The 56995-nt window shown below is 56.6% G+C and carries 50 protein-coding genes, 1 tRNA gene and 1 pseudogene (2 of these 52 cut by a window edge); 23 read left to right on the top strand and 29 right to left on the bottom strand.

The window, feature by feature from the left end; all coding sequences use genetic code 11:
* The 10 genes from ACWKXT_RS16310 to ACWKXT_RS16265 all read left to right on the top strand — a co-directional run.
* On the top strand, positions 1–61 hold the final stretch of the coding sequence (locus ACWKXT_RS16310; protein WP_006810338.1) for a DUF4312 family protein. Its footprint begins 239 nt before the window's first position; the window shows 61 of its 300 coding nt (coding positions 240–300); its start codon lies off the left edge, out of view; the stop codon is at positions 59–61.
* Positions 62–84: 23 nt separating this feature from the next.
* Positions 85–861: a DUF4311 domain-containing protein gene (locus ACWKXT_RS16305; protein WP_023310182.1), complete on the top strand. Its 777-nt coding sequence runs from the start codon at positions 85–87 to the stop codon at positions 859–861.
* Positions 862–874: 13 nt separating this feature from the next.
* On the top strand, positions 875–1516 hold the full coding sequence (locus ACWKXT_RS16300; protein WP_003856081.1) for a DUF4310 family protein: 642 nt from the start codon (positions 875–877) through the stop codon (positions 1514–1516).
* Between the two features lie 42 nt (positions 1517–1558).
* Entirely contained in the window at positions 1559–2692 is a 1134-nt protein-coding gene (locus ACWKXT_RS16295; RefSeq protein ID WP_454532915.1) for an amidohydrolase/deacetylase family metallohydrolase, read from the top strand.
* Positions 2676–3794 (top strand): DgaE family pyridoxal phosphate-dependent ammonia lyase, encoded by a 1119-nt coding sequence (locus tag ACWKXT_RS16290; protein WP_454532914.1) that lies wholly within the window; start codon positions 2676–2678, stop codon positions 3792–3794. The genes ACWKXT_RS16295 and ACWKXT_RS16290 overlap by 17 nt, the downstream gene beginning before the upstream one ends.
* Positions 3791–4531, top strand: coding sequence for a 2-dehydro-3-deoxy-phosphogluconate aldolase (gene dagF / locus ACWKXT_RS16285; protein WP_454528663.1), 741 nt, complete (start codon positions 3791–3793; stop codon positions 4529–4531). Before ACWKXT_RS16290 ends, dagF begins: the two co-directional genes overlap by 4 nt.
* Positions 4532–4650: 119 nt before the next feature.
* A complete protein-coding gene (locus ACWKXT_RS16280) occupies positions 4651–5787 on the top strand; it encodes a lactonase family protein (RefSeq protein ID WP_454532913.1) in 1137 nt (378 codons plus the stop codon).
* A gap of 19 nt (positions 5788–5806) precedes the next feature.
* Complete coding sequence (locus tag ACWKXT_RS16275; RefSeq protein ID WP_454528665.1) at positions 5807–7717, top strand: BglG family transcription antiterminator; 1911 nt, start codon at positions 5807–5809, stop codon at positions 7715–7717.
* A 77-nt stretch (positions 7718–7794) separates the two neighbouring features.
* Positions 7795–8037, top strand: a complete 243-nt coding sequence (locus ACWKXT_RS16270; protein ID WP_454528666.1) for a type II toxin-antitoxin system RelB/DinJ family antitoxin — start codon at positions 7795–7797, stop codon at positions 8035–8037.
* The gene (locus ACWKXT_RS16265; protein WP_454528667.1) at positions 8027–8311 is read left to right on the top strand and encodes a type II toxin-antitoxin system RelE family toxin; all 285 of its coding nucleotides are present in this window, start codon (positions 8027–8029) and stop codon (positions 8309–8311) included. The genes ACWKXT_RS16270 and ACWKXT_RS16265 overlap by 11 nt, the downstream gene beginning before the upstream one ends.
* A gap of 3 nt (positions 8312–8314) precedes the next feature.
* On the opposite strand, the gene nrdG is transcribed toward ACWKXT_RS16265, so the two are convergent.
* The 5 genes from nrdG to ACWKXT_RS16240 all read right to left on the bottom strand — a co-directional run bounded on the left by nrdG (position 8315) and on the right by ACWKXT_RS16240 (position 15999).
* The gene (nrdG, locus tag ACWKXT_RS16260; protein WP_454532912.1) at positions 8315–8779 is read right to left on the bottom strand and encodes an anaerobic ribonucleoside-triphosphate reductase-activating protein; all 465 of its coding nucleotides are present in this window, start codon (positions 8777–8779) and stop codon (positions 8315–8317) included.
* A 131-nt stretch (positions 8780–8910) separates the two neighbouring features.
* Positions 8911–11049 carry an anaerobic ribonucleoside-triphosphate reductase gene (gene nrdD / locus ACWKXT_RS16255; RefSeq protein WP_454528669.1) on the bottom strand — a complete coding sequence of 713 codons (2139 nt, stop codon included), beginning with the start codon at positions 11047–11049 and terminating at the stop codon, positions 8911–8913.
* 370 nt (positions 11050–11419) lie between these two features.
* Positions 11420–11992: a fructose PTS transporter subunit IIA gene (locus tag ACWKXT_RS16250; RefSeq protein WP_454532911.1), complete on the bottom strand. Its 573-nt coding sequence runs from the start codon at positions 11990–11992 to the stop codon at positions 11420–11422.
* A 1-nt stretch (position 11993) separates the two neighbouring features.
* The gene (locus ACWKXT_RS16245) at positions 11994–14591 is read right to left on the bottom strand and encodes a glycoside hydrolase family 38 N-terminal domain-containing protein (RefSeq protein ID WP_454532910.1); all 2598 of its coding nucleotides are present in this window, start codon (positions 14589–14591) and stop codon (positions 11994–11996) included.
* 10 nt (positions 14592–14601) lie between these two features.
* Positions 14602–15999 (bottom strand): PTS fructose transporter subunit IIC, encoded by a 1398-nt coding sequence (locus ACWKXT_RS16240; RefSeq protein ID WP_454532909.1) that lies wholly within the window; start codon positions 15997–15999, stop codon positions 14602–14604.
* Positions 16000–16178: 179 nt separating this feature from the next.
* On the opposite strand from ACWKXT_RS16240, the gene ACWKXT_RS16235 reads away from it, so the two are divergent.
* Positions 16179–16838 (top strand): MurR/RpiR family transcriptional regulator, encoded by a 660-nt coding sequence (locus ACWKXT_RS16235; RefSeq protein ID WP_454528673.1) that lies wholly within the window; start codon positions 16179–16181, stop codon positions 16836–16838.
* Positions 16839–16846: 8 nt separating this feature from the next.
* Here the strand turns inward: ACWKXT_RS16235 and ACWKXT_RS16230 are convergent, their stop codons facing one another.
* The 4 genes from ACWKXT_RS16230 to treR form a co-directional block, all read right to left on the bottom strand.
* Positions 16847–17593 (bottom strand): oligogalacturonate-specific porin KdgM family protein, encoded by a 747-nt coding sequence (locus ACWKXT_RS16230; protein WP_454528674.1) that lies wholly within the window; start codon positions 17591–17593, stop codon positions 16847–16849.
* A gap of 135 nt (positions 17594–17728) precedes the next feature.
* Positions 17729–19384, bottom strand: a complete 1656-nt coding sequence (treC, locus tag ACWKXT_RS16225) for an alpha,alpha-phosphotrehalase (RefSeq protein WP_454532908.1) — start codon at positions 19382–19384, stop codon at positions 17729–17731.
* A gap of 51 nt (positions 19385–19435) precedes the next feature.
* Entirely contained in the window at positions 19436–20854 is a 1419-nt protein-coding gene (gene treB / locus ACWKXT_RS16220; RefSeq protein ID WP_454532931.1) for a PTS trehalose transporter subunit IIBC, read from the bottom strand.
* A 129-nt stretch (positions 20855–20983) separates the two neighbouring features.
* Positions 20984–21931, bottom strand: coding sequence for a trehalose operon repressor TreR (gene treR, locus ACWKXT_RS16215; RefSeq protein ID WP_454528678.1), 948 nt, complete (start codon positions 21929–21931; stop codon positions 20984–20986).
* Between the two features lie 391 nt (positions 21932–22322).
* Between treR and mgtA the strand changes: the two genes are divergently transcribed.
* A complete protein-coding gene (mgtA, locus tag ACWKXT_RS16210) occupies positions 22323–25031 on the top strand; it encodes a magnesium-translocating P-type ATPase (RefSeq protein WP_454532907.1) in 2709 nt (902 codons plus the stop codon).
* 353 nt (positions 25032–25384) lie between these two features.
* Positions 25385–27769, top strand: coding sequence for a beta-N-acetylhexosaminidase (locus ACWKXT_RS16205; RefSeq protein ID WP_454532906.1), 2385 nt, complete (start codon positions 25385–25387; stop codon positions 27767–27769).
* Positions 27770–27869: 100 nt separating this feature from the next.
* Here the strand turns inward: ACWKXT_RS16205 and gbpA are convergent, their stop codons facing one another.
* From gbpA to ACWKXT_RS16180, 5 genes are all read right to left on the bottom strand, one after another.
* Positions 27870–29318: an N-acetylglucosamine-binding protein GbpA gene (gene gbpA, locus ACWKXT_RS16200; RefSeq protein ID WP_454532905.1), complete on the bottom strand. Its 1449-nt coding sequence runs from the start codon at positions 29316–29318 to the stop codon at positions 27870–27872.
* 138 nt (positions 29319–29456) lie between these two features.
* The gene (ridA, locus tag ACWKXT_RS16195; protein WP_006810315.1) at positions 29457–29843 is read right to left on the bottom strand and encodes a 2-iminobutanoate/2-iminopropanoate deaminase; all 387 of its coding nucleotides are present in this window, start codon (positions 29841–29843) and stop codon (positions 29457–29459) included.
* A gap of 74 nt (positions 29844–29917) precedes the next feature.
* Positions 29918–30379, bottom strand: a complete 462-nt coding sequence (gene pyrI / locus ACWKXT_RS16190; protein ID WP_003863370.1) for an aspartate carbamoyltransferase regulatory subunit — start codon at positions 30377–30379, stop codon at positions 29918–29920.
* Between the two features lie 12 nt (positions 30380–30391).
* The gene (gene pyrB, locus ACWKXT_RS16185; RefSeq protein ID WP_454532904.1) at positions 30392–31324 is read right to left on the bottom strand and encodes an aspartate carbamoyltransferase; all 933 of its coding nucleotides are present in this window, start codon (positions 31322–31324) and stop codon (positions 30392–30394) included.
* A 34-nt stretch (positions 31325–31358) separates the two neighbouring features.
* A complete protein-coding gene (locus tag ACWKXT_RS16180) occupies positions 31359–31463 on the bottom strand; it encodes a pyrBI operon leader peptide (protein ID WP_022646880.1) in 105 nt (34 codons plus the stop codon).
* Between ACWKXT_RS16180 and ACWKXT_RS16175 the strand changes: the two are divergent.
* A pseudogene (locus ACWKXT_RS16175) lies at positions 31443–31560 on the top strand (hypothetical protein). The gene ACWKXT_RS16180 and the pseudogene ACWKXT_RS16175 overlap by 21 nt on opposite strands.
* Before the next feature lie 3 nt (positions 31561–31563).
* Here the strand turns inward: ACWKXT_RS16175 and ACWKXT_RS16170 are convergent.
* The 5 genes from ACWKXT_RS16170 to arcA form a co-directional block, all read right to left on the bottom strand.
* Entirely contained in the window at positions 31564–32043 is a 480-nt protein-coding gene (locus tag ACWKXT_RS16170; RefSeq protein WP_003863366.1) for an arginine repressor, read from the bottom strand.
* Positions 32044–32123: 80 nt separating this feature from the next.
* Entirely contained in the window at positions 32124–33527 is a 1404-nt protein-coding gene (locus tag ACWKXT_RS16165) for a YfcC family protein (RefSeq protein WP_454532903.1), read from the bottom strand.
* Positions 33528–33573: 46 nt separating this feature from the next.
* A complete protein-coding gene (argF, locus tag ACWKXT_RS16160; RefSeq protein ID WP_454532902.1) occupies positions 33574–34578 on the bottom strand; it encodes an ornithine carbamoyltransferase in 1005 nt (334 codons plus the stop codon).
* Between the two features lie 25 nt (positions 34579–34603).
* Positions 34604–35515 (bottom strand): carbamate kinase, encoded by a 912-nt coding sequence (gene arcC / locus ACWKXT_RS16155; RefSeq protein WP_454528683.1) that lies wholly within the window; start codon positions 35513–35515, stop codon positions 34604–34606.
* Between the two features lie 10 nt (positions 35516–35525).
* The gene (arcA, locus tag ACWKXT_RS16150) at positions 35526–36746 is read right to left on the bottom strand and encodes an arginine deiminase (RefSeq protein WP_454532901.1); all 1221 of its coding nucleotides are present in this window, start codon (positions 36744–36746) and stop codon (positions 35526–35528) included.
* 676 nt (positions 36747–37422) lie between these two features.
* Here arcA and ACWKXT_RS16145 point away from each other — a divergent pair.
* From ACWKXT_RS16145 to ACWKXT_RS16125, 5 genes are all read left to right on the top strand, one after another.
* Positions 37423–37875, top strand: a complete 453-nt coding sequence (locus tag ACWKXT_RS16145) for a YhcH/YjgK/YiaL family protein (protein WP_454532900.1) — start codon at positions 37423–37425, stop codon at positions 37873–37875.
* A gap of 242 nt (positions 37876–38117) precedes the next feature.
* Entirely contained in the window at positions 38118–39026 is a 909-nt protein-coding gene (gene yagE / locus ACWKXT_RS16140; RefSeq protein WP_454528685.1) for a 2-keto-3-deoxygluconate aldolase, read from the top strand.
* A gap of 14 nt (positions 39027–39040) precedes the next feature.
* The gene (yagF, locus tag ACWKXT_RS16135; RefSeq protein WP_454532899.1) at positions 39041–41008 is read left to right on the top strand and encodes a xylonate dehydratase YagF; all 1968 of its coding nucleotides are present in this window, start codon (positions 39041–39043) and stop codon (positions 41006–41008) included.
* A gap of 226 nt (positions 41009–41234) precedes the next feature.
* A complete protein-coding gene (locus ACWKXT_RS16130; protein ID WP_454532898.1) occupies positions 41235–42617 on the top strand; it encodes an MFS transporter in 1383 nt (460 codons plus the stop codon).
* Between the two features lie 11 nt (positions 42618–42628).
* Positions 42629–44239 carry a glycoside hydrolase family 43 protein gene (locus tag ACWKXT_RS16125; protein WP_454532897.1) on the top strand — a complete coding sequence of 537 codons (1611 nt, stop codon included), beginning with the start codon at positions 42629–42631 and terminating at the stop codon, positions 44237–44239.
* Positions 44240–44243: 4 nt separating this feature from the next.
* On the opposite strand, the gene xynR is transcribed toward ACWKXT_RS16125, so the two are convergent.
* The 3 genes from xynR to argL all read right to left on the bottom strand — a co-directional run bounded on the left by xynR (position 44244) and on the right by argL (position 46210).
* Complete coding sequence (gene xynR / locus ACWKXT_RS16120; RefSeq protein ID WP_454532896.1) at positions 44244–45002, bottom strand: DNA-binding transcriptional repressor XynR; 759 nt, start codon at positions 45000–45002, stop codon at positions 44244–44246.
* Between the two features lie 138 nt (positions 45003–45140).
* Positions 45141–46145, bottom strand: coding sequence for an ornithine carbamoyltransferase (gene argF / locus ACWKXT_RS16115; RefSeq protein WP_045339574.1), 1005 nt, complete (start codon positions 46143–46145; stop codon positions 45141–45143).
* The gene (gene argL / locus ACWKXT_RS16110) at positions 46115–46210 is read right to left on the bottom strand and encodes a putative translational regulatory protein ArgL (protein WP_213381064.1); all 96 of its coding nucleotides are present in this window, start codon (positions 46208–46210) and stop codon (positions 46115–46117) included. The genes argF (ACWKXT_RS16115) and argL overlap by 31 nt, the downstream gene beginning before the upstream one ends.
* Before the next feature lie 99 nt (positions 46211–46309).
* Between argL and rraB the strand changes: the two genes are divergently transcribed.
* The 4 genes from rraB (at position 46310) to ACWKXT_RS16090 (ending at position 48484) form a co-directional block, all read left to right on the top strand.
* Positions 46310–46735 (top strand): ribonuclease E inhibitor RraB, encoded by a 426-nt coding sequence (rraB, locus tag ACWKXT_RS16105; RefSeq protein ID WP_029739283.1) that lies wholly within the window; start codon positions 46310–46312, stop codon positions 46733–46735.
* Positions 46736–46781: 46 nt separating this feature from the next.
* On the top strand, positions 46782–47540 hold the full coding sequence (gene miaE, locus ACWKXT_RS16100) for a tRNA isopentenyl-2-thiomethyl-A-37 hydroxylase MiaE (RefSeq protein ID WP_454532895.1): 759 nt from the start codon (positions 46782–46784) through the stop codon (positions 47538–47540).
* Between the two features lie 30 nt (positions 47541–47570).
* Positions 47571–48293 (top strand): topoisomerase II, encoded by a 723-nt coding sequence (locus ACWKXT_RS16095; protein WP_454532894.1) that lies wholly within the window; start codon positions 47571–47573, stop codon positions 48291–48293.
* A gap of 106 nt (positions 48294–48399) precedes the next feature.
* Positions 48400–48484: transfer RNA gene (locus ACWKXT_RS16090), tRNA-Leu, on the top strand.
* Between the two features lie 148 nt (positions 48485–48632).
* Here the strand turns inward: ACWKXT_RS16090 and ACWKXT_RS16085 are convergent.
* From ACWKXT_RS16085 to ACWKXT_RS16055, 7 genes are all read right to left on the bottom strand, one after another.
* Positions 48633–49559, bottom strand: coding sequence for a tyrosine-type recombinase/integrase (locus ACWKXT_RS16085; protein ID WP_454532893.1), 927 nt, complete (start codon positions 49557–49559; stop codon positions 48633–48635).
* Positions 49549–51168, bottom strand: a complete 1620-nt coding sequence (gene mobH, locus ACWKXT_RS16080) for a MobH family relaxase (RefSeq protein WP_454532892.1) — start codon at positions 51166–51168, stop codon at positions 49549–49551. Before mobH ends, ACWKXT_RS16085 begins: the two co-directional genes overlap by 11 nt.
* Before the next feature lie 303 nt (positions 51169–51471).
* Positions 51472–52383 (bottom strand): ArdC family protein, encoded by a 912-nt coding sequence (locus ACWKXT_RS16075; protein ID WP_454532891.1) that lies wholly within the window; start codon positions 52381–52383, stop codon positions 51472–51474.
* Positions 52384–52467: 84 nt separating this feature from the next.
* On the bottom strand, positions 52468–52761 hold the full coding sequence (locus ACWKXT_RS16070; protein ID WP_454532890.1) for a hypothetical protein: 294 nt from the start codon (positions 52759–52761) through the stop codon (positions 52468–52470).
* 367 nt (positions 52762–53128) lie between these two features.
* Positions 53129–54001, bottom strand: a complete 873-nt coding sequence (locus ACWKXT_RS16065) for a phosphorothioated DNA-binding restriction endonuclease (protein ID WP_454532889.1) — start codon at positions 53999–54001, stop codon at positions 53129–53131.
* A gap of 245 nt (positions 54002–54246) precedes the next feature.
* Entirely contained in the window at positions 54247–56070 is a 1824-nt protein-coding gene (locus ACWKXT_RS16060) for a response regulator receiver domain (protein ID WP_454532888.1), read from the bottom strand.
* On the bottom strand, positions 56063–56995 hold the 3' end of the coding sequence (locus ACWKXT_RS16055; protein ID WP_454532887.1) for an ATP-binding protein. Its footprint extends 2037 nt past the window's final position; 933 of the gene's 2970 nt are visible here — the last part of the coding sequence; the start codon falls outside the window, past its right edge; it ends in the stop codon at positions 56063–56065. The genes ACWKXT_RS16060 and ACWKXT_RS16055 overlap by 8 nt, the downstream gene beginning before the upstream one ends.

Here is a 56995-nt window from a genome sequence, read left to right as displayed (position 1 = left end):
TGTGACCGTCAACGTGACTGCCATCAATCTCGACCAGGTGGATTTCGTCACGCAACGCTGATTATTCATAAAAAGGGCAGACTGATGTTCTTAATTATATTAATAAAATCGCTCATCATTGGCGGCCTGGTTGGCGTCGGTGTTGGAGCCGGGGCTGCACGCATGTTTCATGCGCCTACCACTCAGGGTATGGGCGCGTTTCGTACGTTGGGGGAACTGAACTCCTGTGAAGGGGATCCTGCTTCTCACTTCTCCTTTGGGTTAGGTTTCTTCTTTAACGCCTGGGCCTCTTCCGTGGCCGCAGGTGCCTTCACACAGGACGTTGACCACCGCATCATCCCGAACTGGGGTGCTGCTGCACTGATGATTAAAAACCGTAACGTCGGTGAAACGCTGCACGACCCGCGCAAAATGGCAATTGCCTGCGGCGTGATCGGCATGCTCGTTGTCACCTTCCTTAACCTGACCGCCTCCTCCGTTCCGGCTGCGCTTCAGGTCACCGCCGTGAAGGTGCTGGTACCGGCGGCGAACCTTCTGGTCAACACCGTGATGCCGGTGATCTTCTGGCTGGCGGCCATCGATGCGGGTAAAAAATCGGGCTTCTGGGCCACCATCTTTGGCGGTGCGGCGCAGCTGATCATGGGCAACGCCGTACCGGGCCTGGTGCTGGGGATCCTGATCGGGAAAGGCGTGGAAGAGAGCGGCTGGAACCACGTCACCAAAGTGATGATGGCGGCGATCGTTCTCCTCTTCGTGCTGAGTGGCTTCTTCCGCGGCTTCGACATGAAGATGATCGAATCCTTCCATCTGACCGTGCCGAACTGGCTCGACATGATCCACAACTCGCTCAGCGGTAAATAACAGGAGCCTCGATATGGAACAGAATAAAGGTTTTTGGTATGCCGACTGGTCGTTCCCGATCTTCGTTGGCCTGCTCTCCTCCGGCGTCTTCGCCGGGACGCACATGTACTATCTCTACGGCATCGGCGCGTTTAACGAAGTGGCCTTTGTGGCGATGCTGAAAGCGGGCATTGATACCGGCGTTTACGGCGCGGTGGCGGCATTTGGCGCGAGCTTCCTGTTCGCCCGTATTATCGAAGGGTCGCTGGTCGGTATTCTCGACATCGGCGGGGCGATCCAGACCGGCGTGGGCCTCGGCGTACCGGCGCTACTGCTGGGCGCGGGGATCATGTTCCCGGTGACCAACTTCATTGCTTCGCTGATCACCGGCCTGGTGATTGGTCTGGCGATTGGCTACGTCATCATCCTGGCGCGTAAGTTCACCATTAATCAGAGCAACTCTACCTACGGTGCAGACGTGATGATGGGCGCGGGTAACGCCTCTGGCCGCTTCCTCGGGCCGTTGATTATCCTCAGCGCCATGACCGCCTCCATTCCAATCGGCGTCGGTTCGCTGGTGGGCGCGCTGCTGTTCTACATCTGGCAGAAGCCGATTACCGGTGGCGCCATCCTCGGCGCAATGATTTTGGGCTGGCTGTTCCCGGTCGCCCTTTAATACCCGCGGGCGCTCCGGCGCCCGCCCTTTCAGGAGATCCTCATGTTTGATTTACTCCTGCGCCGTGCGCGCCTCGCTGACGATACCCTGACCGATATCGCCATTCAGGACGGGAAGATCGCCGCGACGGGCGAAATTAACGCACCCGCCCGCAAGACGGTTGAGCTTAACGGTGACGTGTACGTCAGCGCAGGCTGGATTGATTCCCACGTACACTGCTACCCGAACTCCCCGATTTACCACGACGAGCCGGACAGCGTGGGCATTGCCACCGGCGTCACCACCGTGGTGGATGCGGGCAGTACCGGAGCCGACGACGTGGACGATTTCTACGACATCACCCGCAAAGCCTCCACCGAAGTCTTTGCCCTGCTGAACATCTCCCGCGTGGGGCTGATTGCCCAGAACGAGCTGGCCAAGATGGCGAATATTGACGCCGACGCGGTGAAGCAGGCGGTGAAGCGCCACCCTGATTTTATCGTCGGCCTGAAGGCGCGCATGAGCAGCAGCGTGGTCGGTGAAAACGGCATCACGCCGCTGGAGCGCGCCAAAGCCATTCAGAAAGAGAACGGCGACCTGCCGCTGATGGTGCATATCGGCAACAATCCGCCGAATCTCGACGAGATTGCCGAGCTGCTGAGCTCCGGCGACATCATCACCCACTGCTACAACGGCAAGCCTAACCGCATTCTGACGCCTTCCGGCGAGCTGCGCGCCTCCATCACCTCCGCCCTCAAGCGCGGCGTGCGTCTGGATGTTGGCCACGGCACGGCGAGCTTCAGCTTTGAGGTGGCGAAACGCGCCATCGCGATGGGCATTCTGCCGCACACCATCAGCTCGGATATTTACTGCCGCAACCGTATTAACGGTCCGGTGGGCTCACTTTCGAGCGTGATGTCGAAGTTTCTCGCCATCGGCATGTCATTGCCGCAGGTGATTGACTGCGTCACCGCCAACGCCGCCGACGGCCTGCGCCTGGCGCGCAAGGGCCGCATTCAGCCGAGTCTCGACGCCGACCTGACGCTGTTCACGCTCAAACGCCAGCCGACGGTGCTGACGGATGCCGAAAACGACAGCCTGCAGGCTGAACACATTCTGGTGCCGCTTGCCGCGATCCGCGCGGGCAAGGGCTACATGACCGAACAAGGGAGCACGGAACATGCCTTCGATTTATGAGAAATACAATTTAAAACAGGTCATCAACACCTCTGGCCGCATGACGGCGCTGGGCGTCTCAACGCCGCGCCCGGAAGTGGTACAGGCGGCGATGGACGGCATGAATCACTATTTCGAGATGAAGGATCTGGTCAACAAAACCGGGGAATACATCGCGAAACTGCTGGATGTGGAAGGGGCGACGGTCGTCTCCTGCGCGTCGGCGGGCATTGCCCAGTCCGTGGCGGCGGTGCTGGTGAAAGACAGCGACTGGCTGCTGGAAAACCTGCACGTCACCCCGATTGAGAACAACGAAATCGTGCTGCCGAAAGGCCACAACGTGAACTTTGGCGCGCCGGTGGGCACCATGGTCGCGCTGGGCGGCGGCAAGCTGGTGGAAGCGGGCTACGCCAACGAATGCTCCGCCGATCAGCTGGCGGCGGCGATCACCCCACGCACGGCGGCGATCCTCTACATCAAATCTCACCACTGCGTGCAGAAAAGCATGCTCAGCGTCGAGCAGGCGGCAGTCGTGGCGCGTAAACACGATCTGCCGCTGATCGTCGATGCCGCGGCGGAAGAAGATCTGCACGTGTACTACCGCTCCGGCGCGGATCTGGTGATCTACAGCGGCGCGAAGGCGATTGAAGGGCCAACCAGCGGGCTGGTGATCGGCAAAACCCAGTACGTTGAGTGGGTGAAGCGCCAGACGGCGGGCATTGGTCGCGCCATGAAGGTGGGTAAAGAGGGGATCCTCGGCTTGACCTGCGCCATCGAGCACTACCTGACGGCGACCAAAGAGAGCGGGGCCGAGATGGTGGCGAAGATGACGCCGTTTATCGAGGCGCTCAACACCCTGAGCGGCGTGACCGCGCGCGTGGTCTGGGACAGCGCCGGTCGCGATATCGCGCGCACCGAGATTAAGTTCGACGAAGCGACCACCGGCGTCGGCACTGGTGAACTGGTGAACGCGCTGAAGCAGGGCGAATACGCCATTTACTTCCGTGGCTACAAGGCCAACGAAGGGATTATCGAAGCGGACGTGCGCAGCGTGAATGCTGACCAGCTGAACATCGTGTACCGCCGCATTAGCGAAGTATTAGGACAGGAGAAAAACGCATGAAACTGACCCCCAACTTTTACCGTGACCGTGTCTGCCTGAACGTGCTGGCAGGCTCAAAGGCCAACGCCAGCGCCATATACGAGGCGGCGGAAGGTCATGTGCTGGTGGGCGTGCTCTCCAAAAACTACCCGGACGTGGCGAGCGCGGTTGCCGATATGCGCGAATACGCCGCGCTGATTGATAACGCGCTCTCCGTAGGCCTCGGCGCGGGGGATCCGAACCAGTCTGCGATGGTGAGTGAAATCTCCCGTCAGGTTCAGCCGCAGCACGTCAACCAGGTCTTCACCGGCGTGGCCACCAGCCGCGCGCTGCTGGGGCAGAATGAGTCCGTGGTCAACGGTCTGGTCTCCCCGACCGGCACCGTCGGGATGGTCAAAATCTCCACCGGCCCGCTGAGCAGCAAAGCGCCGGACGGCATCGTACCGGTTGAAACCGCGATTGCCCTGCTGAAAGATTTCGGCGGCAGCTCCATCAAATACTTCCCGATGGGCGGCCTCAAGTGCCGTGATGAGTACAAAGCGGTAGCGGAAGCCTGTGCGCGTCACGACTTCTGGCTGGAGCCAACCGGAGGTATCGATCTGGAAAACTATGAGGCGATCCTGCAGATCGCCCTCGACGCGGGCGTGAGCAAAATCATCCCGCATATCTACAGCTCGATTATCGACAAAGACAGCGGCGATACGCGTCCGGAAGATGTGCGTACGCTGCTGGCGATGACGAAGAAGCTGGTGAAGTAAAACCTGCCCCTCACCCCAGCCCTCTCCCCAAAGGGGAGAGGGTATAATCGTCCCCTCTCCCCTTTGGGGAGAGGGTTAGGGTGAGGGGAAACACACCGCACTCACCCAAAGGAGCCACCATGCACACCCGTAACCTGCTTGTCGCTTCACTCTCTTTACTTGCTACCTCTGCAATCGCCCAGACGCAGTACGCCTGGGTCGGCACCTACAACCCCAACGGCGAAGGGCTGTACCGCTTTACCATTGACCCGCAAAGCGGCGCGCTGGCGAATAAAACGCTGGTGAGCAAGCTGCCGAACGCCGCGCAGCTGGCCGTCTCGCACGACGGCAAAACGCTGTATCTGGCAAGCGAAGTGGAGCAGGGCGTGGTACAGGCGCTGCGGGTGGGTGATAACGGTGAGCTAAGCGAGCTCAATCAGGTGGCCTCCGGCGGCGCGGGGCCGGTGTATCTCTCCCTGACGCCAAACGGCCAGCACCTGCTGGTGGCCAACTACGTCAGCGGATCGATTGCCGTTTTACCGGTCAAGACAGACGGTAGCCTGGGTGACGCTACGGATAAACATCAGGATCAAGGCGAGCCGGGTGCGGCGAAGCCGGAAGCGGCTGTAGAGGGCAGTTTCGCCATCAGCGATCATAACGGCCCCCACGCGCACATGATCGCCGCCGATCCGAGCGGGAAATACGTTTTTTCCACCGATCTGGGGCTGGATCGCATCTATCAGTACCGTTTTGACGATCAAACCGGGAAGCTGACCCCGAACGATCCGCCGTTTATCAGCGCCTCCTCAAAAGGGGCCGGGCCGCGCCACTTCGTCTTTACGCCGAAAGGTGATGCCCTGTGGCTGATTAACGAAGAGGCGTCTACGCTCACCCATTATGCGCTGGACAGCAGCGGCAGGCTGAAAGAGGGCAAAACGGTCTCTGCCCTCCCGGACGGCTATAAAGGCACCAGCTTTGCAGCCGGGCTCGCATTAAGCGCCGACGGTAAGCAGCTGTATGTGGCGAACCGTTTGCATAACAGCATCGGGCACTTTACCGTAACGGAGGAGGGTACGCTGACGCATCAGGAGGACGTGTGGACGCGCGGCGACTATCCGCGCACCCTGACGCTCGATAAACAAGGACGCTGGCTGTACGTCATGAACCAGCGCAGCGACAACATTACCCGTTTCCGCGTGGCGCAGGACGGCAAGCTGAGCTTCGAGCCTGACTATACCCCGGTCGGCAGCCCATCCCAGATGGTCATTTCACCCTGAGCAGTAAGAGGACAACGACGTGCGATTCCCGAACCAACGTTTAGCGCAACTTTTCGATCTGTTGCAAAACGAGACGCTGCCGCAGGACGAGCTGGCGCAGCGGCTGTCGGTCTCCACGCGAACCGTCCGTGCCGATATCACCGCCCTGAACGCGCTGCTGGCAAGCCATGGCGCGCAGTTTATTCTGAGCCGCGGCAACGGCTACCAGCTCAAAATTGACGATGCCGAGCGCTACCAGCAGTTGCAGGCCTCCCACCCGCGCGCGCTGCGCATTCCGCGAACGGGACCGGAGCGCGTACACTATCTGGTGGTGCGTTTCCTGACGTCGGCGTTTTCACTTAAGCTTGAAGATTTGGCCGACGAGTGGTTTGTCAGCCGCGCCACCTTACAAAGCGACATGGTGGAAGTGCGCGAGTGGTTCCACCGCTACAACCTGACGCTGGAAACCCGTCCGCGTCACGGTATGAAGTTGTTTGGCAGCGAGATGTCGATCCGCGCCTGCCTGACCGATCTCCTGTGGGAGCTGGCGCAGCAGGACAGCCTCAACCCGCTGGTAACCGACGTGGCGCTCAACGCGGGTGTGGCGGAGCAGATGGTGCCCGTGCTGCACGACGCGCTGACGCGTCATCACATTCGCCTGACCGACGAAGGGGAGCTGTTCCTGCGCCTGTACTGCGCGGTGTCGGTGCGGCGCATCAGCGAGGGCTATCCGCTGCCGGAATTCCACGCCGAAGACGTGGAAGAGAACGTGCGCGAGGCGGCGAAAGATATCGCGGTGGCTATCCAGGAGCTGGCGGGCAAAGCGCTTTCGCCGTCAGAAGAGAGCTGGCTGTGTGTGCACATCGCCGCGCGGCAGATCCAGGAGATTGCCCCGAGCGCGATTAACGCCGACGACGACGAAGCGCTGGTCAACTACATCCTGCGCTACATTAACACCCACTATAACTACAACCTGCTCAGCGACGAGCAGCTGCATGCGGACCTGCTCACGCACATCAAAACGATGATCACCCGCGTGCGGTATCAAATCATGATCCCCAACCCGCTGCTGGATAACATCAAGCAGCACTATCCGATGGCGTGGGATATGACCCTCGCGGCGGTGTCGAGCTGGGGCAAATACACGCCGTATGTCATCAGCGAAAACGAGATCGGTTTTCTGGTGCTGCATATCGGCGTCGGGCTGGAGCGCCACTACAACATCGGCTACCAGCGCCAGCCGCGCGTACTGCTGGTGTGCGACGCCGGTAACGCGATGGTGCGCATGATTGAGGCAGTGCTGCAGCGCAAATATCCGCAGATTGAGGTCACGCGCACGCTCACCCTGCGCGAGTACGAGCTGTCAGAAACCATTGGTGAAGACTTCGTGATCGCTACCGCCCGCGTGAGCGAAAAATCCAAACCGGTGGTGCTGATCGCCCCGTTCCCGACCGACTATCAGTTAGAGCAGATCGGCAAGCTGGTGCTGGTGGACCGCACCCGCCCATGGATGCTGGATAAATACTTCGACGCGGCCCATTTCCGCATTATCGACAAGCCTGTTGACCAACAGACGCTGTTCCGGGAACTGTGTGCGCAGCTTGAAGAGGAAGGCTTTGTCGGCGCGGAGTTCCTGGATTCTGTCGTTGAACGTGAAGCCATCGTCAGCACCATGCTCGGCGACGGCATCGCGCTGCCGCACTCCCTCGGCCTTTTAGCGCAAAAAACGGTGGTCTACACGGTGCTGGCCCCGCAGGGTATTCAGTGGGGAGATGAAACTGCGCACGTCATCTTCCTGCTCGCCATCAGCAAAAGCGAATACGAAGAGGCGATGGCGATTTACGATATCTTCGTCACTTTCCTGCGTGAGCGGGCGATGTCGCGGCTGTGCCAGTGCGAGGATTTTGCCGGGTTTAAGGCGGTGGCGATGGAAAGTTTGAGCCGGTTTTGAGAGGCGTTATCCAGAATTCGATGTAATGCGAATGTAATGCTAAACTGCATTACACATTCGATTTTACTGGAGGCATAATGGCCACGCTGAACGTCCGTCTGGATGACAAACTCAAAAACGAGGCTTATGCCGTGCTGGAAAAACTCAATATCACCCCAACGGAAGCCGTGCGATTACTGTTTCAGTACGTCGCGGAGACGGGACGCATGCCGGTAAAAACGGTCACCATTAGCGACAGTGAAGATGAACTGATACAGACAGTCCGGGAGCGGCTGGCTCATCCACAAAAGGGTATTAAGGTTAGTCTGGATGACTTATGAGCTGGAATTCGACCCGAGGGCGTTAAAGGAGTGGCATAAGCTGGGCGATACGGTGAAAGCGCAGTTTAAGAAAAAACTTGCCGACGTGCTGGCAAAACCCAGGATCGAATCAGCTCGTTTGCACGGCCTGCCTGATTGCTACAAAATCAAACTTAAAGCATCCGGCTATCGCCTGGTCTATCAGGTTCAGGACGCAGTGGTGCTGGTTATTGTAATTGCCATTGGGAAGAGAGAGAAATCAGCCGTTTATCATGATGCAAACAAACGGCTTTAGTATTTAACGCAGATGGTGCACAACCTGGTTGCTGCTGCCGCGCCAGATAAGCATAGGATCTTTTAGATCCTGCACGAACTTGCCGTCGACCAGGACGTTAATCAGATCCACCACTTCCATTTGTTGCGCGTTCAGCTCTTCCAGCCTGTAGCCTGTCCAGACCCAGATATCTTTCCCCGTACACTCTGCCCGAATGCGCTTCACCAGCTTCAGGATATCCGGCACGTTTTGCGGATGGAGCGGGTCGCCGCCGGAGAGCGAGATCCCCTGGCGTTTGATGCGGGTGTCGTTCAGGTCGTTGATGATTCGGTCTTCCATTTCGGCGGTAAATGGCATGCCGGAATTGAGACGCCAGGTGCTTTTGTTGTAGCAGCCAGGGCATTCGTGGACGCAGCCTGAGACGAACAGGGTGCAGCGGGTGCCGGGTCCGTTGACAATGTCGACGGGGTAGTACTGATGGAAATTCATAATGTTAACCTGATCCCCTTACCCCTCACCCCGCCCTCTCCCCATAGGGGAGAGGGGGAAAGGCCGCACCGAGCAGTCCCCTCTCCTCTATGGGGAGAGGGTTAGGGTGAGGGGAAAATTCGGTGAAGAACTTAACCGATCTGCCCATTCCCCAAATGCTTCACGCGGCGCTTCACCTCTTCCTGCTTGCCAGCGTTAAACGGGCGGGCATCCGGGCTGCCGAGATAGCCGCACACACGGCGGGTGACGGAGACGCGAGCCGCATCGTGGTTGCCGCATTTCGGGCAGGTAAAGCCTTTGCTCGTACACTCGAACTCACCGGTAAAGCCACACTCGTAGCATTCGTCGATGGGCGTGTTGGTCCCGTAATACGGCACGTGCTGATAGCTGTAATCCCACACGTCCTCCAGCGCCTTCAGGTTGTGCTGAATGTTCGGGTATTCGCCGTAGCAGATGAACCCGCCGCTGGCGATCGGTGGATATGCCGCTTCGAAGTCGATCTTGTCGTACGGGTTAACCTTTTTCTCCACGTCGAGGTGGAAGCTGTTGGTGTAATACCCTTTGTCGGTCACGCCTTCCACGATGCCGAACTCGGCGGTGTCCAGACGGCAGAAGCGGTCGCACAGGTTCTCGCTCGGCGTGCTGTAGAGGCTAAACCCGTAGCCGGTTTCCTCTTTCCACTGGTCAACCGCGTCGCGCAGACGCTGCACAATCGCAATGCCTTTCTCACGCAGGGCGTCGCTGTCGTACATATGCGCGTCGCCAGACAGGGCGTTGATGGTTTCGTGGATGCCGATATAGCCCAGCGAAATCGACGCGCGGCCGTTTTTGAAAATCTCGGACACATCATCGTCCGCCTTCAGGCGCACGCCGCAGGCCCCTTCCATATAAAGGATTGGCGCGACGCGGGCTTTGACCCCTTCAAGGCGAGCAATACGGGTCATCAGCGCCTTACGTGCCAGCTGCAGGCGTTCATCCAGCAGCTTCCAGAATTCAGCTTCATTACCTTTTGCCTCCAGCGCGATGCGCGGCAGGTTCAGGCTGATCACGCCCAGGTTATTACGCCCGTCGTGGATCTGCTCGCCGTTTTCATCTTCGTATACGCCGAGGAAGCTGCGGCAGCCCATTGGCGTTTTAAACGAGCCGGTCACTTTGACGACCTGATCGTAGTTCAGGATGTCCGGATACATGCGCTTGCTCGCGCACTCCAGCGCCAGCTGTTTGATGTCGTAGTTCGGATCGCCAAATTTGTGGTTCAGGCCGTCGCGGATGGCGAACACCAGTTTCGGGAACACCGCCGTTTTACGGTTTTTACCAAGGCCGGAAATGCGGTTGCGCAGGATGGACTGCTGGATCAGGCGTGATTCCCAGCTGGTGCCCAGACCAAAACCGAAGGTCACAAATGGCGTCTGCCCGTTGGCGGTGTGCAGCGTGTTCACCTCATATTCCAGCGACTGGAACGCGTCGTAGCACTCTTTCTCGGTGCGGGAGTGCGCATAGCCGTCCGCGTCCGGGATCTGCCACTCTTCGGCGGTTTTACGGTGCTTGTTGAAGCTTGCCGTCACAAACGGGGCCAGTACTTCATCAATGCGGTTAATGGTGGTGCCGCCATAGATGTGGCTCGCCACCTGAGCGATGATTTGTGCCGTCACCGCTGTCGCCGTGGAGATCGACTTAGGCGGTTCAATCTCGGCGTTACCCATTTTAAAACCGTGGGTCAGCATGCCTTTCAGGTCGATCAGCATACAGTTGAACATCGGGAAGAACGGTGAATAGTCGAGATCGTGGTAGTGAATTTCACCGCGCTCATGCGCTGAGACCACATCGCGCGGCAGCAGATGTTGACGGGCATAGTGTTTGGCGACGATACCGGCCAGCAGGTCGCGCTGGGTCGGGATCACTTTGCTGTCTTTGTTGGCGTTTTCGTTGAGCAGAGCAGAGTTGGTCTGCTCCACCAGACCACGGATCTCCTGGTTCAGGCGACCGCGTTTCTCACGCTGGACGTCACGATCGTGACGGTACTCAATGTAGGCGCGGGCTAACTGCTTGTAAGGCCCCGCCATCAGCTGGTTTTCAACCGCGGTCTGGATCTCGTTGATATCGACCTGGCTGCGTTCATTCATCTGGCTGCTAACGACTTCTGCGACGGTGGCGCAGTAATCTGCGTCATCGACTCCCGCTGCTTTAGCTGCACGCAGAATGGCTTCCTGGATGCGCTCTGATTTAAACGGCACTTTACAGCCATCACGTTTCATCACATGCGGTGTCATGATCACTCCATTTTTAAAAACAGGTTATCCACAGAGGCGGAGAAGTATTCGCCAGGCGTATCCTCAGCCAGTCCAGTTACTTCCCTCGTTCCCGACATTGGTTATCCACAATTCCGGAGAGCTGGCTCGCCGTCTTGTTGTAGGAATAGTAGACGATTAATACAAGATGTTGGGTTGGCGTGCATTTTAAGTGCTACATATAGTGATTTGCATCAAACAAGTTTGCGATTTATTTGATGCAGAACAAAGTAAAAAGACGAGAGTACAAACGACGGGCGCTTCAGCCTTTGTAAAGACCTGAATGAAAAAAGTTGATTAATTATTCAACAAAAACAAGCGCTCAGCACAGCCTGTACTGAGCGCTGCTTGTTTAACTCACGCTGCAGACCCAGCTCAATCCCGCCTGCAAAAAGGCGGCAATCGCGATACTGCCCAGCACCACCGGGATGAGTAGGGAGCGTTCAGGGGCATCTTCCTGCTTTTGAGGTTCTTCAGCATGCAGGGCGGACATCGCCTCTTCCCGGGTGCGCGCCGCCACAAGCTGTTCACGTACCCGATCTTCCGTCAATAAACTGGTCAGCGTCGTCAGCAGTTGCATATGAGTACTGCCTGCTTCTGCGGGCGGAATGGCGAGCAGAAAAACCATTCTCACCTCTTCATCACCGTCCAGCCCCGGCCAGCGTATCGGGTCGTCAAAGAGCGCCAGACAAAACGCCGCCTGCTGCACTGCCCCGGTTTTACCGTGCGGAACGGCGAGCGCTTCACCCAGCGCGGTAGGGCCTTCACTTTCGCGTTGCAACACGCTCTGAATAAACGTTTCTTCATCGCTGATGATTTTTCGCCTGGCGAGCGGTTCGGCGAGCCAGCGGATCAATGCTTCAGGCGTACGGTGTGGCGGGTTGATAAACACCAGATCGGGATGCGTCAATGCAAGTAAGTTCATGTTAAGCCTCCATCAAAAAATCGCAGGTCGCGGAAGGGGCAATTGCCGTTACCGGCTGCACAAGCTCTTCCAGATAATTAATCTGACAGAGCCCTGCCAGACTTTCCGGGACGGGAACCGGCTGCGTCCCGGCGTTAAACACCCGGACGACCGTGCCACGCGACTGCTGCGCATGGGGCAGGGCAGAAAGGATTAGCGGCTCTGGCAGGCTCAATAATGAGAATTGTGGCGGAAGCTGGCGCTCGGGCAGACGCAACGCAAAGCGCTCAAGGCGGTGATCGAGCGTGTGTAACGATTGCCGTTGATAGGTGAAGGGCTGTCCGGTCGCATGATTTTCCAGCTGGCGAAGCGTGAGATGGTCGGCATTGTCGGCCAGCGCGACGGTGAATGAAAAGTGCAGCGGTTTTAGCAACTGGGCATCGGGGGTCTCAACCACCGTATTATTAATGCCCGATGCCCGACCCGGTCGCCAGTCGAGATCGCTGCGCCCGAGCACGCCCGTCGATTTAAACATCGTCAGGGCAATCGTTGCCGGTTCGCTGCCGAGAATCTGAAATTCTTTCATGCCACGGCTGGTCACAATCAGCGCTTTGCCCGTTTCCGCGACAGCGATAATGCCTTCGGTGGTTTCGATATCCACGGGCATCTCGCGATAGCGCTCCTGCCAGTTTTCATCGGCACACCCCGTTTCGCGCTGGATGATCGCGAAGGGCTGTGAGGCGATAGCGTGACGGGTGTGAATATCGCTGCCGATCAGTACACGTAGCCGGTGATCGCAGTGACTGTTTTCCAGCGTACTCTCAACATACAGGTTCGGATCGTCATGGCGTAATTCACACATCAGACGAATAGATAGCGGCGTTCGGGTATTTTCCTGACGGCCAGCGAGATCCTGCGGAAGAAGCATCGTGGCCTCAACGACCAGCTTTTCGACAAGCGGCGTTTTCTGACACTCGACGAGCGCGAAATGCGAACAGCGCGTCGGCGCGTCGCCCGCAAGCGGCGAGAAATCGTAGCTGTCGCCCGCGTCCGCGCAGTCTTCAAAGGTAAAGATAGAGGGAATACGCCTGCCGCTGCGTTTGTCCCGCAGGGTAAGCGTTCCGGCGTCCAGCGACAGCCGGTAATGTGCATTCTCAATCTCACCGCTCTTTATCGGTTCAGGCTGGCGGAACGGCGCAGGGTTATCTTCAACACTAACGCTAAGATAGCCGACTGACGGCAAACCCGGGGTTTGCAAAGCAATCTGCCAGCGGAAATAAGGGGGAAGGGGCGTTTCACATTCCCCCGCGGCGGTAAGGGAGATTGCTGTTCCGCCAGGCAACTCGTCTCTTTTCAGGACGTCGAAGGGGATGGGCTGCCCCTGATACGTCAGCGCGATATTTTCAGCGCGGCTATAAAGCGTGGTTTTTACCACGCGCTGCGTTGGGGTGGCCAGCGGGTTGAAAATCAGCAGGTCGCCTTCCCGAACGCAGGCGGCGGCCAGGGTTTTCACCACCAGATTCCACAGGCTATGACACAGCTGTTCGGTTTGTTCCAGCCGATGCAGTATGTCGCGGTTGGTGGCATCACTGTTGCAGCCGCCGATGGAGTCGTGGGCATGGCTTCGCAACAGCTTTTTCCAGAGCGTATCGACCACTGAGAGGTTGACCGGGATCCCCTGATGGCGCGCTATGGCAATTGTCGGCTCCAGTTGCCGCAGGATGAACTGCTCAATTTCATCATTTTTCTTTTTGATGTCGTAGCGCACGGAGCCGATCGTTTTATGGATGCGGGTGTAGCGCGGCGATTTCAGCTCCCCTTCCCAGCGTTCAAACTGTTCATGCTGCGCGCGCAGAATCCCGATGTAGCGCTCCAGTGAACTTATAACGTACTGGTCGTGATCAGGGGACTGTGCGCTGGCAACCTGCAGGATTTTCGGCAGCGCCGGGTCGATGCTGACCTGATCGCCGCCGCAGGGCAGGAGCAGGTCATTGATTCCGGCCCGCGAGCGCAGGAGATTGACCATCGGGTAGATTTTACCCTGCAGATGGCAGGCCTCCGGACGCATGTTTTTCGCCGCGCCATAACCGAGCGCCATCGCGCAGGCGATAACGGTCGCCCCTGACGGCGCGCGCCAGAGAAACTGGCTGCTGTTGGTGTGCCTGTCATGATCGATACCGCGCCAGAAGACGATATTGTCGATATTGCAGCCCTGCAAAATCGTGGGCATCTGCGCATTGTGGCCGAAGGTATCCGGAAGATACCCAACCCGCATGGCATGCCCCAGCTTACGGGCAGCGAAGATGCCGTATTTCAGGTTGCGAATAATCGATTCGCCGTGCACGTTGTAGGTGTCCGTCTGGGTATACCACGGCCCCACGAAAATCCTTTTCTCTCTGACCAGCGTTTCCAGCCGGGTGCGATAATCGGGATTGATGGCGAGAAAATCCTCCACCACCGCCATCTGTCCATCAAGGTGATAGCAGCTGTAAGCCGGGTCCTGCTCCAGCGTGTCGATGACGTCCGCAAAGTTATATGACGCCAGCACCATGCTGTCCTGACGAGTGAAATACCACTCCTGATCCCAGTGCGTATGGGCAATGACGTGGATCTGATTCATGACGCTCCCCTTATCTGGCATTCTTTGGGCTGACATAAAGCACGCCCAGAGCGCAAATCAGTGCGCCAATAACGACGCTCGCCAGGTAGCCCGCCACGTTGGTTGCCAGCGGCCAGCCCCAGATAGCCGGCAGAGGCAGCGTCTGCTTCACGCCGAGTGCAATGGCGACCAGCGCACCGGCGACGGCGCCGGTCATGAACACCGGGATCAGGCGTGGATTTTTCAGGATGAACGGGATCGCGCCTTCCGAGATCCCAATCACGCCCAGCAGCAATGAGGTGCTGCCGACGGTTTTCTCTTCCCGGCTGAAAACATCCGGTAACCCAAAGCGGCCGTTGAGGAAGGCGGCAAAGCCGACACCAATAGAGGGGATCACGATGGAGAGTTCACGGGCGGTTAAATCAAACGTCTCGCTCATGCCATTCAGACCAAGCGCGACTGAGCCTGCCGCCTTGTTGACTGGACCACCCAGGTCGAACGCGGTGCCCGCGGCGATCATCGCGGAATAGAACCCGCGCCCGGTGTCACCTGCCGAGGTAAAAAAGACCACCATCAGCTGGTTTAGCGAGCCAAAAATGGGGTTAATCAGGTATTCCATGACCATCACCAGCGTAATACCGGTGATCAGCGGGACGAGCAGCATGGTCTTAATGGTGGTCAACTGCTGACGGACGTGAATCGAATCATTAAGCCAGCGCACCAGATAGCCCACAAAAAAGCCAATGCCAATGGCGCCGAAAAAGCCGGACGGCATAAAGCCTTCGATATCAAAGAAGCGCTTGTAGACTTCATCGGACATGATGCCGCCGATAAGCCCGGGGATGAGCGCCGGCTTACCGGCAATGGAAAATGCCAGATACATAGCGAAGACTGGATACATGAACTTGATGGTCATAAAGCCCACTTTATCCAGCACGCTGAACGGCGAATGTTCGATGTTAATAAACTGGCCGGTAATTTTGGCCGTCGCCATCATCAGCCCGCCCATCACCACCACCGGCAGCATATAGCTGATGGCCGCCATGATATGGCCAATAAAAATCTGGTAAGCCGAACGCGGGAGATCGTCTTCGTGGGCGACAGTGGTGACGTTTTTTTCCATGGCCAGCGCCTGACGCAGATAGCGATCGGTATGTTTGATCAGCTCTTGCGTACGGGTCTGAAGGTGAGGAATGTTTTCAAAACGCTCGGCATCCTGAATGGGAACGTCGGTTGCCAGAATAATGGCCGTGGCGGAGGCGATATCCTGCTTTGTTAAGCGGTTTTTGACGCCGTCGCTACCCTGCGTTTCGACCTTTACCTCGATATTGTGCTCTTTAGCCCATGCAATAATTTTATTTGCCGCCATAAAGGTGTGGGCGATGCCTGTCGGGCAGGCCGTTACCGCGACAACTTTTTGTTTCGTCATTGTTATAATTCCCTGGATGTGAAAACAGGGAAAGTATAAAGAGAACCTAAAACAGTTTTTAATGTTTGCTAATACTAATTACGTATCGTGATACGCGTAAATGCAATGTGTGAAGCGCCTTCCAGAGACTATTTTTCTGTGGTGTTAATATCATTTCGGGATTAAACAGGGCGTAACAGATGAATTCATTCCAGGGAAGTGAACGTTTGATATTTGAATACATTCAGCATCACGCGGGTAATATTTCTAATATATCGGCAAAAGAGATTGCCCGTGATACCTTTACAACGACAACATCCGTTAATCGTGTGTGTAAAAAAATGGGCTATAAAAGCTATACCGAGCTTCGGTATCGTTTTTTGCGCGATCATTTTACACCTGCACCTGCCGCCCCCGACGCAGGGCTGCAGGCGGACGATATCGTGGCGGAAGTCTCCAGGCTGCTCATCCATTCCAGCCATATCTATCTGTACGCACGGGGAGCCTCGCTCACCAGCCTCAACTACCTGTCGCGCTTTTTATCGCTGGCGAGCCTGCCGCATCTTATTTTGAATGATATGCACCAGCTGACACGGGTATCGAAGGGGACGCTGGTGCTGATCAGTAAATCCGGGGAGACCCAGTCGCTGGTTGAAATGGCGCGTAACGCGCTGCGCAAAGGGTTAAAGATTATTGCGATTACCCGCCAGGGGTCGACACTGGCGTCGATCTCAACGCTATGCTGGCCGTTAACGATCGACATTAATGCGGTTTCGCTGTATCAGCGGGAAGGGCAGCTTGAACTGTTAAGCGCTGTGGACCGTATCGGCTGCAGGTTGCTGCAGCACGATACGGTGTAGTCAGGCCGTCAGAGCTGCTTCACTATCCCCAGACGTACGGCATAATCATTTTCATGGTTGCCGTCATCGTTGATATAGGTTTTATCCAGCGAGACCAGTTCGACGTATGGCGTCCAGCCATCGTCGAGCTTGTAGTTGAACGCGACGGTATGTTCCCAGTAGGTGTCATCTCCGGTTCCCTGATCGACATTATCCTGCCAGCGGAAGCGCGGGTTGTAGGACATTCCGAATTTGCCAATGTTATACGCGAACCAAATGTCGAACTGGTGTGACTGACGGCGGGTGTAGCCGCTGCCGTCGAGTTCTTTGTCGCTGTGCGCGTCATTGACGGTGTTATAACGGTAACGGGCGGAGAGATTCAGACCGTTATCAAACGCTTTCCAGCCCTGAATGAAGGGGCGGTAGTGAGTGTTGCTGGCGGTGAAAACCGTCACCATGCCAGGCGCAACGGCGAAGCCATTGCCCAGATCGAAGCGCCAGCGCGTTTCGATCTCCTGCGCCGCTTCCGTTAACCCCTTGTCGTCTGGATTATATCGGTCGGTATCACCAAAAAAGGTGTCGTTGTGGTTTTGTGCGGCTTCAACGGAGAAGTAAAAACCGTTGTCTGCCTGGTGCATGACCTTAATACGAGAATCATTTACGTCCGAGCGCGTATTATGACCAAAGCGAAGGTCGACGGATGTATTCCCGCACCATCCCTGTGTGCTCAATAATAATGCGCTAATACACGTTGCTTTAATAATTGTCTTTTTCATAATATCCTGCCGAGGTTATTTAATTGGCAGGCTATTTTTATTTTGGGTGCGGCATGTTGTAAAAGTTATCGTCGTACATTTAGCGTATCGCTAAACATAAAAAAAAGAGATACAGCACGCTGTATCTCCTGATGTTTATTCCTGCACCCACCAGATGGCTTCAAACGGGCGCAATAGCAGCGTATCGGGGCTGGGAGGAACGTCCTCATAGTTGCTGAGTGCAACCCGCCATGTTCCCTGTACCGGGTCCGGCTGCCACTGCTGGCGCTCGCGGCTCAGGTTCGCCACGACTATCAGCGTTTGCCCCTGCCACTGGCGGCGATAGCACCACAGGGAAGGATGTTCCGGCAGCAGATCGTCGTAATCCCCCCATGTCAGCACCGGCAGGGTTTTACGCAGGCTGATCAGCGACTGATAGGTGTAGAACACCGAATCCGGGTTGTCCAGCGCCGCGCGGGCGTTCACGGTTTCGTAGTTATCGCAAACGCCAATCCACGGCTCTCCCTCGGTAAAGCCCGCATTGTGTGAGGCGTCCCACTGCATTGGGGTTCGCCCGTTATCGCGGGATTTACTCGCCAGAATCGCCAGTAACTCATCCGGTTCGCGGCCGTTTGCCCGCAGTTCGGCGAACATGTTCAGGCTTTCTACGTCGCGATAGTCGGTGATGCGGTTAAAGTGCGGGTTGGTCATGCCCAGCTCTTCACCCTGATAGATATACGGCGTGCCCTGCATGCCGTGCAGCACCATACCGAGCATCTTTGCGGCGGCCACGCGGTGTTCCCCTTCGTCGCCAAAGCGTGACACGATGCGCGGCTGGTCGTGGTTACACCAGAACAGCGCGTTCCAGGCTTTGTTGTGCATCCCTTGCTGCCAGTGGCGGAAAAGGGTTTTCAGCGCCACGAAGTCCGGCTTCGCCTTCGTCCATTTTTCACCGCCGGGGTAGTCCACCTTGAGGTGGTGGAAGTTAAAGGTCATCGACAGCTCGCGCCCGTCGAGCGACGCGTACTGCTGGCAATTCTCCAGCGAGGTTGAGGACATCTCGCCTACCGTCATCAGGTTGCGCGGGGTGAAGACGTCGCGGCTCATCTCCTGCAGATATTCGTGAACGCGCGGCCCGTCCGTGTAGAAGCGGCGGCCGTCGCCGATGCTGTCGTCCGGGAAATCCTGATCTTTTGAAATCAGGTTAATCACGTCCAGACGCAAGCCGTCCACGCCGCGATCGGCCCAGAACTCGCATACCTTTTTCAGCTCTTCACGCACCGCCGGGTTTTCCCAGTTGAGATCCGCCTGCTCCGGTGCGAACAGGTGCAGATAATACTGCTCGCTCTCGGCGTGCCAGCGCCAGGCGTTGCCGCCAAACTTGGAGCGCCAGTTGTTGGGGAGCTGCTCCGGCGTGCCGTCGCGCCAGATGTAGAACTGGCGGTACGGGCTCGCTTTATTCAGCGACTCGCGGAACCAGGCGTGCTGCGTGGAGGTGTGGTTAAACACCATATCCAGCACGATGCGAATGCCGCGCGCGTGCGCTTCGGTAACCAGTTCGTCGAAATCATCCAGGGTGCCAAAGGACGGGTCGATGGCGGTGTAATTCGCCACGTCGTAGCCGTTATCTACCTGCGGGGAGATATAAAACGGCGTCAGCCAGATGGCGTCAATGCCGAGGGTTTTCAGGTAGTCCAGGCGCTGCGTCACGCCGCGCAGATCGCCGGTGCCGCTGCCGGTGGTGTCCTGAAAACTCTTTGGGTAAATCTGGTAGATAACACCGTTCTGCCACCAGTGAGGAAGGGTATTCATAGTGCGTTCCTGCAAATGCGAAGGGGCGCAATTGCGCCCCGAAAGATGAAGTTAAACAATCTGCAGCGTGCCCTGACGGAACTTACGCTGGTAAACCACGGTGGTGAGCGCCATGGGGACGATAATCGCTACCGCCATCGCCAGGGCAAACACCTGCCAGAATGAGGGCTGAATGGAGAGGATACCCGGCAGGCCGCCGACGCCAATCCCGTTCGCCATCACGCCGTTCAGGCCGCACAGCAGGCCCGCCAGACCAGAGCCAATCATCGCGCAGAGCATCGGGAAGCGGTATTTCAGGTTGATACCGTACATCGCCGGTTCGGTCACGCCGAGGTAGGCGGAGATGGCCGCCGGAACGGAGATCTCACGCTCGTTGTGCTTGCGGCTGACGATAATGATGCCAGTCACCGCTGACGCCTGGGCAATGTTAGAGAGGGCGATAATCGGCCAGACCGGCGTGCCGCCGAGGCTTTGGATCATCTGCATATCAATGGCCAGCGTGGTCTGGTGCACGCCGGTGATCACCAGCGGGGCGTACAGGAAGCCAAACAGCGCGGCACCGATTGGCGCGAAGCTGCCGGTCATCAGGTGACGCACCGCGAAGGCCACGCCGTCGCCAATCATGCGGCCAAACGGACCGATAAAGGCGTGCGCCAGGAACACCGCCAGGATCAGCGAGCAAACCGGCACCACCACCAGATAGAGGTAATCCGGCACGATGCGTTTCAGGCGCGTTTCAATAAAGCCCAGCGTCAGACCGGCCAGCAGTGCCGGAATGACCTGCGCCTGATAGCCCACTTTGGCGATAGTAAACAGGCCGAAATTCCACACCTCAGGCACCTGCTGACCAAGTAAGTAAGCGTTCATTAACTGCGGAGAGACCAGCGTGACGCCCAGTACGATACCGAGAATCGGCGTACCGCCCATCTTGCGTACCGCGGACCAGCAAATCCCGACCGGCAGATAGAAGAAGATCGCTTCGCCAATCAGCCACAGGAAGTCATAGATGCTTTGCAGCGCCGGGTACATCTGCGCCAGCGTTTTGCCGTCGCTCATCGGCACATCGCCGATGACGTTACGGAAGCCTAAAATTAAGCCTCCGCTGATCAGCGCCGGCAGCAGCGGGAAGAAGATCTCCGCAAAGTGGGAGATCAGCTGCTCATGCCACTTCATATTCTGGCGCGCGGCCTTCTTCGCCTGCTCTTTATCGGCGGAGGAGTGCCCGGTAGTCGCCAGCAGAGCCTGATAGTAATCGCCCACTTCGGTACCAATCACCACCTGGAACTGTCCGGCGTTGGTGAAGCAGCCTTTAACCATCGAAAGCTCTTCAATGGCCTTCGGGTTGGCTTTGGCCGGATCGTTCAGCACGAAGCGCAGGCGGGTAATGCAATGGCTGACGGTGGCGATGTTTTCGCGGCCGCCGACCAGGACGATCAACTGATCGATATCTGCTTGTTTGACTTTACTCATCATGAAACCTCATGACAGATGTTGAGGGGGGTGTAATGACCTGAGCGCAAGCCTACTCCTTCAGCGTGACGGCGAAAATGGGAACGTTCCCGAAATCGGGCGAAGATCACAATAAACAATTCAGGGGGGTTATGAGAGATGGGCGGGAATCACGATCTGACGCGGCTCGCTCCGCCCGTTGATCTGCTCGATCAGCTGCGCAGCGGCCTGTCTGCCGGACTCCGCGTAGCCCGGGTCAACGGTGATGATCTCCGGGTGCAAAAACTTCATCAGCGGCGTGCTGCCGACGCTTGCCACCTGCAGATTATCGATACGCTGCTCCTGCAGATATTTGCTCGCGCCGAGCGCAAGGGTATCCGTGGCGCACACCAGCGCGGTCGTCTGCGGCGTCAGGACGCTGGCGACCTGCTCGTAGCCCTGCTTCATGCCGAGCCCCGGCAGGGAGGCCACGGCGGAGAGATTGTGCTTTTTGCAAAAGGTAAGGTAGGCCTCATGGCGACGCTTGCCGGTGGTGACGTCCGCGTGCGGCACGCCCAGATAGCTGATGTGGCGGTGGCCGTCTTCGTACAGACGCTGCATCAGGGTGATAATCGCGCCCTCGTCGTCATAACAGACGGAGGCAAACCCGCTGGCATCGCGCGCCAGCAGCACCAGAGACGGCTGCCAGGGTTTCAGCATCTCCTCGTTAATGCCGGTAAAACCAAACAGCACCACGCCGTCAATATTGCGCCGCTGGAGCATGCCGAGATGCTCTTCCACCAGCTGTGGCGAGAACTGGCTCTCCATCATGATCGGATCGTAACCCTGTTCATAGAAGGCGGGCAGCATGGTCTGCACGGCGAGGTTCTCTGAGAGCGAATCCAGACGCGAGACAATGATCGCGACCACTTTATCGCTCTGCCCGCGCATGGCGCGTGCGGAGCGGGAAGGGGAAAAACCGTGCTGATTCATAACCGCCTCAACGCGCTCGCGGGTGCGTTCGCTGACACCACTTTCGTTGTTCAGCACGCGTGACACGGTGGATTTCCCCACGCCGCTTAAACGCGCGATGTCTTTAATCGTAAGGCGGTTCTGCATGCTGTTTTCCCTGTAACAACGACAAAATGGTCAATTGAGCCTAATGCTATAGCGCGATTTCGCTATGGGCAAAGTCTGGTTTACGTACTGTTTATTTGCAGGCGCGTATAATACCGCCCGAATCGTCACAAAGGGTACGCTTAAATCCTTATACTGCGCGGCGACACCCTGTTTTTTTACTTACCGGAGGCTTTATGGATCCCGATCCCACACCTCTCCTGAATGGGAGAACACGTTCTTTCCGGTAAGCCAGCTTTTGCTGTCTCACCGGTAATGTGAGGCAGCAACGTCCCAAACGTTCCTGCTTGAAAAATTGAGTGCCTGACAGGTACGGCTTTGCCACGCCTGAAGGGAATGCTGCGTCCGCCCTGGCGGATGCGGAGGAATGTCTATGTTTAAAAATATCACCCGGCAGCTGCAGGCGCTGCTGAGCCGCCACCTGCCACACCGTCTTGTTCAGCGCGACCCGCTGCCCAATGCCAAAAACATGGCGGGGGCGGCGCTCCCCGCGTCCCTGACCGAACGCTGCCTGAACGTGGCGGCGATGGATGAAAACGAAATCTGGCGCGCCTTTGGCGGTCATCCGGAAGGGCTGAACGCGTCTGAAGTGGAAAAAATCCGCGCCGTGCACGGCGATAACCAGATCCCGGCGCAAAAGCCCTCTCCGTGGTGGGTGCACCTGTGGCTCTGCTACCGCAACCCGTTCAACCTGCTGCTGACGGTGCTCGGCATCATCTCCTACGCGACGGAAGATCTTTTCGCCGCAGGCGTGATCGCCCTGATGGTCGGCATCTCCACGCTGCTGAACTTCATTCAGGAAGCCCGCTCCACCAAAGCGGCGGATGCGCTGAAAGCGATGGTCAGCAACACCGCCACCGTCTCGCGCGTGATTAACGATCTCGGCGAAAACGCCTGGGTGGAGCTGCCCATCGACCAGCTGGTGCCGGGCGATCTGGTGAAGCTGGCGGCGGGAGACATGATCCCGGCGGATTTACGCATCATTCAGGCGCGTGATCTGTTCGTGGCGCAGGCTTCCCTGACCGGGGAATCCCTGCCTGTTGAAAAGGTGGCGCGCAGCCGCGACCCGCAGCAGATGAATCCGCTCGAGTGCGACACCCTGTGCTTTATGGGCACCACGGTCGTGAGCGGCACCGCGCAGGCGATTGTCACCGCCACCGGGGGCAACACCTGGTTTGGACAGCTTGCCGGGCGCGTTAGCGAGCAGGAGAGCGAGCCGAACGCCTTCCAGAAAGGGATTGGCCGCGTCAGCATGCTGCTGATCCGCTTTATGATGGTGATGACGCCAATCGTGCTGCTGATCAACGGCTACACCAAAGGCGACTGGTGGGAGGCGGCGCTGTTTGCGCTCTCCGTGGCCGTTGGCTTAACGCCGGAAATGCTGCCGATGATTGTTACCTCCACGCTGGCGCGCGGGGCGGTGAAGCTCTCTAAACAGAAAGTGATCGTCAAACACCTCGACGCCATCCAGAACTTCGGTGCGATGGATATTCTCTGCACCGATAAAACCGGCACCCTGACGCAGGATAAAATCGTGCTGGAGAACCACACCGATATCGCCGGTAAAACCAGCGAGCGCGTACTGCACAGCGCGTGGCTCAACAGCCACTACCAGACCGGGCTGAAAAACCTGCTCGACGTGGCGGTGCTGGAAGGGGTGGATGAGGAGTCTGCCCGCACGCTCTCCGGCCGCTGGCAGAAGGTGGACGAAATCCCGTTCGACTTCGAGCGCCGCCGCATGTCGGTGGTGGTGAGCGAGCAGACGGACGTGCATCAGCTGATCTGCAAAGGCGCGCTGCAGGAGATCCTCAACGTGTCGACGCAGGTTCGCTATAACGGTGAGATTGTGCCGCTGGACGAGACCATGCTGCGCCGCATCAAGCGCGTGACCGATAACCTGAACCGTCAGGGGCTGCGCGTCGTGGCGGTAGCCAGCAAGTTCCTGCCCGCGCGGGAGGGGGACTATCAGCGTATCGACGAATCCGATTTGATCCTTGAGGGTTACATCGCATTCCTCGATCCGCCGAAAGAGACCACCGCGCCGGCTTTAAAAGCGCTCAAGTCGAGCGGCATCACCGTCAAAATCCTCACCGGCGACAGCGAGCTGGTGGCCGCTAAAGTGTGTCACGAAGTGGGGCTGGACGCGGGCGATGTGGTGGTGGGGAGCGACATTGAACATCTCTCTGACGACGAACTGGCGCAGCTTGCCCAGCGCACGACGCTGTTTGCCCGCCTGACGCCGATGCACAAAGAACGCATTGTTACCCTGCTGCGTCGTGAAGGGCACGTGGTCGGCTTTATGGGCGACGGCATCAACGACGCACCTGCGCTGCGTGCGGCGGACATTGGTATCTCCGTGGACGGCGCGGTGGATATCGCCCGTGAAGCGGCGGATATCATCCTGCTGGAGAAGAGCCTGATGGTGCTGGAGGAGGGCGTGATCGAAGGGCGTCGCACCTTTGCCAACATGCTCAAGTACATCAAAATGACCGCCAGCTCCAACTTCGGTAACGTTTTCAGCGTACTGGTGGCGAGCGCGTTTCTGCCGTTCCTGCCGATGCTGCCGCTGCATCTGCTGATCCAGAACCTGATGTACGATGTCTCTCAGGTGGCGATCCCGTTTGATAACGTTGACGACGAGCAGATCCAAAAGCCGCAGCGCTGGAACCCCGCCGATCTGGGGCGCTTTATGCTGTTCTTTGGGCCGATCAGCTCCATCTTTGACATTCTGACCTTCTGCCTGATGTGGTTTGTGTTCCACGCCAACACGCCGGAACACCAGACGCTGTTCCAGTCCGGCTGGTTCGTGGTGGGGCTGCTGTCGCAAACGCTGATTGTGCATATGATCCGCACGCGCCGCATTCCGTTCATCCAGAGCCGTGCCGCCTGGCCGCTGATTGTGATGACGGGCATTGTGATGGCGCTGGGCATCGCGCTGCCGTTCTCGCCGCTGGCAAGTTATCTGCAGCTGCAGGCGCTGCCGCTGAGCTACTTCCCGTGGCTGGTGGCGATCCTCGCGGGCTATATGGTGCTGACGCAGATGGTGAAAGGGTTCTATGCGCGTCGGTATGGGTGGCAGTAAAAACATACCTTTACCCTCACCCTAACCCTCTCCCTGGAAGGGAGAGGGGACCGCTCGGTGCCGCCTTTCACCCTCGCCCCTTTGGGGAGAGGGCCGGGGAGAGGGGCGTGGCTTTCCTCCCAAATTCAACAACCTGTGATCTCCGTCGGCGCATTCGCTTGACGACAAATTGAGCGCATGTTAACAGAATGTTTTGCCTTTATACCCTAAATAATTCGAGTTGCATGAAGGCGGCAAGGGAGTGAATCCCCGGGAGCTTACATAAGTAAGTGACCGGGGTGAACGAGTGCAGCCAACGCACAGGCAACTTGAAGTATGACGGGTATATTTGGCCCGTCAGATAAGGAACATTCATGTTACGGTACAGTCTCTTAACCGCCGGGCTGATGCTCGGCGCTTCTGCCTTTGCCGCCCCGGCAGGCGATCTCCCTTTGATGCCCTGGCCTGCCAAGGTTGAACGCCCGACAACCCAGGGCGCGTTGGTGCTTAACGATAAAATTTCCATCAGCGTCAGCGGGGACGATCTGGGCGACGCCGTCAACCGCCTGCGTCAGCGCATCGCCCTGCAAACCGGCTGGACGCTCCAGCCGCAGGCCGAACAACCGGATAAACCGACCATCCGCATCGCCATTGCTAAAAAGGTGAAGCCGCAGCCGCTGCCGGACAGCGATGAGAGCTACAAGCTCACGGTGGATGCCAACGGCGTAAACATCTCCGCCAACACCCGCTTTGGCGCGCTGCGCGCCATGGAAACCCTGCTCCAGCTGATGCAGAACGGGGCGGAAAACACCTCGCTGCCGTGGGTCACCATCGAAGATTCGCCGCGCTTCGCGTGGCGCGGGCTGCTGCTCGATTCGGCGCGCCACTTTATCCCGCTGCCGGATATTAAACGCCAGATCGACGGCATGGCCGCGGCAAAACTCAACGTCCTGCACTGGCACCTGACCGACGATCAGGGCTGGCGCTTCAGCTCGAAGCGCTACCCTAAGCTGACCCAGCTTGCCAGCGACGGGCTGTTCTACACGCCAGAGCAGATGCGCGAGGTGGTGCGATACGCTACCGGGCGCGGCATTCGCGTGGTGCCGGAGATCGACATGCCGGGCCACGCCTCGGCGATTGCCGTCGCCTACCCGGAGCTGATGAGCGCGCCGGGGCCGTACGCAATGGAGCGCCACTGGGGCGTGCTGAAGCCGGTGCTGGATCCGACAAAAGACGCAACCTACGCCTTTGCCGACGCAATGGTCAGCGAACTGGCGGCGATCTTCCCCGATCCGTATCTGCATATCGGCGGAGATGAGGTAGACGACAGCCAGTGGAAAGCGAACGCGGCGATCCAGAATTTCATGCACGATAACAGGCTGGCGGATAGCCACGCGCTGCAGGCGTATTTCAACCGCAAGCTGGAGACGATCCTCGAGAAGCACCACCGGCAGATGGTCGGCTGGGACGAGATTTACCATCCCGATCTGCCGAAAAGCATTTTGATCCAGTCCTGGCAGGGGCAGGACGCGCTGGGACAGGTGGCGCAGAACGGCTATAAGGGCATTCTCTCCACCGGTTTCTACCTCGACCAGCCACAATCCACCGCTTACCACTACCGGAATGAAATCGTCCCGCAGGGCTTAAACGGCGTGGATGTGATAGCGGACACCGACAGCGTCCAGAGCTGGGCCTTCTCCATGCCGCGTCTGAAAGGCAAGCCGGTGGAAGGCAGCTTTACGCTGGTGAAAGGGGATGCCGGCTGGCGCGGATTCATTGATTTTGCCGGGAAATCCCGCCGCGCGGTGGATAACATTCAGTGGCGTGACGACAATCAGGTGACCTTTACCGTCGACACCTGGATGGGCGAAACGCGTCCGGTGGTCTCCGTCGATAACGACAAGCTTTCTGGCTATTTCCTGGTGGGAAATACGCGCTACCCAATCAGCGGCACGCGTCTGGACGAGGTGCCGAAAGGCATTCCGCCCGTCGTGCCGGACGTGGCGAATCAGGCCAACCTGCTCGGCGGCGAAGCCGCGCTGTGGGCGGAAAACGTGGTCGCGCCGGTGCTGGATATCCGCCTGTGGCCGCGCGCCTTTGCGGTAGCGGAGCGGCTGTGGTCCGCGAAGGACGTCAACGACGTCGATAACATGTACACCCGCCTGCAGGCGATGGACAGCTGGTCGACGGTGTCCGTCGGGTTGCAGCAGCATACCCAGCAGCAGGTGCAGTTCACGCGCCTTGCTAACAATGCGGACACCCTGCCGCTGCAGATCCTCGCGCAGGCGCTTGAACCGGCCCAGTATTACACCCGTCAGCACCTGAAGTTCCAGGCCGGAAACTACCATCAGTTTGAGCCGCTTAATCGCCTTGCAGATGCGCTTAACGCTGAAAGCGCCACCGTGCGCCAGATGCACAAGTGGGCGGACCGCCTGGTGAGCGACGCGGAAGACACGGAAAGCGCCGATGCGCTGCGCCACGTCTTTAATCGCTGGCAGAACAATACCAGCGACGCGCTGGCGCTAAGCGAAAACAGCTATCAGCTGAAGGCGATCAAGCCGGTGATTCAGGAAGTCGACAAGCTTTCGTCGATTGGCCTGCGGCTGACGGATCTGGTGGCGCGTCAGGGGACGCTGGATGACAAAGAGATCGCCTCGATTCAGAGCGAACTGGATAACGCGGCGAAGGTTCAGGACGAGGTGGTGATTGCGGCGGTATATCCGCTGGAGACGCTGCTTAGGGCGACGCGGAATCAGTAACAAATATCCCCTCACCCCAACCCCTCTCCCCATAGGGGCGAGGGGCTCGATCGGTTCCCTCTCCCTGTGGGAGAGGGTTAGGGTGAGGGAATCAGACCACTCAGTTCTTCAACACCCACGCCTCTCTCCAGTGCGTGCCCACGCCTGGTTCAAACTGGTTTGCGGTTGGGCTGTACTGCACGCAGTAGCCGCTGAACGGGACAGGCCTACATTCGTAGGTCTTACCGTCTTTCGGCTGTAGCACTACGGTGCCCGCTTTGTAGGACGCGACGTTATCCGGGAAGATAAAGTCATGCGGGCCGTTGCTGTCCGTCGCGTCGCTTTCCAGCATCAGATCCAGCACGTCCTGCGCGAACAGGGTGCCGTCTTTGTTAGTGGCGTAGTATTTCAGCATATGGTGCCCCGCCGTGACGTCAGTCAGGGTCATGGTCACGTCCTGGCTGGCGTTATTCATCTCCTGCTTCAGATACCCCTTTTCCGCACCGCTGTGGTTCATCACGTGCGCTTCAACGTTCACGTCGCCTTTGGTGTTCACGTGGAAGGTGACGGTCGCCTTGCCATTCTCGATTTTGCTGTAGTGCAGGTTAGAAACCGCGATGGTTTCATTCACTTCCGCCTTCTGCTCTTCGTACGAAATCGCAACGGACTGGAGGGCGCTGCCGTCTTTGACGAAGACGCTGTTCGCGCCGTGAACCGGGCTAATTTCGCCCGCTTCATCCTTCACCCCGACACGCACATCGCTGTGCGCGGCGTTGATCTTCTGCGCCAGATCGTAGGACCACTGGTTCGCATCCCCCTGAGCAACGGAGCCGATGGTCAGCTCGGTACGCAGGGCGGCAACTTCCCCGTTGGCGTCGAAGAAGCGTGCAATCACTTTATCGCCCGTGTTCAGGTTATTCCCGGCAATCTGTCCGCTCAGGGTTTTACTCCACTGGGATATCACCGCTGGGGTGTCGTCCGGCGTGACGTTGCCGCCGTTACCGAAATCAACGTCAATGGCCTGATAGAAACTGTTTGCGGTATCCGCAATTTCCCACACGCCATAAATAACCTGGTAGCCCGTACGTTCCGGGACATTACAGGTCATGGATTTTGTCATGGCCGGTGCCTGACCATTTCCGTTAATAGTACAGAACGGCGTTAATTCGAACTGGTCACGGGTCAGCGGTTTATTGGGGTCCCAGTTTTGTTTGGTAATGTAATAACGCCAGTTGGTGGTTTTATGCGGCGCGGTATGGTGCCAGACAAATTCATGCGGGCCTGCCGTCATGGGGTTTTTGGTCCAGGCTTTCAGGCTCTGCTTATCAAGCTGGGAGTAGCTGGCAATACCGGCGCTGGCAAGCTGGCCGTCAGGCGGCATCGCGCCCGACGGGAAACCGGAGGTCTTTTCTACGCTCTGCGGTTCATATTGTACAGAGCCACAGTCAATATTCTGGCCGAGCTTACACATATAAGCGCGGCTGGCGGGGGATTCTATATATCCGTGTGCAAGTGCGGAAGACGCAACCGTTAATGTGGTAACCGCCAGCGCAATTTTAAAGAGTTTCATTCATCATCCATTAATTAGAATAGAGCAAGGCAGCGTCAGTCTATTAATGGAGTGGCGGATGCGTCATTTCCCGGAGAGAGTAAAAATAGTCGAAATAAAAAAAGGCAGCCTGAGCTGCCTTCTCTTTATTGAAATAAATTAGCGACGTACGGCAATCGCTTCAATTTCAATTTTCACGTCTTTTGGCAGACGGGCTACTTCAACACAAGAGCGCGCCGGGAAGGAGGCGTTGTGCTCGGTGAAGAAGGCTTCGTAAGTGGCGTTAACGGTCGCGAAGTCATTCAGATCTTTCACGAACACGGTGGTTTTGACGATATCGCCCACTTTCAGACCGGCAGATTCAACGATAGCCTGCACGTTTTCCAGCGACTGACGCGCCTGTGCCGCTACGTCGGCTGGCACTTCACCGGTTTTTGGGTTCACCGGGATCTGGCCAGAGGTGATGATCATGCTGCCCAGATCAACGCCCTGAACGTATGGGCCGATAGCCGCTGGTGCATTTTCCGTCGCGAGTACTTTGGTCATGATTTCTCCAGAATAACAGCTGATTAAATGTTCCCGGCCATTATAGGGAGGCCGGGATCCTTTACCAACCTCAATTAGTTGGCCAGCACCACATAATGAGAAAACTCTTTTTCGCAGTATTTGCATTTGAGCGCGATGTCATTGGCGCGCTTTTTCACTGCAAAACTGGAGGAAACCGGCTCAGCGTGACTGATGCAGTTGCTGTTCGGGCAGACCAGCACGCTTTCGATGCGATCCGGCAGGCTCGGGCGAGATTTCCCCACCACGTCGTAATCGTCGATGCGGTTAACGGTGGCGTCCGGCGCGTACAGCGACAGCTGGTTAACCTGCTCGTCGGTCAGGAAGGTGTTCTCGATTTTAATCAGGTCCTTGCGGCCCATCTCGCCGGAAGGCAGGTTCAGGCCGATGGTGATGCGCTGGTCGGTTTCGGTCAGTTTGAACAGCGTCAGCAGCTTAAAGCCGACCTGCGCAGGGATGTGGTCAATCACGGTGCCACGTTTGATGGCTTCAACCTGGAGTTTGTTATCGTGTGTCATTGTCGTTTCCCCTTACAGTGCCAATTCGTGATTCAGAACCAGTGCCAGTAACGCCTGGCGGGCGAAGATGCCGTTTCCGGCCTGCTGGAAGTACCAGGCGTGCGGCGTTTTGTCCACGTCGGTGGTGATCTCATCAATGCGCGGCAGCGGGTGCAGCACCTTCATATTGTCGCGCGCGCCCTCGAGGTCGCTGGCGCGCAGCACAAACTGCGCCTTCACGTTGGCGTACTCGGACGGATCCAGACGCTCTTTCTGCACGCGGGTCATGTAGAGAATATCCACGTTGCCCATCACCTCTTCGATGCTGGCGTGCAGGCTCCACGCGATGCCTTTTTCGTCCAGCATATCGAGAATGTACTGCGGCATCGCCAGCGCGTCCGGGGCGATGAAGAAGAAGCGGTTGCCGTTAAATTTCGCCAGCGCCTGGGTCAGGGAGTGGACGGTGCGGCCATATTTCAGGTCGCCGACCATGGCGATGTTCAGGTTCTCAAGCGTGCCCTGAGTTTCCTGAATGGTGAACAGATCCAGCAGGGTCTGGGTCGGGTGCTGATTGGCACCGTCTCCGGCATTCAGTACCGGAATACCGCCGGAAAATTCGGTCGCCAGACGCGCCGCGCCCTCCTGCGGATGACGCATCACAATCGCGTCGACGTAGGTGCTGATCACTGAAATGGTATCCGCCAGAGTCTCGCCTTTTTTACCCAGCGACGTGTTGCTGCTGTCCGAGAAGCCCACCACGCTCGCGCCCAGGCGGTGCATGGAGGTTTCAAAGGAGAGGCGCGTGCGGGTCGAGGCTTCAAAGAAGCAGCTCGCAATCACCTTGTGCTTCAGCAGCTCCGGTTGCGGATTGGCCTTCAGTTTTGCCGCGGTTTCCAGAACCAGTTCCAGCTCTTCGCGGCTGAGGTCGTTTATGGAAATGATGTGTTTTTGATAAAGCGGATTCATGTTTATCTCCTGACGCCGGGCAAAAAAAAGCCCCTCAAATGAGGGGCTCTGGGAATAGGTTTAGCAACGGGAAGAAAAACGGCAGGCCAGCGTCTGATTTCAGACGCGGTAAGACGTTATGTCGTACACGCTTGACCATGCTTCCTCCCGGCAAATTGTCGGGCATTATACGCAGCTCGCTTTGCGGATCAAGCGATTTAATGCACGCTTTACTCAATGCAAACGGTTCTTTATGAATATTAATGCGTTCTGAGTAAATAATTAATTTGCTTATGCACCAGTGCGGTGCGCTTCACCACGCGGGGGGCGACCCAGACGATACTGCTTCCGGCCACCACGCCTAAAATTTCCGGTAACTGGTGATAATCCAGAATACGCGCCACCGCGCGGCCATATCCGGCAACGGTATGGATAAGGATAAATTCGCTATTATGCTCCACGCTTACCACCATTTCGGACACGGTGCGCGCGGCATCGGGGGCAGGGCGCAGCTGGGGATTCAACGAATAAATCTTTAGCCCTTTGGCATTTCGAATTTTTATGACACCAAGCAACTTGAGCAGACGTGAAACGGTGGACTGGCTGATGGTCTCAAAACCACGCTCCTGCAAATCGCGGCGGATCTCCTCCTGAGAGAGATAGCTCTTTTCCGCGATCAGACGCTGGCAGACCGTTAGCTGTAGTTGCTCTTTGGGAGAGTACTCTTCGTAATCCATCATAGTTCCCATATCAGTTCCCGAAATAACCGGTGGCACCGCACCGATCCGTAGGCCGGATAAGCGCAGCGCCATCCGGCAAATCACAACAAAGCACCCAGGCTTAACGCCCCCATAATCACCACCGTTAATATTCCCAGCAGCGGCGCGACCCATTTCAGATAACGCACGTAAGGCACGCGGGCGATAGCCAGCCCGCCCATCACGACGGCTGAGGTGGGAGTGACCAGGTTAACGATGCCGGACGCCGACTGGTAAGCCGTGACCACCAGGTCGCGGTTGACGTTAGCGAAATCGGCAAGGGGTGCCATGATCGGCATCGTCAGAACGGCAAGGCCGGACGAAGAAGGCACAAGAAACGACAGCACCACCTCCAGCCAGTACATCACGTTGATGAACGCCACCGTTGACAACCCGGTAACCATCCCCTCGGCGCTGTGCAAAATGGTGTGGGTAATCATGCCCTTATCCATAATCACTACGATACCGCGCGCGATACCGATAATCAGCGCGACGCCCAGCAAATCTCGCGCGCCGTTGATAAAGGTTGAAGTCAGCTCCTCTTCGCTCATGCGGGCGATCAGGCCGACGATAATCGCGCTGGCGAGGAACACCGCCGAGATCTCCGCCATCCACCAGCCCAGCACCGCCACGCCGTAGATCATCACCGCGAAGGCGAGGGCGAAGATCACCAGGATTAGTTTGCGCACCGGGGTAAATTCCAGCGACTGTTCGCCCTTGTTGCCGAGGAAGTGGGCGAGGTTCTCTTCCTGTTTATCCGCCACGATCGACAGCGACGGATCCTTGCGCACTTTGCGGGCATAGCGCATCACCCACGCCACGCAGATGACCCAGCCAATCACCAGCAGCGCGATGCGCAGCATGATGCCGTTGGTGAAGGGGATCCCGGCGGCGTTGGCGGCGATCACCGTCGCGAACGGGTTGATGGTGGAGCCGAGGGTGCCGATCCCCGCCCCGAGCAGCACGGTAGAAGCCGCGACGACCGGATCGAACCGCGCCGCCAGCATCACTGGCACCAGCAGGGTGTAGAACGGCAGCGACTCCTCGGCCATGCCGTAAATCGTGCCGCCTGCGGCAAACAGCGCCATCAGGATCGGGATCATCCACTCCTCGCGTCCGCGCAGCTTAGTGGTGACGCGCTCGATCCCGGCGTCAATCGCCCCGGTTTTGGTGACGATCCCGAGAAATCCCCCGATGATCAGAATAAACAGCGCCACGTCGATCGCCCCGGCCTGGCCGGACTCCGGATCGTACAGCCCGGCAATCGGCGCCATCAGCACCGCAACCAGCCCCTGCGGATGTGATGCCACTGGCGCATAGGTTCCAGCGACCGGCACCTCTTTGCCGAGCGCCTCGTTCATTGCCATATGGTACTGGCCAGCCGGCACAATCCACGTCAGCACGGCTACTACGGCAATCAGAAAAAAGAGAATGGTGTAAGCGGAGGGAAACTTGAACTTGCCCATGATGTTCTCCTGAACCCGGCGCACCCCGCGGCGCGCCGGGCGGTGATTAGTCGCCGAGTGTCGCCACCATGACCGCTTTAATGGTGTGCATGCGGTTCTCTGCTTCGTCGAAGACGATGGAGTTCGGTGATTCAAAGACCTCTTCCGTCACCTCCAGCCCCTTTAGGCCGTACGCCATCTCGATCTCGCGGCCCACTTTGGTGTGCTCGTTGTGGAACGCGGGCAGGCAGTGCATGAACTTGACGTTCGGGTTGCCGGTGGCCTTCATCACGTCCGCGTTGATCTGATACGGCTTCATCAGGCTAACGCGCTCGGCCCAGGCTTCTTTTGGCTCGCCCATGGAGACCCACACGTCGGTGTAGAGGAAATCGGTCCCCTGCACGCCTTCTTCCACGTCGTCGGTGAGGGTGATGCGCGCGCCCGTCTCTTTGGCGATGGCGCGGCACTGCTCAACCAGCGCGGCTTCCGGCCAGAAGGATTTCGGCGCCACAAGGCGGATATCCATCCCCATTTTGGCCGCGCCGACCATCAGGGAGTTACCCATGTTGTTGCGCGCGTCGCCGAGATAAGCAAAGCTCAGCTCCGGCAGGGTTTTGCCTGGAGAGTGCTCCAGCATGGTCATCAGGTCAGCGAGGATCTGCGTCGGGTGGAACTCGTCGGTCAGACCGTTCCACACCGGCACGCCCGCATACTCGCCCAGCTCCTCGACGATGGCCTGGCCGTAGCCGCGGTACTCGATGCCGTCATACATGCGGCCCAGCACGCGGGCGGTGTCCTTCATCGACTCTTTATGGCCGATTTGCGAGCCGCTTGGGCCGAGGTAGGTCACCTGCGCGCCCTGATCGAACGCGCCCACTTCAAAGGCGCAGCGGGTGCGGGTGGAGGTTTTTTCAAATATCAGAGCGATGTTTTTCCCGACCAGGGTTTGTTTTTCGCGTCCGGCTTTTTTAGCGGCCTTCAGCTCGATGGCGAGATCGATCAGGTACTGGATCTCCGCCGGGGTGTAGTCCAGCAGTTTGAGGAAGTTGCGGTTTTTCAGGTTGATGGTCATGGGGAAATCCTTTTTAAATGTGTGTTCAGTTACGAATCAATGTGCCTTTCTCGCCTGCCAGGATCTCCGCGCCGTCGGCCAGCGCGCCGATCCCGGCAATACCGTTACAGGCTTCAACAAACTCACGGCAGGCGGCCACTTTTGGCCCCATCGATCCGGCGTCGAACTGCATGTCTCTGAGCAGCGCGGGCGTCACCTGTGCCAGCGGGCGCTGGGTCGGCTTGCCCCAGTCGAGGTACACCGCGTCGGCGTCGGTCAGGATCAGCAGGGCATCGGCCTCGATCTGCCTCGCCAGCAGGGCGGCGGAGAGGTCTTTGTCGATCACCGCCTCAATCCCGCGATAGCCGTTGGCGTTTTCCACCACCGGCACGCCGCCGCCACCGTTGCAGATCACCAGATGGTCACGCTGGATCAGCGCCGTGATGGCGTCGCTCTCGACGATGCGCTTCGGCTGCGGCGACGGCACCACGCGGCGGAAATAGCTCCCGTCGGCCTTGAATTCCCAGCCTTTTTCCGTGGCCAGCGCTTTCGCCTGAGCTTCGCTGTAGACCGGGCCGATGTACTTGGTCGGGTTACTGAAGGCCGGGTCGGCGGCGTCCACTTCCACCTGCGTGAGCAGAACGCTCACCTCGCGCTGAGGCAGATTGTTTTTCAGCGCCTGCTGGAGCATGTAGCCAATCATTCCCTGACTTTCGGCACCGAGAACGTCCAGCGGGTAGGGGGTGACTTTGTCGTAGGCGCTGTTCTGTAATGCCAGCAGCCCGACCTGCGGCCCGTTGCCGTGCACCAGCACCACGCGCCACTGCTCCGTTAAACCAGCGATGGTGCGGGCGGCCTGCTCGATGTTCTGGCGCTGGATGTCTGCCTCTAACGGTTCGCCGCGCTTGAGCAGCGCGTTGCCGCCAAGGGCCACAACCAGAGTGGGTTTTCGTTCCATGATGGCTCCTTTAAATTCCGTCGCGTTCCAGTGGGCAGCTCATGCAGCGCGCGCCGCCGCGTCCGCGTCCAAGTTCATCTCCGGGGATAGGCAGCACGGTGATGCCCGCCTTGTCGTACTTCTCGTTGGTCCAGACGTTGCGCTCGTAGCCGATCACCACGCCCGGGCGGATGGTCAGCACGTTGTTGGCGTCGTTCCACTGCTCGCGCTCGGCTTCAAAGGCGTCGCCGCCGGTGGTGATCAGGCGCACCTGGTTAATGCCGAGCGCTTTCTCGATGGCGTGCAGCAGGTCGGTTTCCTGGGTACGCAGCAGGCCGCCGCGTCCGTCCGGGGTGAGCGTCCAGCACTGGGCGTCTTTGCGTACCACTTCCGGGTAAACGGAGAAGGTGTCCACGTCGATGTGGGTCATGACGGTGTCGAGGTGCATGCAGGAGCGGTGTTTCGGCAGCTCAACGGCAATCACGCGCTCGGCCTGGCGATGTTTAAACAGGCTGTTGGCGAGGAACTCCACGCCCTGCGGCGTCGTGCGTTCGGACATGCCGATCAGTACCGCCCCGCGGCCAATCACTAATACGTCGCCGCCTTCTAAGGTGGCGTGGTCGTAATTAATATTCTCGTCGCCGAAATACTTAATAAAATCGCCGTCGGCAAACGCCGGATGCCAGCGATATATTCCCCGCAGGTTATTGGTTTCACGCTGGCGAGCAGGTTTCGCCATCGGATTAATGGAGACGCCGTTATAAATCCAGCAGGAGGTATCGCGGGTAAATAAGTGGTTCGGCAGCGGCTTCATAATAAAATCATTCGCCGTGTGGGTATCGACCACCATATTTTTAATGGCCGCCGGAATTTCACCGTAGGTTAATCCGCCGCTTAATCTGCGCGCCAGTTCGCGGTGCGGCATATCCGCCAGCCAGCCGCGCACGTCGGCGGCAAAGGTCGGCCCCAGGCGATAGTCGGAGATTTGTGTTTCAAGAAGCCAGGCTTTTGCTTCAGCAATATCAAGCGTTTGCGTAAGGAGGTCGGTCAACAGCAGGACTTCCACACCCTGCTCGCGCAGCGTGTTTGCGAAGATGTCATGCTCTTCACCCGCCCGTTCAACCGAGAGCACGTCATCAAATAACAGCTCCTGACAGTTTGAGGGGGTTAACCGTTTCAGACTTAAATTTGGGCGGTGCAGCATAACGCTACGCAGTTGACCAATTTCAGAACCGACGTAATGCTTTTCCATAATTATTCCTTTAACTGTTTTTTCAGAATAAAAAGGGCATGCGCCATGTGTTGTGTTTAATTACATGGCGGCTAAGCTCAATTGATTTCGTGATTTATACTAGGCGGTTAAATAATCCGTATTGTGATGTTGCTCACGTGAAGTCGGATATTAAGGGGTTTGTTTTCATTTGCATGATTCGCATCAGATAATGATTAATTTCATATTATTGCAGGCTGAATAGCTAAGCAGGATCCGGTGGCATTATTTGAGGTTGTTATTAATTTGTAGATTTTAATCTTTTGACATATTTTGTTATATGACTGATTTTTAATGATTTATTCAGCGAGCAGGAATGACTATGCAATTAACTTAATTAACTATTTTTGACTTAAGAAAAATCCATAAATAATTATTGGTTTTTTGAGCAAATAATCAGAGCGGTAAAATGTGAGATGGCAACGGGTTTTGTTAATTAAGCTGAATGATCAGTGGGTTAGTCGAGCAGTGCGATAAGCGCATACCAATGTTATGCATAACCGCTGCATAAATGCCTGTGCAGGTTTAACAGAGAATTAACAGCGTTAGCGATAAACATGCGCTTGCGCAAAACTCACCGAAAAAGGGCTGGTATGGCAGCCGGGATTCTCGTATAAAAGATAAAAATGAAACAATGTTTTATATTGAGGGTTTAAACATGATTATCGGCAACATCCACCATCTGCAGTCCTGGCTGCCTGGCGAACTGCGTCAGGCCATCGAGCACGTTAAAACCCACGTCACCGACGCCACGCCGCCCGGTAAGCACGACATCAACGGCAACAGCCTGTTTTACCTGGTCTCAGAGGACACGACCCAGCCGTTCGCCGCGCGCCGCGCGGAGTACCACGCGCGTTATCTGGATATCCAGATTATTATGAAGGGCCAGGAGGGGATGACCTTCAGCACCCTGCCGCACGGCACGCCGGACACCGACTGGCTGGCGGACAAAGACATCGCGTTTCTGCCGGAAGGCGAGCAGGAGAAAACTGTTGTGCTGAGCGAAGGGGATTTTGTGGTGTTTTACCCAGGCGAAGTGCATAAGCCGCTGTGTGCGGTGGGGGCGCCTGCTAAAGTCAGGAAAGTGGTGGTTAAAATGTTGGTGGAGTAACCCTTACCCCTCACCCTAACCCTCTCCCCAAAGAGGAGAGGGGACTGCACCGGGCCATCTTTTCCCCCTCGCCCCTTTGGGGAGAGGGCCGGGGTGAGGGGCAATATGTGATCCAGCTTAAATTTCCCACACTCCTTCGTCCCTTCCCATTTACCTGCGCTTTTTCTACGTCATAGTATGATCGTTAAATTAATGAACGCTGTTCTATAATATAGAACAAAATGATTCAGCAAGGAGATCTCATGCCGCAGTCCGCGTTGTTCACGGGAATCATTCCCCCTGTCTCCACCATTTTTACCGCCGATGGCCAGCTTGATAAGCCGGGCACCGCCGCGCTGATCGACGATCTGATCGCTGCGGGCGTTGACGGCCTGTTCTTCCTGGGCAGCGGCGGCGAGTTCTCCCAGCTCAGCGCCGAAGAGCGTAAAACCATTGCCCGCTTTGCTATCGATCATGTCGATCGTCGTGTGCCGGTGCTGATCGGCACCGGCGGCACCAACGCCCGGGAAACCATTGAACTGAGCCAGCACGCGCAGCAGGCGGGCGCGGACGGCATCGTGGTGATCAACCCCTACTACTGGAAAGTGTCGGAAGCGAACCTGATCCGCTATTTCGAGCAGGTGGCGGACAGCGTCACGCTGCCGGTGATGCTCTATAACTTCCCGGCGCTGACCGGGCAGGATCTGACCCCGGCGCTGGTGAAGACCCTCGCCGACTCGCGCAGCAACATTATCGGCATCAAAGACACCATCGACTCTGTTGCCCACCTGCGCAGCATGATCCACACCGTCAAAGGCGCCCATCCGCACTTCACCGTGCTGTGCGGCTACGACGATCATCTGTTTAATACCCTGCTGCTCGGCGGCGACGGGGCGATCTCTGCCAGCGGCAACTTTGCCCCGCAGGTGTCGGTAAATCTTCTGAAAGCCTGGCGCGACGGGGACGTGGCGAAAGCGGCTGAGTATCATCAAACCCTGCTGCAAATACCGCAGATGTATCAGCTGGATACGCCGTTTGTGAACGTCATTAAAGAGGCGATCGTGCTTTGTGGTCGTCCAGTCTCCACGCACGTGCTGCCGCCCGCCACGCCGCTGGACGAGCCGCGTAAGGCGCAGCTGAAAACCCTGTTACAACAGCTCAAACTCTGCTGAGCCGGACGATAACGATGACCATTGAGAAAATTTTCACCCCACAGGACGATGCGTTTTATGCGGTGATCACCCATGCGGCAGGGCCGCAGGGCGCGCTGCCGCTGACCCCGCAGATGCTGATGGAATCCCCCAGCGGCAACCTGTTCGGTATGACGCAGAACGCCGGGATGGGCTGGGACGCCAACAAACTCACCGGCAAAGAGGTGCTGATTATTGGCACCCAGGGCGGCATCCGCGCCGGAGACGGACGCCCGGTTGCGCTGGGCTACCACACCGGGCACTGGGAAATCGGCATGCAGATGCAGGCGGCGGCGAAGGAGATCACCCGCAATGGCGGGATCCCGTTTGCGGCCTTCGTCAGCGATCCGTGCGACGGGCGCTCCCAGGGCACGCACGGCATGTTCGATTCCCTGCCGTACCGCAACGACGCGGCAATTGTGTTTCGCCGCCTGATCCGCTCTCTGCCGACGCGCCGGGCGGTGATCGGCGTGGCAACCTGCGATAAAGGGCTGCCCGCCACCATGATTGCGCTGGCTTCCATGCACGATCTGCCAACCATTCTGGTGCCGGGCGGGGCGACGCTGCCGCCAACCGTGGGGGAGGATGCGGGCAAGGTGCAGACCATCGGCGCGCGCTTCGCCAACCATGAGCTCTCCCTGCAGGAGGCCGCTGAGCTGGGCTGTCGCGCCTGCGCCTCGCCGGGCGGCGGGTGTCAGTTCCTCGGCACGGCGGGCACCTCGCAGGTGGTGGCGGAGGCGCTGGGTCTGGCGCTGCCGCACTCCGCGCTGGCGCCGTCCGGGCAGGCGGTGTGGCTGGAGATCGCCCGCCAGTCGGCGCGCGCGGTGAGCGAACTGGATAACTGCGGCATCACCACGCGGGATATCCTCACCGACAAAGCCATCGAAAACGCCATGGTGATCCACGCGGCGTTCGGCGGCTCCACCAACTTACTGCTGCACATTCCGGCCATCGCCCACGCGGCGGGTTGCACGATCCCGGATGTTGAACACTGGACGCGCGTCAACCGCAGGGTGCCGCGCCTGGTCAGCGTGCTGCCCAACGGCCCGGACTACCACCCGACCGTGCGCGCGTTCCTCGCGGGCGGCGTGCCGGAGGTGATGCTCCACCTGCGCGACCTCGGCCTGCTGCATCTGGACGCCATGACCGTGACCGGCCAGACGGTGGGCGAGAACCTCGACTGGTGGCAGGCGTCCGAGCGCCGGGCGCGCTTCCGCCAGTGCCTGCGCGAGCAGGATGGCGTGGATCCGGATGACGTGATCCTGCCGCCGGAGAAGGCCAACGCGAAAGGGCTGACCTCGACGGTCTGCTTCCCGACGGGCAACATCGCGCCGGAAGGTTCGGTGATCAAGGCCACGGCGATCGACCCGTCGGTGGTGGGTGAAGATGGCGTTTACCGCCACACCGGCCGGGTGCGGGTGTTTGTCTCGGAGGCGCAGGCGATCAGGGCCATCAAGCGGGAAGAGATTAAGCAGGGCGATATCATGGTGGTGATCGGCGGTGGCCCGTCCGGCACCGGCATGGAAGAGACCTACCAGCTTACCTCCGCGCTGAAGCATATCTCGTGGGGCAAGACGGTGTCGCTCATCACCGATGCGCGCTTCTCGGGCGTGTCGACGGGGGCCTGCTTCGGCCACGTATCGCCGGAGGCGCTGGCGGGCGGGCCGATTGGCAAGCTGCGCGATAACGACATCATTGAGATTGCGGTCGACCGCCTGACTCTTACCGGTAGCGTGAACTTCATCGGTACCGCGGACAACCCGCTGACGCCGGAAGAGGGGACGCGCGAGCTGGCGCGGCGGCAGACGCATCCGGACCTGCACGCTCACGACTTTTTGCCGGACGATACCCGGCTGTGGGCGGCATTACAGTCGGTGAGCGGCGGCACCTGGAAAGGCTGTATTTATGACACCGATAAAATCATTGAGGTAATTAACGCCGGTAAAAAAGCGCTCGGCATTTAATTATTTTCTGAGATAAATCCGTCTGCGGAAAATATTCTGCGGACGGCTTTCTCGTATCTGTGATTTTTTAATTTAAACAATAAGTTGCGATATATCGTTGGCGTCACAAAAGCAAAATAACGTAATTCGGAAATAAGATATGACCATTGCTGGTTAATTGAACAGCTCATTACACTCCATTAACACGATGTTGTAATTCAGCACACTACATAAGGGTGTAATTCTGATGACGCAATTAACCATGAAAGACAAAATTGGCTACGGGCTGGGTGACACCGCCTGCGGCTTCGTCTGGCAGGCCACGATGTTCCTGCTGGCCTACTTCTACACCGACGTCTTCGGCCTGTCGGCGGGGATTATGGGCACGCTGTTTTTGGTCTCCCGCGTGCTCGACGCCGTGACCGATCCGCTGATGGGGCTGCTGGTAGACCGCACCCGCACGCGGCACGGCCAGTTCCGCCCGTTCCTGCTGTGGGGTGCCATCCCGTTCGGCATCGTCTGCGTGCTGACCTTCTACACGCCGGACTTCTCCGCGCAGGGCAAAATCATCTACGCCTGCGTGACCTACATTCTCCTGACCCTGGTTTACACCTTCGTTAACGTGCCGTACTGCGCCATGCCGGGCGTCATTACCGCCGACCCGAAAGAGCGTCACGCCCTGCAGTCCTGGCGCTTCTTCCTGGCCGCGGCGGGCTCGCTCGCCATCAGCGGCATCGCGCTGCCGCTGGTCAGCATCATTGGCAAAGGGAATGAGCAGGTGGGCTACTTCGGCGCCATGTGCGTGCTGGGGCTGAGCGGCGTGGTGCTGCTCTACGTCTGCTTCTTCACCACCAAAGAGCGCTACACCTTTGAGGTGCAGCCGGGCTCGTCGGTGGCGAAAGATCTTAAGCTGCTGCTGGGCAACACCCAGTGGCGCATCATGTGCGCGTTCAAGATGATGGCAACCTGTTCCAACGTGGTGCGCGGCGGGGCGACGCTCTACTTCGTGAAATACGTGATGGATCACCCAGAGATGGCGACCCAGTTCTTACTCTACGGCAGCCTCGCCACCATGTTCGGCTCGCTCTGCTCCTCCCGCCTGCTGGGCCGCTTCGACCGCGTTACCGCCTTCAAGTGGATCATCGTCGCTTACTCGCTGATTAGCCTGCTGATTTTCGTCACCCCGGCGGAGCACATCGCGCTGATTTTCGCCCTCAACATCCTGTTCCTGTTCGTCTTTAACACCACCACGCCGCTGCAGTGGCTGATGGCCTCTGACGTGGTGGATTACGAGGAGAGCCGCAGCGGTCGCCGCCTCGACGGGCTGGTGTTCTCCACCTACCTGTTCAGCCTGAAGATTGGCCTGGCGATTGGCGGGGCGGTGGTGGGCTGGATCCTGGCCTGGGTGAACTACTCCGCCAGCAGTAGCGTGCAGCCGGTCGAGGTGCTGACCACCATCAAAATTCTGTTCTGCGTGGTGCCGGTGGTGCTCTACGCGGGCATGTTCATCATGCTGTCGTTCTACAAGCTCACCGACGCTCGCGTGGAGGCCATCAGCCAGCAGCTGATCAAGCACCGCGCGGCGCAGGGCGAGGCCATTCCCGACGCTGCGACAGCCGCATCCCATTAACCGGAGGCACTATGCAAATCACTAACCCGATACTCACCGGCTTCAACCCGGACCCGTCCCTGTGCCGCCAGGGCGAGGACTACTACATCGCCACTTCGACCTTCGAGTGGTTCCCGGGCGTGCGCATCTACCACTCCCGCGACCTGAAAAACTGGTCGCTGGTCAGCACCCCGCTGGACCGCGTGTCGATGCTGGACATGAAGGGCAACCCGGACTCCGGCGGCATCTGGGCGCCGTGCCTGAGCTACGCCGACGGTAAATTCTGGCTGCTCTACACCGACGTGAAGATTGTCGACTCGCCGTGGAAAAACGGCCGCAACTACCTCGTCACCGCGCCCTCCATCGAGGGGCCGTGGAGCGAGCCAATCCCGATGGGCAACGGCGGGTTCGATCCGTCCCTGTTCCACGACGACGATGGCCGCAAATACTATATCTACCGCCCGTGGGGGCCGCGCCACCACAGCAACCCGCACAACACCATTGTGATGCAGGAGTTTGACCCGCAGACCGGCACGCTCTCGCCCGAGCGTAAAACGCTGTTTACCGGCACGCCGCTCTGCTACACCGAGGGCGCGCACCTCTATCGCCACACGGGATGGTATTACCTGATGGTCGCCGAAGGCGGCACCAGCTACGAGCACGCGGTTGTGGTGCTGCGTTCCAAAAATATCGACGGGCCGTACGAGCTGCACCCGGAGGTGACGATGATGACCAGCTGGCACCTGCCGGAGAACCCGCTGCAGAAGAGCGGACACGGCTCGCTGCTGCAGACCCACACCGGGGAATGGTACATGGCCTACCTCACCAGCCGCCCGCTGCGCCTGCCCGGCGTGCCGCTGCTGGCCTCCGGCGGGCGCGGCTACTGCCCGCTGGGGCGCGAGACCGGCATCGCCCGCATTGATTGGCGCGACGGCTGGCCGTACGTGGAAGGCGGCAAGCACGCGCAGCTGACCGTGAAAGGCCCGCAGGTGGCCGAGCAGCCCGCTACCGTTCAGACGACCTGGCGGGAGGATTTCGACGGCAACACGCTCGACCCGGAGTTGCAGACCCTGCGCATTCCGTTCGACGACACACTCGGCTCGCTCACCGCGCGCCCGGGCTTCTTACGGCTCTACGGCAACGACTCGCTCAACTCGACCTTTACCCAGTCGACCGTGGCGCGCCGCTGGCAGCACTTCGCCTTCCGCTCAGAAACGCGGATGCAGTTCTCACCGGTCCACTTCCAGCAGAGCGCGGGGCTGACCTGCTACTACAACAGCAAAAACTGGAGCTACTGCTTTGTGGACTACGAGGAGGGGCAGGGCAGAACGATTAAGGTTATCCAGCTCGACCACAACGTGCCGTCGTGGCCGCTGCACGAACAGCCGATTCCGGTGCCGGAGAGTGCGGAGAGCGTCTGGCTCCGGGTGGATGTGGATAGGCTGGTCTACCGCTACAGCTACTCGTTCGACGGCGAGACGTGGCACGCCGTGCCGGTAACCTATGAGGCGTGGAAGCTGTCGGACGACTACATCGGCGGGCGCGGCTTCTTCACCGGCGCGTTTGTGGGGCTGCACTGCGAGGACATCAGCGGCGACGGCTGCCACGCGGACTTCGACTACTTCACCTACGAGCCGGCCTAACGGCTCAGGCCGGGTAGCCCAGCGCGCGTGAGAGCTGGAGCCCGGCCTGCTGAAGCTGCTCGCGGAAGTTAGCCAGCTCGGCGTCGTCCACGCGGGAGGTGAGCGTCGACAGGCTCAGGGCGGCGATGACGCGGGACTCGTGGTTCCACACCGGCACCGCCACGCAGCGCACGCCCTGCTCGTTCTCTTCGCTGTCCAGGGCAAAACCCTGCTCGCGGGTCTGCGCCAGGGCGGCCATTAGCTCTTCACGAGAGGCGAGGGTGGAAGGGGTATAGGTGGTGTAATGATAGCCCTCCAGCAGGGCGTTCAGCTCGGTCTCGCCCAGCCAGGCAATCAGCACCTTGCCGATGGCGGTGGCGTGAACCGGCAGGCGGCGGCCGATGCGCGAATAGGCGATGGCGGCCAGCTTGCCTTCAATCTTCTCGATATAGACCCCTTCACGCCCGTCCAGGATCCCCAGATGGGTGGTCTGCCCGGTCCGCTGGGACAGCTCCGTCAGCCAGCCTTTCGCCTTCTGCCGAATATCGATGGAGCCCACGACAAAATGGCCGCGCTCGACCAGCTTCATGCCGAGGCGATACTTGCCGTTTTCCGGGTTCTGATCGATATAGCCGTGAAGCTGCAGGGTTTTCAGCAGCGAGTGGAGGGTACTCTTGCTCAGCCCCATCAGTTTGCTGATGTCGGTGATCTTAAGCTCGGTGGCCTGCTCGTTGAACAGGTCGAGGATCTGCAACGCACGTTCAACAGACTGAATAATCGGCATAATGCTGGCATGTCCACGCTGGAATGAAGGCGAAAACGTACCTTTTTCGGGGTGAAAAATCAATTGAGTAGAGCGGGTTTGCTCCCTCTCCCGCAGGGAGAGGGCCGGAGTAAGGACATCAGACCGCAGAGGAGCCAATCACTCCCCAAGCGTCGCCACCATCACCGCCTTAATCGTATGCATCCGGTTTTCCGCCTGGTCGAACACGATGCTCGCCGCCGACTCAAACACCTCGTCCGTCACTTCCATTCCGCCGTGCAGATCGAACTCTTTCGCCATCTGCTTGCCGAGCGTGGTCTGGTCGTCATGGAACGCCGGCAGGCAGTGCAGGAACTTCACGTTCGGGTTGCCTGTGAGCGCCATCATCTGCGCGTTCACCTGATACCCGCGCAGCAGCGCGATCCGCTCCGCCCACTTCTCTTTGGCTTCGCCCATCGACACCCACACGTCGGTATAGATAAAGTCCGCGCCCTTCACGCCCGCCGCCACGTCTTCCGTCAGGGTGATCTTCCCGCCGTGCTTTTCCGCCAGCGCGCTGCACTCCGCCACCAGGCTCTCTTCCGGCCAGCAGGCCTTCGGGGCCACCAGGCGCAGATCCAGCCCGGTCAGCGCCGCCGCTTCCAGCATCGAGTTGCCCATGTTGTTGCGCGCGTCGCCCGCGTAGACCAGCGTCATCTCGTTAAACGCCTTGCCCGGCAGGTGCTCCTGCATGGTCAGCAGGTCCGCCAGCAGCTGGGTCGGGTGGAACTCGTTGGTCAACCCGTTCCACACCGGCACGCCAGCGTACTGCGCCAGCGTCTCGACGACTTCCTGGCCGTGGCCGCGATACTGAATGCCGTCGTACATCCGCCCGAGCACCCGTGCGGTATCCTTAATTGACTCTTTATGCCCAATCTGGCTGCCGCTCGGCCCTAAATAGGTAACGCGCGCGCCCTGGTCAAATGCGGCAACTTCGAAAGAGCAACGTGTACGGGTCGAGTCTTTTTCGAAGATGAGCGCGATGTTTTTGCCAGTAAGCTTTTGTACTTCCTTGCCCTTTTTTTTATCGGCTTTGAGCTGTGCGGCAAGGGTCAGCAGAGAAGTGAACTGTGCAGGGGTAAAGTCGAGCAATTTCAGAAAGTGTTTTTTGTACAGATCAGACATTTTATCCTCACATGGCGAACGCCACTTATTGAATTAAAATTCACTTTATATGTGTAATTATTCATTTGCAACCCCGTTTCACAAATCTTTCCAACAAAGGTGGAGGCAAACCCGTCCGTGTGTGAAAATAGAAGTATCTGCCGCACTTTAAAGAGGATTGAGCCATGGCAAACCCGGAACACCTGGAAGAGCAACGCGAAGAGACGCGTCTGATTATTGAAGAACTGCTGGAAGACGGTAGCGATCCGGACGCGCTGTACACCATCGAGCACCATTTCTCTGCGGATGATTTCGACGCGCTGGAAAAACTGGCGGTAGAAGCCTTTAAACTGGGTTACGAAGTGACCGAGCCGGAAGAACTGGAAGTGGAAGAGGGCGACACCGTCATCTGCTGCGACATCCTGAGCGAAGGCGCGCTGAAGGCGGAGCTGATCGACGCGCAGGTAGAACAGCTGATGAACCTGGCCGAGAAGTTTGAAGTGGAGTACGACGGCTGGGGAACCTACTTCGAAGATCCGAACGGTGAAGACGGCGAAGAAGGCGACGACGAAGATTACGTCGACGAAGACGACGACGGCGTGCGTCACTAAGCGTTTCAGGCGGTGGCGCGCGCCACCGCTTTTTCAAGGCAGAACCATGGATTACCCGCAGATACTCGCCCCCGTACTCAACTTCCTCCAGTGCCCGACCCCGCAAGCATGGATTGATAAAGCCCGCGACCCGGCGAACCTGCCGCTGCTGCTCACCGACCACATGGTGTGCGAGCTCAAGGCCGCCCAGACCGCGCTGCTGCTGGTGCGTAAATACGTCGCCGACGAAAGCGGTGCCGACGCGCTGCTCGACTGGCTCAAACCCTACGAACAGTTCACCTTCCGCGACGGCCCGGAGCCGGACTTCGTCGCCCTGCACAGGCAGATTGGCAAAAGCGTAATGCCCAAAACCGACGACCCGTGGGGCCAGACGCTCATCGACAGCATGGTGCTGCTGATTAAAGAGGAGTTGCACCACTTCTGGCAGGTGCGCGAGGCGATGCTGGCCCGCGACATTCCGTACATCAAAATCACCGCCAGCCGCTACGCCAAAGGGATGCTGAAGGAAGTGCGCACTCACGAACCGCAGACGCTGATCGACAAGCTTATCTGCGGCGCCTACATCGAAGCCCGCTCCTGCGAACGCTTCGCCGCGCTGGCCCCGTTCCTCGACGATGATTTGCAGAAGTTCTATCTCTCGCTGCTGCGCTCGGAAGCGCGCCATTATCAGGACTACCTGACACTGGCCCGGCAGGTGAGCGACGACGATATCTCACCACGCATACAGCTTTTTGGCGAAATTGAAGCCACACTTATCTCGACACCGGACAACGAGTTTCGCTTCCACAGCGGCGTGCCGGTGTAAACCGGCATAACGCAAGGATAAGGATGCGAGATGAATAAAACGTGGACCCGTACCGTGATGGTTGTTGTGGCCGCCGCCGCCGTGGCGTTCTGGGTGTTCTTCGACAGGCAGCGCGCTCCGGAACGGCAGATGGATTCCGCCCTGAACGCGATGCCCGCCTGGCAGGTGATTAAGGAGCAGGAGCCCGCGCTGCATCAGCGCATCCTCGACCAGATGGCCGCCCTGCAAAAAGCGGGCGAGCCGGAGCAGCAGATTATCGACACCATCCAGCCGCAGATCCTGCATCTGCAGATGTCGCGCCTGCAAAACGCCCCGGACGCCAACGTGGTGAACTACATGACCATCAACATGGAGCAGACCGCCGCCATTCAGAAGGTGAGCGATGACGCCTGCTTCCGCTTCCTCTACCCGACGGTGAAGGGCGGCGTGAACCCGATGCGCATGCTGGATAAAGACCTGATGGCGCGGCGCATGCAGGCCGACGCCGACATGATGCGCGCGGCCTACGGCAAAAACCGCCACACCGTGACCCCGGCCGAACGCGAGGCGGCCGTCGAAGATGTGCGGCCGATTATGAAGGAACTTGCCGATAAGTACGGCGAGGACATCCAGCTGCTGCAGATGCCGGAGAAGGCGGCGGGCAAAGAGAAGCTCTCCTGCGATATGGTGCAGGAGATGTGGGCGAAGGTGCTGGCGCTGCCGGAGCAGAAGGCGGCGGGGGTGATTCGGCTGGCGGTGTCAGAGCTGAAGTAAGGAAGGGCGCTGGTTTTTTGGACACTTAGCGCGGGTTTAGCGCGTCGTCGCTTGCATGGCGGCGCGCGACAGGTATAATCCACAACGTTTCCGCATCCCCTTCAGTGCCGAAGTGGCGAAATCGGTAGACGCAGTTGATTCAAAATCAACCGTAGAAATACGTGCCGGTTCGAGTCCGGCCTTCGGCACCAAAAACGATGATGATAATCGGAAAAACTACAACAATCAGTACGTTGTACAATGAAGCTGGACGTTGACGGCAACTACAAAATGGCCGCATCTCCGGCTTTTTTGTTTATAAAGCCTCGGGCTGAATCTTTTCACTCACTCCCTGTTTTGTCAATCTCTCTCCACGCAACTTCTGAGCATCTCGACATTATGTTCAATATAGCTGAGCGTCACTTTAATATCGCGGTGGCCGAGCAATTTCTGCGTGACATACAAATTTTGCTCCGGTTTCTGCATTAATTCTGTGGCAACGGTATGACGGTAGCGATGTGATGAAAAACGGCTGTGGCAGGCATCGCTGAGTTTGGCAAAGAAATAACTCACCTGATTTTCTGTCATCGGTTTACCCTGGCGCAGCGTCCGCCGACTGAAACGATTGATGTTGAATAACTGATCGTCAGCCCGCATTCCCTTCATTTCCGCTTCCGCAATTAAATGCTCCAGATAGGGTCGCAACCGGGAGGCGATGGGAACAATATGCTCATCATGGCTTTTGCTGCCTTCGCTCTGAATAAACAGCGTGTCATGGACCAGATCGACATCCTTAACGCGCAGGTGAATAAGCTGATTCAGCCGTATAGCGGTGTAGTTGAAGGTTTCGACCATCACCAGCCAGAACCAGGCCGGATATAGCTGCGAACGGTAGTTCTGCTGTGTATTTTCCAGTTCGATAAAGTGGCCCAGCACCTTACGTGACGCGAGGATTTGCTCGCGGGTCAGGGTTTTCTTTTTCTTGCGGGATTCTCGCAACGATGTTTTCTGGAACGGATTGATAAACTGCTCCAGCAATCCCTGTTCAATCGCGAAGTTATACAAGGCCCGCATATGGCGCATGTAGTGATTCCAGCTCACTGGCTTGATACAGCGCACATTTAACAGATAGTAGCGCCACTCAAGCACCATATGCGGCGTGACTTCGGCGGGCAGTACGTTGCGCCAGCGGGTAAACTGGTTTACCGTCGTGCGATAGCAGCTCTGGGTATCAGGGCGCAGCAGGCGGGCAAAAAAATACTCTTCCAGGAGTTGTTCAAAGGTCATCGGTGTCTTCTCCTTCACTGAGCAAGAGATGAGGGTTATTAAAGGGAACGTCATCTCCAAAAAGCTGCGTGGGATCGTCAAGCAGATATCCCTTCAGGCGTGAACTACGGCGTGGGCCGACAACGGCGCAGCACCAGATGTTGAGGCCGTTTTTTCGTTTTCGGTGAAGATTCAGGTTCTGGAACTCTTTCTGTACCTCCCGCCAGTATTCTGCAGGGACATTCCGGCCACAGGCATCCAGCCAGAGCATGAATATGCCTGGCGTCACCAGAAATACCCTCCCGGCGACGGTATGGATCCGGGCGTTGGGGGCATTGACTTCCAGATGTTGAGCCTGAACATTACTTACCAGCCACTGCCAGAATGCTTCACCGGATAGTGCGGTATCGTTCTGTTCGGGGAGAGGGGATAGTTGTTCTACTATGGTGCTCGTTGCAATCACTGTTTTTGTCTCATTTTGGACTCCCGCTATCGGTGTGACGGTCCCACTGAAAGTTGCGGGCCGCTGTTGCGGATCTTCCCAAATCAGTGAAGGAGAAAAGCGCAGCAGCGTAAGTTCACTGCTCCAGCCGCCACTGGCCTCAATTCGGCATCGCCAGATGGCTTTGTCTTCACAGGGCGTGAGTAGCTGGTGCGCTTGCATCTCATCGAACAGCCGCACGTTATGTTGCGGTACCGCGTCAATCCCCTGGCGCAGCAGCCAGCCACGCACGGCATCGGCAGCGTTCTTGCTGACCAGCCACAGCGCTTCTTCCGTCAGCCAGCCGTCAGAGCCTCCATTCGGGTTGTTGAGTCGGAACTCATGCGCCAGCAAGTCGCGTAGGGCGGCGATGATTTGCTGCGGCAGCGAGGTTTGTAGGCGATGAATGGCCTTAACCGGATCTCCACCGAGATTAAACGCCACCGACGCCCGGTCAGCCTTCTGCACCAGTTCACCTGCCAGCCCGGCATACTGATACTGTCCGTTCAGGCAGTGCAGCAGGGTGGATAAGGCAGCAGAATCAGCGGCGAGCCAGTCGAGGCTTTCCGGGGGGATAAGTTGGGTGAGCAGAAGAGCTGCCGCAGCCGGATGGCGCAGGTAATCACGTTGCGGTAGATAGCGGAACCGATAAGGTTGGGGCAGCGGGCCGTGCCAGGGAAACCAGCGTTTCCCGCTAATATCTTCCACTTCAATATCGGTGATGAGTTTGCCCAGATCGTGCAGCAGCGCGGCGTAGATGATGACCGTTGTCCAGCGTTCGGACTGCGCCGCCTGATCTTCTGGCGCTGCATCAGGCGGGAAAAGATAACTCTGCCGCAGCCGTGCGGCATAGCAGGCAGCTTCGAGACTGTGATCGAGTAGGCCAGCTGCGTGGGAGTGGTGGTGGTTTTCCGAGGCTGGGAACAACTGCGCCAGTTCTGCGAAGCGGTGGATTGGTATCAGCCAGAAGCGTTCAAACAGTGAGGCGGGAACGGCGGTGCTCTGGCGAATAAACTGGATCAGCTGTTGGCGGGTAGTTTCAGCCAGTAATGTCTGTGCAGATTCAGGATGCAGCCATCCCTCCGTGACGTCTGGTTCGCCAGTGGATGGTGTGGTGTTTTGCTTTTTGCGCGTCAGCCATATCCGCATAATGGCCCTTTATTCCCAATGGATTTTGAGATGCAGGAAGGCGGCGACGCAGTGAATCCCCAGGAGCTTACTTAAGTAAGTGACTGGGGTGAGCGAGGAAAGCCAACGCATCTGCAACTCGAAAGACGAAGGGGAGACCCTTTTTCGGGTAAGCCCGTTCTCCCTTCACTCTCTTCCCCTTAACCTTTTGGATTTTGCCTTTTGGTGCCGTCAGATTTGGGGCGAAACTGTTTATTGGGTTGCGCAAATTTATTGGAGTGGAGAAAAACGGCAGAGCAGGATGCTCCGCCGTTGATATGAAGGTCATGCGCTCAGCGCTAACGGCTGCTGCGCCCGTTCAAGCAGGTACTCGCAAGCATTACGCGCTAACCCGCTGGCGCGGAAAATCGCTTTTTTGTCCAGCTGCAACACCTTCAGCCACGATGCGATGTAACTGTCATGCTGTAGCTTCGCCTGAATGCCGACATGGGCGCAGAGAAATGCAGATCCCATTTCGGCGACGAGTTCCTCAAAACTATACGTCGGATCGCCAAAGGTATGGTTTCCGATGGTGATACCGTCCCGACTCAGCCGTGAAGCATGTCCGGTCGCGTGTGTCAGCTCATGCAATAGCGTGCCGTAATAGTCCTCACGCGAAGGGAACTGCTCAGGATGCGGCATGATGATGCAGTCGCGTCCCGGTGAGTAATACGCCCGATTCTGGCGTCGGTGAGTGATCGTCACCGCGCTTTGCCGGGCAACCTGCTCAGCGGCGGCGATAGGATCATCGACCATCACGACAGGCTGTGAAAACGCCTCCGGTAATCCTTCACATTGCTGAATGTTGAATAGCCGGAACTCGCGTACTACAGCATAAGACGTCACTTTGGGGTTGCCGTCAGCATCAAAAACCGCGTTCCCGTTGCTGTCAACAACCTCGCGCTGTTGGGGCAGATAGAACACGGCCAGTGTAGATTTTTCGCCTTTGCGGATGTTTCCGCCTGCATTGCGAATCTGAGTGAAGGTCAGCCAGCGATCGCTTTCATATCCCTGTCGTTCTGCGCTGTGCCAGAGCAGAGGAATATTGATGCCGTGATAAAACCGCCCAGACAGGGCATTCATCGGCACCACCGGTTCCCCTTCCCGCCACGGGCGAACCCAGGGGATCTCGCCTTTCTCCAGCGCGGCGATAATTTCATCGGTGACTTTCTGGTAAAGATCGTTGCTTCTGTTCATAAGCGTAACCTCATGATAAAGAAGCCGGGTACAGCGCTCCCGGTCGGGAGTCACCCGGCATGGGAGTAGAGGATGCTGAGGTAATCAGCTAGTGTGAAGGGCAGTAACCAACAGGTGGTCATTTTCAAGGGTTAAGCGCAGCGGCGTCATCAGCGGTACATTGCTGCTGCCGTCGGCGGGAAAACAGTACAGACCGAAATTAATGCTCTTACGGTCCGGTCCTGCGCTTTTGAATGTCAGTATGGTCGCGACAATCAGGTTTTCGAGACGGTCGTTTTCCTGAGAGGGATCGGGTGGAAAACTGACTACCTTTTCCCATGCCTCAGATGAGACAGACAATGATAAGGATTTTGCTTCAGGGCAAGATGAAGTTGGCATAGTGTTTCTCCAGTGATGAAAGCAGAGAAACACCGCCCGGCAGGGAGGGATTCCCTGCATGGTGGGGTAGAGGATGTATCAGGCGCTAAGCGCTGTCCGCGAGGATGATACGGAGCGGACGAAAAGGCGAGCCTCACCGGGAAGGTGGCAACCTGAAGGCTCTGGTTGCGGGTCAAACTTCGTACAGATTAATACGGTATCAATAATAATCAAGAGCCTGGTGTCTCAGGGCTAGAGTTTGGATTCGTTATTTTGAAGTCCAACACTGGTGTGCTGGATTTATCCGCTATAGGGGTTAAAAGCAATTTATCCGTTGTAGGAGATAAAGCAGTTTGGGCAATCGATGATACCTGCGAAGCTCACGGTCTCAGGCTTTGAAGATCTGTTTACGATGCCAGCCGACGTATTGTTCAGTGGGCCACAGCGATTTGTCGTGAGGAAGGTGTAACTGCTGGCCGTTCCGTTGCCAGAACAGGTTATCCACCACCGGGCTACGGCTGACGCCGCCGGAGATGCGGATGGTAAGGTTTTCATCCAGCCCGAATGCGCCCATATCAAAAGCATCGTGGTGCAGCGAACATAGCGCCAGACCGTTGTTTACCACACACGGCCCGCCATAGGTTTTCCAGTGAATATGGGCGGCTTCAATACCAACCAGCGCACCATCGAGTCGTAGATCGTAACCGCAGAAAGCACATCGCGAATGGTAAGCCCGAAGCACGATATCCCTGAAACGCGGATCGCGGTTCTTTGAACGGTCGATAAAATCCAGACCCAGTTGGTTGGCGAGGATCCGCTGAATACTCTCGGGGAAACGATCCATCAGGATCTGCTGGGCCAGTTGGTCAATTACTTCAGGGTGTGCAAGCAATTGCTGGTAAGCTGTTTCATCAAAACCCCCCGCTACCTGATTATCAATCAGCTCTTTCTTTGTCGGCTGGGTGTTGCCTCTACGGGGTTCGCAGCCTTCCGCATTAGCAATTTCCCAGAAGCCGTCAGTTCTGAGTCGCCAGAAAGGCATATTGGGATAGTCAGTGCGTCGCTTGGGGCCAAACTCTTTTAGCAGGCGAGTGAGTGGTTCGTGGATCTCTAGGCCGTAGTTAAACAGGCGCGGGTGGCCTGCTTTGTACTGTGACAACACATACAGCAGCAGCAACGGTTTATGCGGCGCGCATACATCACCCTGACGCCATACAGAGACGTTAGAGATAGCCGATTGCAGTGTTTCGAGTGATGTCATAGGAATTAACCGGGTAACGGGCTGATGTTATTGCGATCATGCTCGCAAAAGCGGTGAAATTCAATTGTTGCTTGTGACATTAATAAGGAAGTTAGACACTTTAATGTCTGAAAGTTAGACATCAATGAAAATGTCACTTGATGGAAAAAATTATCTGGGGCGAGAGAAACCTAAAGAGGATGTAGTCTGACAGATACCTATATAAACAACTGGTACCTGTCAGACTAGGTGCGTGCTAACGCACCTTAGTTGATAAAATCTAATCCGACTCGAGATTTTGATACACCGAGTCTACCTAATAAATTCAAAGCATATTCGTAGCGTAATTCAGCAACTATTTTTGCTTCTACGGATATTATGTTCATTTCATTTTCAGTGGGCTTGGCATATTTTAGTGCTATTATTTTATCTTCAGAGAAAATACCTTGATTTTCCACATAGCAATCCATTGCTTTAGGATTTGCCTTGCCATCGAGTCCAACGGTGAAACTAAGAATATGTATTTTCCCGTCATGTTCAGACTGAACGAACAATAGATTATTCTGTGTGGAATAATTTAGTATTTGTCTAATTGATTCATCTTCGCTGATTTCTGGCAAATTGGGTAGTTTAAGCTCGCTTTGCATATTTTTACGTGTATTATTTAAAGCAACTTTCGCATCATACATTTTCACGAGCGTAACAGGGAGTAAACTATTTCCGTTTTTCTGACCAGGAACAAGGTCACACATAGGAGTTAGACACAACCAGTGATTATTATTGAACTCCAAAACATGCCCCGTAACCAAATGATGAGCAGTTATTTTTTTTGAACAACTGAAACAATTTGCATGTTTAATTTGTTCAAGCTCAGCATCAAGTGTAGATTTCTCTATGAAATAGTTTAAAGGTGAGTTAATTTTCTTTAAGTCGCGGACAAGATTAATTGTAAAATCATCAAGACTCTGTTTTATTTCGTATGCTAATTCTTCCCACAATTTAGTTACTGCTTGCCATGCAGCTGTTTTGATAGCATATTCATCCTCTTTTTGAAGTAATTCCTTTAGCCACGCCGCCTGTAAGAATTTTTTGTTAATTATATTACTTGCAGCATAGCTACCATTACTTTCAATTTCACTTCTGAGTTTTGATAAAATAAGTTTGTGCGGATGTGGTTTAGAGTTTGACAAAGCTTCCAAAAGTTGATTCGGTATGTCACTGATTGGTGTGTCTTTTTTACCAAGGACAGTAATAAATAAGTCTTCTGTTTTTATCCAATTGTGGTTTTCATTTGTCCCCCAATCAAAGAACTTTGATGTCTTATTATTAAATTGGTCAGCGTATCTATGTAACTTTTCTGATGAGATCCATTTAAAAATCAATATTTTGGATATGTTTATATTGTCTGGTTTTTGATCAAATATATTATGAAAAACATCAAGAACTTCGTAGTCGAAACATCCTGAACTTAAATTTGATCCGAATTTATTAATCAAGAAAAGTAAATCTAATGTAGAAACTGAATTAATTAGATCTTCCCTGATACTTGGATCTTCGATTTCCCATTCATCTAAGGCATCATCTATTCTAGATTTGATTTTATCATTTAAAATACTAATAGCGGGTCTTTCCTGTAAGGAAGTAATAATATCGATTAGTACCTCATTAACTGAACCCTTTTGTCCATCATAACCTTTAGTATGCACTGCAACAATATTAAAATGACGATTTTCAGATAGATTTTTAATAATATCTATAGATTTTTTACAATATCCAGAGTCCTCTCCATCTAAATGATAGTCCAAGATTAGTAGATCACTGTGATAAAGACGGTTAGATACGGTTCCCTCTTGAATTTTCTTTTCTTTTCCATTATAGACATCTAAAAGCCAATTATATTCTTCACTTCGACTTATATCAATAATATCTTTTAATCGAGAAATGTTGTCTTGAGAAAAACTGTCTTTGGTCGGTGAAATTAAATCATCAATAGTTGGGTATTCATCATCGATGACTGTCACAGTTCTAATCGGATCAATATAAGCAGATTTTAAATGTGGTTTGTAATCGAAAGTAGAATTATCAAGCATTTTTAATTCCTTTGAAATTAATTACAAAATTAGCACCATTTAGTATTTTTTTCTCTGTTCTTGTTTCGTAGAAAATACTATGGCCACTCACCGCTAAATTTTGTTTGCAGAGATAAAGGCCAACCCCGCGACCACCTCTTTGTTTCTTGGAGAAAAATATAGTGAAAAGTTCGGACACGTCATCAGGATCAACCCCTGGCCCATTATCACTAACATATATCAAACCATCAAGTACATCTAACCTAATAATTCGACGCTCTTCTTTAGTTTCTTTAACCCAATATCGTGAGTTGTTTACTAAATTAATAAACACAGGATAAATTCTGGCTGGTTGATCATATAATGAAATATCTAGGAAATTAGTAGAGCAAGAAAATTCAATTGAATCTTTTTCAAATTTACTGTTGAAAAAATGATTAACATAATCAAAAATATCTTTTCCACTCAAGAAAGCTCTTACCTTATCTCCTGATAATTTTAATGGGCTTAAAAAACGCCAAGAATCGCTTAATGATTGATGTGCTTGGGTAATACTTGATAAAGCATTTTTCTGATATTCATCGAGGTTTGTTGATGACAGTCTATTTATACCTCGCTCAATAGTCATATCGAAACCTTCGATTTCATGACCAATTATCTCCACAGTTATTCCAAGTTGAGCGAGTGCATTCACTTGCTCTACCTGTTTCTTCAACCGTGTATTTTCGTTGACTGAAGAGATCGCGAGGCCTTCTAAATCAATTTCCTCTTTTAAGCTTTCTAATGCGGTAATATATGGGGCGTAGGTTTGATTTATTTCAATGTCTTGAATCTGATAAGCAAGATCTAAATTTTCAAGTGTTTTTTTGAGTGAAGTTCTATTTTCTTGTAGATCGGATAAATATTGAGATGTTTTTTCATGGAAAGCTTTATTTGTATTGTTTGT

It is taken from the genome of Enterobacter sp. UPMP701 (assembly GCF_053709515.1).
The sequence above is the reverse complement of the archived record's forward strand: the minus strand, read 5'-3'. Positions and strand labels throughout refer to the sequence as shown.

What these genes read in the sequence shown, in the direction of transcription:
- ACWKXT_RS16205 (WP_454532906.1), top strand. Translation starts at nt 25,385, where the DNA reads ATGTTACGGTACAGTCTCTTAACCGCCGGGCTGATGCTCGGCGCTTCT.
- ACWKXT_RS16270 (WP_454528666.1), top strand. Translation starts at nt 7,795, where the DNA reads ATGGCCACGCTGAACGTCCGTCTGGATGACAAACTCAAAAACGAGGCT.
- rraB (WP_029739283.1), top strand. Translation starts at nt 46,310, where the DNA reads ATGGCAAACCCGGAACACCTGGAAGAGCAACGCGAAGAGACGCGTCTG.
- ACWKXT_RS16305 (WP_023310182.1), top strand. Translation starts at nt 85, where the DNA reads ATGTTCTTAATTATATTAATAAAATCGCTCATCATTGGCGGCCTGGTT.
- ACWKXT_RS16060 (WP_454532888.1), bottom strand. Translation starts at nt 56,070, where the DNA reads ATGCTTGATAATTCTACTTTCGATTACAAACCACATTTAAAATCTGCT.
- xynR (WP_454532896.1), bottom strand. Translation starts at nt 45,002, where the DNA reads ATGCCGATTATTCAGTCTGTTGAACGTGCGTTGCAGATCCTCGACCTG.
- ACWKXT_RS16300 (WP_003856081.1), top strand. Translation starts at nt 875, where the DNA reads ATGGAACAGAATAAAGGTTTTTGGTATGCCGACTGGTCGTTCCCGATC.
- ACWKXT_RS16295 (WP_454532915.1), top strand. Translation starts at nt 1,559, where the DNA reads ATGTTTGATTTACTCCTGCGCCGTGCGCGCCTCGCTGACGATACCCTG.
- dagF (WP_454528663.1), top strand. Translation starts at nt 3,791, where the DNA reads ATGAAACTGACCCCCAACTTTTACCGTGACCGTGTCTGCCTGAACGTG.
- ACWKXT_RS16180 (WP_022646880.1), bottom strand. Translation starts at nt 31,463, where the DNA reads ATGGTCAAGCGTGTACGACATAACGTCTTACCGCGTCTGAAATCAGAC.
- ACWKXT_RS16235 (WP_454528673.1), top strand. Translation starts at nt 16,179, where the DNA reads ATGAATTCATTCCAGGGAAGTGAACGTTTGATATTTGAATACATTCAG.
- nrdG (WP_454532912.1), bottom strand. Translation starts at nt 8,779, where the DNA reads ATGAATTTCCATCAGTACTACCCCGTCGACATTGTCAACGGACCCGGC.
- ACWKXT_RS16085 (WP_454532893.1), bottom strand. Translation starts at nt 49,559, where the DNA reads ATGACCTTTGAACAACTCCTGGAAGAGTATTTTTTTGCCCGCCTGCTG.
- pyrB (WP_454532904.1), bottom strand. Translation starts at nt 31,324, where the DNA reads ATGAATCCGCTTTATCAAAAACACATCATTTCCATAAACGACCTCAGC.
- ACWKXT_RS16065 (WP_454532889.1), bottom strand. Translation starts at nt 54,001, where the DNA reads ATGACATCACTCGAAACACTGCAATCGGCTATCTCTAACGTCTCTGTA.
- argL (WP_213381064.1), bottom strand. Translation starts at nt 46,210, where the DNA reads ATGAATAATTACACATATAAAGTGAATTTTAATTCAATAAGTGGCGTT.
- argF (WP_454532902.1), bottom strand. Translation starts at nt 34,578, where the DNA reads ATGACCATCAACCTGAAAAACCGCAACTTCCTCAAACTGCTGGACTAC.
- gbpA (WP_454532905.1), bottom strand. Translation starts at nt 29,318, where the DNA reads ATGAAACTCTTTAAAATTGCGCTGGCGGTTACCACATTAACGGTTGCG.
- ACWKXT_RS16145 (WP_454532900.1), top strand. Translation starts at nt 37,423, where the DNA reads ATGATTATCGGCAACATCCACCATCTGCAGTCCTGGCTGCCTGGCGAA.
- treR (WP_454528678.1), bottom strand. Translation starts at nt 21,931, where the DNA reads ATGCAGAACCGCCTTACGATTAAAGACATCGCGCGTTTAAGCGGCGTG.
- ACWKXT_RS16170 (WP_003863366.1), bottom strand. Translation starts at nt 32,043, where the DNA reads ATGATGGATTACGAAGAGTACTCTCCCAAAGAGCAACTACAGCTAACG.
- yagE (WP_454528685.1), top strand. Translation starts at nt 38,118, where the DNA reads ATGCCGCAGTCCGCGTTGTTCACGGGAATCATTCCCCCTGTCTCCACC.
- ACWKXT_RS16290 (WP_454532914.1), top strand. Translation starts at nt 2,676, where the DNA reads ATGCCTTCGATTTATGAGAAATACAATTTAAAACAGGTCATCAACACC.
- yagF (WP_454532899.1), top strand. Translation starts at nt 39,041, where the DNA reads ATGACCATTGAGAAAATTTTCACCCCACAGGACGATGCGTTTTATGCG.
- ACWKXT_RS16075 (WP_454532891.1), bottom strand. Translation starts at nt 52,383, where the DNA reads ATGAACAGAAGCAACGATCTTTACCAGAAAGTCACCGATGAAATTATC.
- mobH (WP_454532892.1), bottom strand. Translation starts at nt 51,168, where the DNA reads ATGCGGATATGGCTGACGCGCAAAAAGCAAAACACCACACCATCCACT.
- ACWKXT_RS16230 (WP_454528674.1), bottom strand. Translation starts at nt 17,593, where the DNA reads ATGAAAAAGACAATTATTAAAGCAACGTGTATTAGCGCATTATTATTG.
- ACWKXT_RS16280 (WP_454532913.1), top strand. Translation starts at nt 4,651, where the DNA reads ATGCACACCCGTAACCTGCTTGTCGCTTCACTCTCTTTACTTGCTACC.
- ACWKXT_RS16245 (WP_454532910.1), bottom strand. Translation starts at nt 14,591, where the DNA reads ATGAATCAGATCCACGTCATTGCCCATACGCACTGGGATCAGGAGTGG.
- miaE (WP_454532895.1), top strand. Translation starts at nt 46,782, where the DNA reads ATGGATTACCCGCAGATACTCGCCCCCGTACTCAACTTCCTCCAGTGC.
- arcC (WP_454528683.1), bottom strand. Translation starts at nt 35,515, where the DNA reads ATGGAACGAAAACCCACTCTGGTTGTGGCCCTTGGCGGCAACGCGCTG.
- arcA (WP_454532901.1), bottom strand. Translation starts at nt 36,746, where the DNA reads ATGGAAAAGCATTACGTCGGTTCTGAAATTGGTCAACTGCGTAGCGTT.
- mgtA (WP_454532907.1), top strand. Translation starts at nt 22,323, where the DNA reads ATGTTTAAAAATATCACCCGGCAGCTGCAGGCGCTGCTGAGCCGCCAC.
- ACWKXT_RS16240 (WP_454532909.1), bottom strand. Translation starts at nt 15,999, where the DNA reads ATGACGAAACAAAAAGTTGTCGCGGTAACGGCCTGCCCGACAGGCATC.
- ACWKXT_RS16165 (WP_454532903.1), bottom strand. Translation starts at nt 33,527, where the DNA reads ATGGGCAAGTTCAAGTTTCCCTCCGCTTACACCATTCTCTTTTTTCTG.
- pyrI (WP_003863370.1), bottom strand. Translation starts at nt 30,379, where the DNA reads ATGACACACGATAACAAACTCCAGGTTGAAGCCATCAAACGTGGCACC.
- nrdD (WP_454528669.1), bottom strand. Translation starts at nt 11,049, where the DNA reads ATGACACCGCATGTGATGAAACGTGATGGCTGTAAAGTGCCGTTTAAA.
- argF (WP_045339574.1), bottom strand. Translation starts at nt 46,145, where the DNA reads ATGTCTGATCTGTACAAAAAACACTTTCTGAAATTGCTCGACTTTACC.
- ACWKXT_RS16070 (WP_454532890.1), bottom strand. Translation starts at nt 52,761, where the DNA reads ATGCCAACTTCATCTTGCCCTGAAGCAAAATCCTTATCATTGTCTGTC.
- ACWKXT_RS16250 (WP_454532911.1), bottom strand. Translation starts at nt 11,992, where the DNA reads ATGAACTTACTTGCATTGACGCATCCCGATCTGGTGTTTATCAACCCG.
- ACWKXT_RS16095 (WP_454532894.1), top strand. Translation starts at nt 47,571, where the DNA reads ATGAATAAAACGTGGACCCGTACCGTGATGGTTGTTGTGGCCGCCGCC.
- treB (WP_454532931.1), bottom strand. Translation starts at nt 20,854, where the DNA reads ATGAGTAAAGTCAAACAAGCAGATATCGATCAGTTGATCGTCCTGGTC.
- ACWKXT_RS16125 (WP_454532897.1), top strand. Translation starts at nt 42,629, where the DNA reads ATGCAAATCACTAACCCGATACTCACCGGCTTCAACCCGGACCCGTCC.
- ridA (WP_006810315.1), bottom strand. Translation starts at nt 29,843, where the DNA reads ATGACCAAAGTACTCGCGACGGAAAATGCACCAGCGGCTATCGGCCCA.
- treC (WP_454532908.1), bottom strand. Translation starts at nt 19,384, where the DNA reads ATGAATACCCTTCCTCACTGGTGGCAGAACGGTGTTATCTACCAGATT.
- ACWKXT_RS16130 (WP_454532898.1), top strand. Translation starts at nt 41,235, where the DNA reads ATGACGCAATTAACCATGAAAGACAAAATTGGCTACGGGCTGGGTGAC.
- ACWKXT_RS16265 (WP_454528667.1), top strand. Translation starts at nt 8,027, where the DNA reads ATGACTTATGAGCTGGAATTCGACCCGAGGGCGTTAAAGGAGTGGCAT.